We start from the raw sequence: 57,671 nt of genomic DNA, 5'->3' as shown, positions 1-57,671 counted from the left end.
GGCCGGCGTCCCCGGCGCACCGGGACCGGACGCGGGAGCCGCTCCACCCGGCCGCGCGCCGGGCGTTCCGGGCGCACCCGGAGGCGGCGGCGTACCGGCCGCACCCGCACCACGGGCACCGCGCGGCGGAGCCTGCGCCTTGCTGGTGGCGGCGTCGGCGATGTCACCGGCGTTGGGCGGCAACGGCCGCCCGCCCGCACCCGAACCGGGGGGCGGCTGCGGCGGATTGGGCCCCGCGGGCGACTGCGGAGCCCCCTGCGGGAAGCCGTACGAGGGAGCACCCGGAGGCTGTGCACCGGGCGCACCGGGAGGCGGTGTACCGGCGCCGGGACCTTGCGGATAGCCGTACGAGGACGGCGCCCCGGGCGGAGGCGTACCAGGCGCACCGGGACCACCGGGAGGTGGCGTGCCGGCACCCGGACCCTGCGGATAACCGTACGAAGACGGAGCCCCGGGCGGCGGCGTACCAGGCGCACCGGGACCGCCCGGAGGCGGCGTGCCGGCACCCGGACCCTGCGGATAGCCGTACGAGGAAGGCGCCCCGGGCGGCGGGGTGCCTTGCGGGAACGAGGGCGGGTTCGGGTTCGGGTTGCCCAGGGCGGGGGCGACGGCTGTGCTCGGGAGCTGGCTGCCGCCCGAGATCAGCCTGGTCTTGGCCTCGGGTGTCGCTTCGGGCTCCGACGGCCTGCCACCGGCTCCGGCGTCCCCGACATCCCTTATCTGCGGCGCGTACACGGTCGCGGGGAGCGGTACCGAACGGTCGTCGCCCGTCTCGGCGTTGGTGTCGGTCCCGGCCCACGGCGTCGCGTCGGCGGGCACCCCGGAACCGCCCGAGGCCTCCCCGCCGGCCGCGGGCCACGACGTACCGCCACCAGGGGCGGAGGAGGCCCGAGGGCCACCGACGGGCCCGGGCAGCGTCTCGGGAATCGCCCCTCCGGCCCCGGCCCCTCCATGGGCGGGACCGGCAGGACCGCCGGGCGGAACCGCGTCATTGACGGCGGCAGCGGCGGCGGCAGGCCGAGACCCGGCCCCGTCCGACGCCCTGCCCGACGTGCGGGGCGAACCGCCGCCCGACGACACGCCCGACGCCCCGCCGGACGTACGGTCCCGCCGGTCCGGAATGCCCATCCGGTCCGCCGCCTCCTGGAGCCACTCCGGAGGAGTCAGCAGGAAGGACGTCTGGTTGAGGTCGACGCGCGCGGGAGGCGCGGGCGCCGGATCGGGCGCCGCGTCCGGCAGCCCGTACTCCTCCTCGTACCGGCGGATCACCTCGCCCACCGGCAGCGAGGGCCACAGCGTGGCCTCTCCGCTGTCGCGGGCGATGACGAGCCGCTGGGCGCCGCCGTCGGACCGCGGTCCTTCGGCCCGGTCCTCGGCCCACACCACGAATCCGAGTTCGAACTCCCGCACCCGCACCTCACGGTGCTGGTAGCCGGGCACATCCCCGTTGATCCACTCTTCGGCGCGCTCCTGCGCCTGCGCGAAGGTCACCATCGGACGCTCACTCCCCCACCGAAGACACCGCGGACACCGACACGGACCGCGCGAATCCACCGTCCACCATCAGGTTCGCCACGGTCTCCAGCTCCGGCGGATTGCCGGCTAGCCGGGACAGGAACTGGTCGAAGTCGTCCCCGCAGGGCAGCAGCAGCCGCTGCACCCGCTCCGGGGGCGCCCACAGGTCCTGGTCACGGGCGTCGTCGTACGCGCAGAACCACACCGACCCGACCTTCTCGCCCTTGACCTTCACGGCGAGCAGGCCGCCCTGGACGAAGCCGACGCCCAGGTAGTCCTTGGTGAGGTGGTCCCGCAGGCATTTGTTGACGTACACGAGGTCGTTGACGGCGGCCTCGTCGCGCACGGTGAAGAACGGCTGGTCGACCAGCAGTCCCAGCTCGGCGTCGAGCGCGGCCCCCATCGGGGCGCACCCGCCGGCCGCCTTCAGGAACGACCGGTACGCGCCGGGCAGCCGGTAGCCGAGGTCCTCCTCGACACCCAGCACCTGCTGCTCGGTCACCGCGACGGCGGCCTTGGGCAGCCCGAAGTGCGCGGGCCGGGTCTCCTGGAGGGGCCGGGTGCCGCGCTTGTTCTGGTCGACGGCGGCGGTGGCCAGGCCTCCGTGGTGGCGCAGCAGCGCCTTCACCTCGACCGGCACGAGCTCCAGCCGCCGGGTGCCCGGCACGTGGTGCCAGGTCCAGCCGTGCGGAGTGGCGACGGGCGGGATGGTGTCCCACAGGTCGTGGCCGTCCGCGGCCAGGGCGGCGTTCGCGGACACGTAGTCCGTCAGCCGGAGTTCGTCGACCCCGAAGCCCTCGGGCGGCTCGGCGATCTCCGCAGCGGCACGCGCATAGAACGAGAAGTCGGGATAGCCGCGCTCGTCGACACGTACACCTCTCGGGTGACGCGCCGCCCGGACCGGGTCCGGGAAGTGCACGACCTGCCCGGCGTAGGCCGCGTTCGGCGGCGCGGCTTGCTGCCCGAGCCGACCTGTCGTCATGGCGGTTGCCCCCTGCGGCGTTCTGAAGGATCGCGGATATCGACAGCCTATGCGGTTGAACGACACCGGTCACCGGGCCTCCGGTTCCGTACCGGCCAGCGGGACTCCGGTTCCGTGACCTGCCGTCATCGCGCCGTGACGGTGCGGCGAAGCCCGCGCGTGTCGCGGCGCCCCAGCTTCCGCACCAGCCACGGAGTTTGGCACTCTGTCGGAGCACCGGGGGATGCGGTAAGGGGAGGAAACAGGACGATGAACTCAACGCAGACAGGCAGATCTGGTGATCCCAGGGTGGGCTGGAGCAACACCGAGGCGCCGGTCACTCCCACCCTCCTCCACCGCCGTGACGGCATACTTCCGACCATCGCCGCCGCCCTGTCCGTACGGGGTGCGACGCTCACCGGCACGGCGGGCCGGGGCGACCAGCCGCCGCCGCTGCACCCGCTGGTCCGGGACTTCCTCGACACGCTGGCGAGCGGGCAGCGCGACCGTTTCACCGGCCGCTGTGCCGAAGTGATCCTCATCTCGCGGCACATCACGGCGGTGGACGCGGACCGTTCCAAACGGGCCGCCCGGAAACCGATGACCAACGGAGAGGCCCGCAAGTCCCTCAAGCAGGCCAAACTCACCGCCCGCCGCATCCGCGAGGACGGCGACCCGCTGCACGGCAGTTTCGCGCCGCCCTGCCGCTCCTGCACCGCGCTCAGCGCCCACTTCGGCGTACGCGTCGTCGATCCGACGGCACCGGGGGGCTGAGAAACCCCTCTTCCCTCACACAGGGCGTCACCGGCGCCCCTTGCAGAAGCCGCCGAACCACGACCGCGGCAGCTCAGACGAACGCGAAGGTCCGATGCACACCGACCGCACCTCCCCCTCCCCCACACCGACCTCGACCCGGTTCTCCGCCGTGGTCGACGCCGCGCTGCGCTCCGCGGGATGGCAGCCGGGCCGGTGGGACATAAAGCAGGCCGAGATCTGGGCCGATGCCCTGCGCAGCCACGAGTCGCCGACCGGTCACCGGCATGCCGTGTTCCCGGCGGCGGTGGAGGCCTGGGCGGAGTTCGGCGGTCTCCACATCCCCGCCACGGCCCCGGGCCGCCAGATCGCCCCGACCCCGCTGCACCTGGACCCCCTGCACGGCCTCCACATGGCCCGTACGCTCGTGGACCTGGGCAGAGCCCTGGACAGCGAAGTGGCCCCGCTGGGCGAGGAGTCCGACACCAGGGCCCTCCTCGCCATCGACGCGGAGGGCCGCACCTACACCCTCGACCACACGGGCGACTGGTACCTGGGCGCCACCATCGACCAGGCCCTGACCACCCTCCTCACAGGCCTGGAACCAGAACGCCTGACGGCCGTCTGAACGGCCCCGAACTCGCCACGTCCGCCGGCCCCGACGGACCTCGTGACCGCGGAACTCACCCCGACCCGGCTCACGCCAATTGAGCCGACTCACTCGGCCTCGGCTCGCCCCTGCCGAAGCCACCCGCCCCGACTCGGCGCGGCCGGACTCACCCCGACTCGGCCCGGCTCACTCCGATCCAGCCGACCTACTCGGGCTCGGCTCGGTCCTGCCAGAGCCACCCGCCCCGGCTCGGCGCGGCCGGACTCACCCCGACTCGGCCCGGCTCACTCCGATCCAGCCGACCTACTCGGGCTCGGCTCGGCCCTGCCGAAGCCACCCGCCCCGGCTCGGCGCGGCCGGATTCGCCCCGATTCGGCCCGGCCCGGCTCACACCGATTCGGCAGACTCACTCCGGCTCGGCTCGACACTGTCGGATTCAACCGGCCCTGTCCCGCCCCGGCTCGGCGCTGCTGGACTCGCCCCGACTCGGCTCGGCCCGGCTCACTCCGGTTCAGCCGGCTCGCTCCGGCTCGGCTCGACACCGTCGGATTCACCCGGACCTGTCCCGACTCGGCCCTGCCGGACTCACCCCGTCCCAGCTCGCTCCGGTTCAGCCGGCTCGCTCCGGCTCGGTCCATCCCGGCCCACCGCCCCGGGCCGGTCGAACTCCACCCCGGGCCGGTTCACCGCGGGCAGATCCAGTCCGGCCCGGTTTCCTCGCTCCGCACCAGATCCGCTCCGGACCCGCCCCCGAACCGGCTCACCCCAGAACGGCCCGGCTCACCCGAGAACGGACTTGCTCACCCCAAAACGGCCCGGCCCGCGCCGGCAACCGTCGCTCACGCCTCCGCCGGAATCACCGCCGAGACTCGGAAGCCGCCGGCGTCGGTCGGGCCGGAGACGAAGACGCCTCCGAGGCCCAGGACGCGCTCCTTCATCCCCACCAGGCCGTTCCCCCCGCTGGGCAGCCGTGCGTCGGAGGCGGCGCCGGGCTCGGGCGGGGGGCCGTTCTCCACCTGCATGGCGATCTCGGCGCCGCGGTGCGCGACCCGGACCCGGGTCTTCGCCCCGGCCGCATGCTTGTGGACGTTGGTCAGCGCCTCCTGCACCACGCGATAGGCGGTCTGCTCCACCGCGGCCGCGTAGCCCCGGGCGTCCCCCTCCACGGAGAGGTCGACGACCATTCCCGCGGCGGCGGACTGCCCCACCAGCTCCTGGAGGTCGTCGAGGCAGGGTCCGTCCCCCGTCTCCTCGTCCACGGCCCGGGACGCCGCGGCGGCGGCCGCGACGCCCACCGCCGCGAGCGGCACGGTCTGCATCCGCACGGAGGAACCCCCGTAACCCCCCTCGCCCGTACGCAGAACCCCCAGCATCTCCCGCAGCTCGGTCAGCGCCTGCCGTCCCATGTCGCCCACGAGCGAGGCGTTCTTGACGGCCTTCTCGGGGTCCTTGCGCGCGACGGCCTGCAGGGCCGCCGCGTGCACGACCATCAGACTCACCCGGTGCGCGACGACGTCGTGCATCTCGCGGGCGATCCGGGTCCGCTCCTCGTTGCGCGCCCACTCCGCCCGCTCCTCGGCCCGCTCGGCCAGCAGCTGCAACTCCCGCTCAAGGGAGTCGGCCCGCTCCCGCAGACTCTCCATCAGCCGCCGCCTGGCGCCCACGTACAACCCGAGCAGAATCGGCGGCGCGGTCATCCCGAGCGAGGTCGTGATGGACACGAACGGCACGAACCAGTCGCCCACCATCTGCAGGTCGCCCCGCACCATCCCCTGGTGCGCGCGCACGTACGTGACGATGAGCATGCCCACCATCGACATACCGGCCAGCGCCCCGATGATCCGCCGGGGCATCTCGGACGCGGCGAGCGTGTAGAGCCCGACGAGCCCCATCAGGAACCCCATCTGGGCCGGTGTGATGGCGATCGACACCAGCACCACGGCGATGGGCCACCGCCTCCGGAACAACAGCACGGACCCGGCAACAGCCCCGAACACCATCCCCGCGGGCACCGGCACGCCCGCCGCGTCCGCGAAGGGATATCCCTCGATCGCACACTCCACGGCGGACACCAGCGCGAGGCTCCCGTCGAGTACCGCGCTGCGCCACCTCGCCCACCACCACGGCCCGGTCAGGGTCGCGGTGTGGTCTTCCCCCGTCGTGGTCATGCCTCCAGCCTACGGTCGCCCCCCGTCGCTTTTCCGGTGAGTTTCGCGTACTGGCCTACACCACTCGCCGTAATCGAACAGACACGAAACCCGCCGCAATCCGCCGAAAACCCAGAACCACCCCAAGCCACCCCGGAGTCGCCCCTGAGTCGCCCCTGAGTCGCCCCGCACCCAGCCCCACGCCCGCCCCGCACCACCCGAATCCACCCCGGCACCGTCGAAGTACCGTCGCACCGAAGGCACCCGGTACGGCATAGTGTTGGATGTCGACTCGGCAGCCCGACCGGATCTCCGGTCCCGTTGAGTTCCATCCCCCGTGGTGTAATTGGCAGCACTGTGGCTTTTGGTGCCATCTGTCCGGGTTCGAGTCCTGGCGGGGGAGCCCTACGCGAACCGGGCCCCGACCGCACTGTCAGGGCCCGCTCCCATTTCTCCCTCACAACGCCCCGGTATCCTGCGGATGTCCACTCCCCAAAGGCACCCCAGCCATCCGAAGCCGAAGGGCATCCCCGTGAGCGCCAACCGCCCGGCAGCCGTCGTCGTTCTTGCAGCGGGTGAGGGCACCCGTATGAAGTCGGCCACACCCAAGGTCCTGCACGACATCTGTGGCCGTTCTCTCGTCGGCCATGTACTCGCCGCCGCACGCGAGTTGGAGCCCGAGCATCTGGTGGTCGTCGTGGGCCACGCCCGCGAGAAGGTCACCGCGCACCTCACCGACACCGCTCCGGGTGTACGGACCGCCGTGCAGGCCGAGCAGAACGGCACGGGCCACGCCGTACGGATGGCCCTGGAGGAGCTGGGCGGCGGCATCGACGGAACCGTCGTGGTCGTCTGCGGGGACACGCCCCTCCTCACCGGCGGGACCCTGCGCGACCTCGCCGCCAACCACACCACCGACGGCAACGCGGTCACCGTGCTCACCGCCGAGGTCCCGGACGCCACCGGCTACGGCCGCATCGTGCGCGACGGCGTCTCCGGCGCGGTCACCGCGATCGTCGAGCACAAGGACGCCTCGGAGTCCCAGCGTGCGATCCGTGAGATCAACTCCGGTGTCTTCGCCTTCGACGGACAGCTCCTCGCCGACGCGCTCGGCAAGGTCCGCACCGACAACAGCCAGGGCGAGGAGTACCTCACGGACGTCCTCGGCATCCTCCGCGAGGCCGGGCACCGCGTCGGCGCCTCCGTGGCGGGCGACCACCGCGAGATCGCCGGCATCAACAACCGCGTCCAGCTCTCCGAGGCCCGCCGCATCCTCAACGACCGGCTGCTCCACCGCGCGATGCTCGCCGGCGTCACCGTCGTCGACCCGGCCTCCACCTGGATCGACGTCACCGTCACCTTCGAGCAGGACGCGATCGTGCACCCGGGCACCCAGCTCCAGGGCGCCACGCATCTCGCCGAGGGCGCCGAGGTCGGCCCCAACTCCCGCCTGAAGGACACCAGGGTGGGCGCGGGCGCCCGTATCGACAACACGGTCTCCGACGGCGCCGAGGTCGGCCCCCAGGCGAACGTGGGTCCGTACGCGTATCTCCGCCCCGGCACCCGCCTCGGGCTGAAGGCCAAGGTGGGTACGTACGTGGAGACGAAGAACGCCTCGATCGGCGAGGGCACGAAGGTCCCGCACCTCTCGTACGTGGGCGACGCGACGATCGGCGAGTACACGAACATCGGCGCCGCGAGCGTCTTCGTGAACTACGACGGCGAGGCCAAGCACCACACCACGGTCGGCTCGCACTGCAAGACGGGCTCGGACAACATGTTTGTGGCGCCTGTCACGGTCGGGGACGGCTCCTACACCGCCGCGGGCTCCGTCATCACCAAGGACGTGCCGCCCGGTTCACTGGCCGTCGCCCGGGGCCAGCAACGGAATATCGAAGGCTGGGTGGCCAGGAAGCGTCCGGGAAGCGCGTCCGCGAAGGCGGCGGAGGCGGCTGCCCGGGAGTCGGCCGACGAAAGCTGACCGGAAAGCGGCGGGTCGGACTCGGCGTACCGTGATAGATGCACACCCGCACACCCAGCTGGGACCGCATCTGAGAACACATCTCAACATCCAGCTGAGACACCTCTGAGGAGACAGTGCTGTGACCGGGATCAAGACGACCGGCGAGAAGAAGATGATGTTCTTCTCCGGCCGCGCCCACCCCGAGCTTGCCGAGGAGGTCGCCCACCAGCTGGGTGTCGGGGTCGTCCCGACGAAGGCCTTCGACTTCGCCAACGGCGAGATCTACGTCCGCTACGAGGAGTCGGCCCGCGGCGCCGACTGCTTCCTCATCCAGAGCCACACCGCTCCGATCAACAAATGGATCATGGAGCAGCTCATCATGGTCGACGCTCTGAAGCGGGCCTCCGCCCGGAGCATCACCGTGATCATGCCGTTCTACGGTTACGCCCGGCAGGACAAGAAGCACCGCGGGCGTGAACCGATCTCGGCCCGTCTGATCGCCGACATGATGAAGACGGCCGGTGCCGACCGCCTTCTGACGGTCGATCTGCACACCGACCAGATCCAGGGCTTCTTCGACGGCCCGGTGGATCATCTGTTCTCGCTGCCGCTGCTCGCGGACTACGTGGGCCACAAGGTGGACCGCTCCAAGCTCACGGTCGTCTCGCCGGACGCCGGCCGCGTGCGCGTGGCCGACCGCTGGTGCGACCGTCTGGGTGCGCCCCTGGCGATCGTGCACAAGCGCCGCGACAAGGACGTCGCGAACCAGGTCACGGTCCACGAGGTCGTCGGTGACGTGAAGGGCCGGGTCTGTGTCCTGGTCGACGACATGATCGACACCGGTGGCACGATCTGCGCCGCCGCGGACGCGCTGTTCGCGCACGGTGCGGAGGACGTCATCGTGACGGCCACGCACGGTGTGCTCTCCGGTCCGGCCGCCGACCGGCTGAAGAACTCCAAGGTCAGCGAGTTCATCTTCACGGACACGCTGCCCACCCCGGGCGAGCTGGAGCTCGACAAGATCACCGTGCTGTCGATCGCGCCGACGATCGCCAACGCGGTGCGTGAGGTCTTCGAGGACGGCTCGGTGACCAGCCTGTTCGACGAGTAGCCGAGAATCGGATCCGCCGGTCCCGCCGGGCCGCGTAGATCGATTTCTTGTACGGCCTCCCCGCCCCGTAAGCTGTCACAGTTGCTCGGCGAGGGAGGCCGCACTCTTTGGTGCGGCGGTCCGTTATCGACGCGCTCTTCGTAGCAGGCCGATGTTCGGCCGGGTGACCACCTTCCCCGATTGATCTACGAGGAGTGACCATGGCCGACGTCAAGCTCGCCGCCGAGACCCGCACCGAGTTCGGCAAGGGCGCCGCCCGCCGCATCCGCCGTGAGAACAAGGTTCCCGCGGTCGTCTACGGCCACGGCGCCGACCCCGTCCACATCACGCTCCCGGGCCACGAGCTGCAGCTCGCCCTGCGTACCCCGAACGTCCTGCTCACCCTGGACATCGAGGGCAAGAGCGAGCTGGCGATCCCGAAGGCCGTCCAGCGCGACGCCATCAAGGGCTACCTGGAGCACGTCGACCTGCTCACCGTGAAGCGCGGCGAGAAGGTCACCGTCGAGGTCTACGTCCACACCGAGGGCGAGCTGGCCCCGGGCGCCTACCTCCTTGAGCACGTGCTGAGCACGCTGACCGTCGAGGCCGAGGCCACGCACATCCCCGAGTCGGTCACCGTGTCCATCGCGGGCCTGGAGGCCGGTGCCTCCATCGCCGCCAAGGACATCCCGCTCCCCGAGGGCACCACGCTGGTCATCGACGAGGACGCCGTCGTGCTCCAGGTCCTGGCCGCCCAGGCGGAGGAGCCCACCGAGGACGCCGCGGGCGACGAGGCCGCCGAGGCCTGATCCCGCACCGGATCACCGTGTGCCGGCCGCCGCTCCCGAGGGGGCGGCGGCCGGCGCGTATCCCTGATCCGCAGAGCCCGCCGATCGAGGACCCATGGGAGACACGGACGTGACCACGGAACCAGGCGCCCCCTGGCTGATCGTGGGGCTCGGCAACCCCGGCCCCGAGTACGCCAGGAACCGCCACAACGTGGGCTTCATGGTGGCCGACCTGCTCGCCGACCGGATCGGCGGCAACTTCAAGCGGGCCGGCAAGGCGCAGGCCCAGGTGATCGAGGGCCGCATCGGCCCGCCGGGACCGGCGAACCGCCGGGTGATCCTGGCCAAGCCGATGTCGTACATGAACCTGTCGGGCGGCCCGGTCACGGCCCTGCGCGACTTCTACAAGGTGCCGACGGCGAACATCGTCGCCGTCCACGACGAACTCGACATCGACTACGGCGTGCTGCGGCTGAAGCTCGGCGGCGGCGACAACGGCCACAACGGCCTGAAGTCGATGACCAAGGCAATGGGCCCGGACTACCACCGCGTCCGCTTCGGCATCGGCCGCCCCCCGGGCCGAATGCAGGTCGCCGACTACGTCCTGAAGGACTTCGCGTCGCCGGAGCGCAAGGAACTGGACTACTTCGTGGACCGCGCGTCGGACGCGGTGGAGGCTCTGGTGATCGAGGGCCTGGAGCGGGCGCAGTCGACGTACAACTCGTGACTGCGGTGAAGTACGTGCCCATCTCTCCTTGAGCACGGCGGACCAACGGCCAGACCCCGGTCAGACGGCCACCACAGCAACCAAGTCACACCACACGAGCTTGCCCCTCCTACCGTTCCTGGCCAGGGCTTGCCCCCACTCACAGGTCGGCGCAGGCCTGGACAAGATCGAGGCCACGCCCCTCCTCCGCCTCCGGGCGCTGCGACGGCCGCTCCGAGGTGTACGGACGCCCGGGGCCGCTCTGCGGAGGTGCGGCGGTGCTGCGGCTGAAGCTCGGCGGCGGGAAGGTCATGTCGGTTGCCGGGGAACGCAGGACGGCGGCCCGGACCTGCTCGCGACCGGTCCTCATGAAGCTCGCGGAGAGAAGTTCTTGACATTCAAAACCTCTCTCACCGGCACGGCCATTCAGACTCTGTCACCTGAAGGGCCCGAATTCACAAGCGGACGCCGGCGTGCATAGCACCACCGACGCAGCGATCCCCCACTCTCGCCGCATGCCCACTCCTCACGTTCGAAACACCTCCGCCCCAACTCCCGCTCACGGAAAAAGCGGGAGAGCCCTCTGCGCCCCATCGTGAGGCAGGCTTCCGTTTGAATCGCCCGTTACCCAGGGGCCTCGGACCGCGTGCATGACCACGCGGGTAGACGGAACCGCGCTGCGCGGCAGGCGACTCCGGTCCGAGTTGTCACCCTCTCGAATCAGTCTCCGACACCCCAGTGTCACCGTCAGGTGCGAAGCATCGGCAAATACCTGAACCATCCGACCCGTCGGCGGCACAGCGGATGCTCAATACGACCGATGGGTCGAACGTCAGCTGCGCACCGTCCGAGACCCCCGCAATCGAGTTCGCGATCTTGCCCCAGTAACGCATAGCTGCTACGGATTCACCCAGGATCATGTTGTCGGCAGAGTACGCTCCACCAAATACAAAAGGAATCCTGGGAATTAGCCTATGCCCGGCGGGAATTTCTCCGTGTCGACTCTGCCATTCGTGCGCCACCGGATATCCGGTCATATAGGCATAGTCATCCAGGACGCGTTCTGCCCACTCTCCCAGAGTGGCCCCCACATGGCTCAGAGCCGCCGTTTCAGGATTGAGGGAGTAGATCCCGGTGCCGTCGGTCCCGAACTGCCCCCCGAATACATCCTCCGCGAAGAGGACCAGCCGAGGCTGCAGCAGTCCATAGGAATCGAGCCAGCCTTTCGCTGCATCCCAGGAGTCAATCGATTGACCTCGCTGCGTGCGATTATTTGAGGAGAACACGTGAAGGGCAGATTCAAAGGCATAGAAGCCGTTCCGCTTCCTCCGCATCTGGTGCAACTCGGTTCCGATGGATCCCAGGGATGAGCAATCGTCCAGGTTCGGCTCCTCACCTGAAAGCGCCGGGCCAGCTATTTTCAGCAAGCGATCCACTATCCACCTCCCAGAAGGTGATTGAGGCTTTCGACGCGGACCATCACCCTACGACCACCGTTACCAGGAACGGATTTCGCCAAGCCCATGCTTCGCAATCTGGCCCTCGACGACAGACACCAACCCGGGACCGTCAGCAGCCGATGCCCTGAGCCAGTCGAGCCAGTCGCGGGTATCCGCCCACTTCGAGGGAGACTCGTAGCCAGACCACCGGGCTGAGACCTGTTCCACGATCTTCAGGCTCTCCTCGACGTCTTCGGGGTTTTCTGAAGCCGCAGGAACGAGAACGCTGCCTTCAAGCTCCGGAACCGCCTCAGGAAGGCGTCCCTTCTGTGCTGCCACCGCGAACTTACGCAAGAGTCCGACGATCTTTGTCAGCTCAGGGACGGACCGAAGTGGAAGTTCGCTCTGCGATTCGAGCCGTGCGGCAGCCGAACGAAACCCCTCCGAGTGGCGACCGACATCAATCGACTCTTGCACGCCGGCCCCCTTCACGAGCCTCTGCGCCAGAGTTAGTGAGATCACGGGGAAGTCTTGCGCCAGCGAATGAATATGGACGGTCGGATAGTATTGGTCACCAGCTGTCGACTTGTCTAGGATGACGCCTTGGACGACCGGGCCAATTCGACGCAATAGATGCAGGGACCGCCAGACGGAGAAGTCCGGGAATACTTCAGCCCAATCCGAAGTGATCTTATCGGCCATTCTCTTGTTTATTCTTGTCACCTTGGCACCACCGGAACGGTCAGGTAGAGGCCTGGTACGTGATTAGCGTTCTTGTCCCATTGGGACTTGCCGATGCCAGGCGGGTTCTTCGTGAATTTGTAATCGTACGCAATTCCTGTGGACGGATCGTACACGTCTGGTCGTGCGCTTCCCTGGGTTCCGTGCGGTACCTGTCGCCCGTTGAGATAGCTTCGCTCCGCGACAAGCCCGGGGTCTTCGAAGATCGACTGGTAGCGGTTGAGAACCGTCTCGGCGTACTTGAGCTTCTGGAACAACCCCCGGCCCTACTACTTCCCGCGGGGATCCGGGCTTCAGCCCGATCTGCGCTCTCCTGGATCAGTTCCGGCGTGGACAGATCCGCAGTGCTACCGGCTCCACCACAATTGTGAACGAGAACCGGACTTTTACCCGCCAGCACATAGTACGTGTGCTAAGCGAAGTCTTCGACCTGCTTTTTCGCAGGTCAAGCGCGGTTTGCTGGTCCGGTGACGTGCGTGGTTGTGCGGGGTTGTTGCCGTCGCTACTGCCGTCAGACGGTTTAGCCCAGGTACGGCTTTTCGCGCTGTTCCAGGAAGTGTTGGACCCTGAGTCGTTGGGTGTGGTGCATCGGCAGCTGCTCGATCTCTTCCGGCGGTACGAACCGGAGTTCGGTGGACTCGTCGGAGATTGCCAGCCGGCCGCCGGTGATGCGGGCGGTGAAGCAGACGTTGAACTGACGGCGAACCTCACCGTCGGTGTAGGCGATGATGTGTTTCGGATCGGTATATGTACCGACCAGGCCAGTGATCTCGACGTCGAGGCCTGTCTCCTCTTTGACCTCTCGGACGGCTGTTCCGGGCAGAGAGTCGGTGAGGTCCATGCCTCCGCCGGGCAATGCCCACAGGTCGTTGTCGCGGCGGCGCTGGAGGAGGATGCGCCCGTGGTCGTCGGTGACGACGGCAGATGCGGCGACGACCATGCTGTTCGGCTTAGGCGCGTTGGGGTCGTCGTAGTACTCGGTGCGGGCCACGGTCAGTCTTCCTCTCGTACGGGGGTTGCGGTCGCCCACACGGCGTCGAAGCTGTCGGCGTAGGTGTCGAACATGCCGCTCTCCTGGTGCCTGCGAAGATGCCACACGGGCGCGGCGTAGACGTTGACGCCCCAGACATGTGCGTTGACGAGTTGCTGGTCGTCGGCGCGGTAGAGGGAGTTGTAGAGCGTGGTGGCGTGGGTGCGGACTTCGATGCCGGGGGTGCCGGCGAGCGGCCTGTAGTGCATGAGCGCGAGGCGGCAGCGGGATTCGATGCCATGGCCGAACCGCTCCTCCTGGCCGCGGGCTTGGACGTTGTCGCTGTCGGGGTCCCCGATCGCGATGCGGACGATGCAGCCTTCGGCGGCGCGTTCGGTGAGGAGTTCGTTCAGCCGCGGGTACGCCTCGTGGAGGAAGACGGCCGCGTAGACGAGGATGTCGATCCGCTCCCGGACTTGGGCCATCAGGTCGGTGAACGTCGAGACGGGGAGGTCGGCCCGCTGTTCGTAGAGCGCGACCAGTTCGGGGCTGATGGCGCGGGCGGGGCGGGCCTGGCGGAGCGCGGCCAGAGTGCGTGCACGTCTTCTCTCAGGGCTTTGGCCGCCTGCAGGGCTGTGGCACGGCGTGGGGTCCGCCCGAGGTTCACCCAGCGCTCGACCGACTTGGGGTCGACCTCGACCTGCTGAGCGAGTGCGGCGTACGTCCAGCCTCGCGCCGCCATGACGGCTCGCAGTCTCTCGTTCGGCACGAGTCTCCCCCTTCGTCTCAGGACGGCACCAGGGACGTTCTACACGGTGCAGAACGTCCCGAAGTGGGGTTTGGTGGCAGTTCCTTCGTCCCGGTGACCGGCGTGACGATCGGTGCCGACCCCGCGGCACCAACAGGCCCAGGGGCACGCATCAACGCCGCCGAGGAGCGCCACCGTGCGAATGAGCGCCACCCCACGTGTTCCCGCCCTGCGACTGGACGCCCGGTCGCGCGCCGCCTCACCGGTGTGGTCACGGTGACGGCCCCCCACCCCTGATGCCGACGGGCACATCGTCTCGCCCGATGCCGGCGCCCTGGTGGTCGACCGGCGGAGCGGCAAGGTGGGCGTGGTGATGGGGCATGTGGGGACGTACGTGCAGCTTCGGCCACCGCGCGGTGGCCGGGAGTGGGACGTGCCGCCCGAGGACGTACGTACGCCGACTCCGACGGAGGAGTTGAGCGCGAAGGTGGCCGTGGCCAACCGGAGGTGGGGACGGTGACCCCTCGCTCGGTCCTGCGCTATGAGACCTGGACGCTCCAGCCCGACCGCGAGCCGGACGCGGAGCCGGTCCTGTACGCGATGCAGTGCGCCGTGGACGGAGAGACCTCGCCGACAAGCGAGGACTTCGCCGAACCGCAGGACTGGGTACTCCGGCACTGCGGCCAGAACCCGTCCCACCACACCTACCAGGAGATCATCACCCGCCCCTGGCGGACCTGGCGCCAGACGTGACCCACCTCGCTCGCCCAGGCGCCGCACCGCGCTGACCCACCCGACTCCCGTCCCTGCCGGGCGCAGCCGATCGAGGCTCCCCCGCACTCGTCAGCCCCGGCGGGGACGGGCCTCACGTGCGTGCCGTGCGCATGGCTGTGGGGGTTCTGGCCTCTGCCACAGAAAGTCAGCCACGACGACGGGCGCGCCGACCGACCACCCGCCACGTGTGTCTCGCTCAACCCCGCACCGGCATCAGCCCAGTTATCTCCATCGTCACGGCCCCAGCCAGGCAGCAAGCACGGGCGTCCGGGACGGTGCGAGCCCGCCGGGCGGCCACTCAGGTGCCCGGCCAGTCTGCTGCTGAGCGGTCGGCCCGGGGCTTCCGATTGGTGGTCCGGCCTAAGCTCCCGGGCTCTGCGCGCCGAGTGGTCGGCGGCCGTCGCCAGCGGGGCGGCAGACAGGAGCAGGCGGCGGTCACCGACCGCCGGCGCGCGGCGGCCCGCGTCAGCGGGACGCCCTTGAACAGGAAGCCGCTGCCTGACCACGCCGCGCCCCGCCTCCTCCCCCCGCACCCGCTCCCGCGCCAACGGCGACGGAACCGTATACCAGCGCAAGGACAGCCGCTGGGAAGCCGCCGGATACGTCCTCGCCCCCGGCAACACCCGCAAGCGCGTCCGCGTCTACGGCACCACCCGCAAGGAAGCCCTGGCCAAGCTCACCGAGAAGATCGCCGCCAGCAACCGCGGCCTCCCCGTCCCCTCCGCGCAGGGCAGCATGGCCGCGTACCTGACGTACTGGCTGGAGAACGTCGCCGTCCACCACCTCCGCGAGAACACCAACACCCGTTACACCACCTGCGTCACCCGGTACCTCATCCCCGGCCTCAGCAAGAAGAGGCTGGCCAAGCTCACCCGCACCTTCACCAGGCTCCTCCGCCCGACCGGCCTCCGCCGCATCCGCTTCCACGACCTCCGACACTCGACCGCCACGCTGCTCCTGGAACAGGGCGTCGAACTCGTCGTGATCAAGAAACTCCTCGGCCACGCCCACATCGGCGTCACCGCCACCGTCTACGCCCACGTCCGACTCCGCCTCCAACGCCAAGCCCTCGACACCCTCGGCGTGGCTCTCGACCGCCCCTGACGCACCACACGGCAACGGCCGCGGACACACCCGTGTCGCGGCCGTTGCCGTCAATTACTGCCGTCAAACGCCACATCGGCCCCACCGAGCACAGCTCAATGAGGGCGAAATTTGCTATCGTATACGATATTTGGTGGCGCGTCGCTGCTAGCGGTCAGCGGTCAGACGATCAAGCACATCCGCAGCAAGCTCTGCTGAAGCGCGGTCGAGATCTGCCATCGTCGCCGCGTCCAGGCGTTCGGACACATAACTACCCATCACGGACGCCACACCCATAGAGGCCACTGGCGCAAGCCACCTGAGCCACTCGCAGACCATGCGCATTCGAAATTCTCTGAGAATTTTCACACGGTCCAGAGGGTCTGACTCTGCGGCCAACTTGATCACCTTGAACGAGGCGGCGAGGCGGTTGTGCGGCATATCATGCGCCGAAAGAATCAGCCCGAGTTCATCAGATCTGCCGAGAGTGAAATTCTCGGCAACTACAAACTGAGGCAACGGCAAACCATCCACGCTTGTCAGCGCTCGCCCGTCACATCCCGAATCGATGACTACATCGACGCGGGAAGCAACCCCGGGAGCATCGACCGCGACTCTGATGCGATGCGCGCCAGGCTCCCCGATGTTCTGCACGAAACGTGACACTCCGAGGATGTCACCGACTCCGATGGCTCCGTCGTCGAGCATCAGGTCTCCTTCGAACAGGACACTGCCTCCGGCCGGGCCGGCCCTGTTCCACAACCTGATACGGACAAGCCCCATCTGCGCACGTGCAGCTAGCTGGATGTGGCTTCTAGACGCCACCAGTGGCGCACCGGCCAGCGCCAGAACCTCCTCCGGCGGGGCCGTCGCCCCAATACGGACCACGCGATGGTTCAAGTAGAGCTCAGCGCTACCAATGAGCATTTATCCGCCAATTACCCAATTTGACCCTAATGGGGCGCCCGGTCAACGCCATCACTAACCGGGCGCCCCCTACCCCTTCTACCCCGTATGCCCGGGCAATAGCTCGGCTAGCTTCTGAGCTGCACTCGGAATCCCTGGGAGCCCTTCAAACGTTGGATCGTGATAGCCGTGATTACGCAGCATCCGCTGAGCTTTCGATACGGCAACCGCCTGCATATCACTGCATGTCTCACAGTGGGGGAACAGACTACGCGGAAGGCTAGTCGGCCCAATTCCAGTAGACGGCTGGTGATCGCCCGTCATCGTCGGACTGCTCCCACCGCAAGAGTGGCACGCTCTTCCCTGCATGGCCGCACTCTGCTCCGGGGTAACGACAGGACCGGTCGCAGGCACCGACTCATCGGCATGAGGACCGACACGCAGCGTATCCGCCTCGGCCTGACTCAGCGAAACATTACAATTGTGAACGAGTACCGGCGTAGCACCTGCCAGCACATAGTACGTATGGAGGTCGCTGACGGTGAGGTTGTGGACCTTGGCTGCGGTGGCCGTCCAGCGTTCGATCGCCGTGACCTGGACGTAGGTGCCGGCGCTGGTGCGCAGCCATTGCCCCTGCTTCAGATCCGATGCGTCGATCCACTCGCCGAGTTCCGGGACCCAGAAGGGGTGACCGTCGGTCGCGGTGACAGTGGCTGCCTTCCCGTTCTTGCCGCCGTCGCTCTCCGCGAGGGTCACCCTCACCAGGTGCTTGGCGCCCTCACCCTGGATCTCGGCCGTGACCGTCTCACCGGTCGTCTCGCCGGTCTTGGGGTCGGTGGCCAGGACCTGGTCGCTGTTCTTGACGTCCTCGATCGGTTTGGTGGTGCCGTCGGCCATCAGGACCTTGGTGCCCGGGGTGAAGCTGTTGTTGATCGGGCAGCTCGCGCCGGAGTCGGTGCTGTTGGCCTTGCCGCCACCGCCACCGGACTTCGCCCTGGCCTGCTTCGTCTGCGGTCTTGGTGCCTCGGCCTGCTTCGCTGCGGCCTTCTGTGTCTTCTGGGCCGTGTTGCCGGTTTTCTGTGCTGCCCGTTTGGCCTGTCGGGTGGCTGCTTCCTGGGCTTTCTTCAGCTGAGCGGCCTGCGCGGCAGCCTTCTTCCTCGCTTCCCTGACCTTGCGTGCCAGTTCCCTGGCTTTCTTGGCGTTCTCGATGACCTGGCGGGCCTTCTCCTTGGCCTTTTTCAGGGCGTTGACCGCGCTCGCGATCTTCGCCGCCGCCTTCAGCACTCCCGGGACCTTGTGCAGTTTGTTCCAGGGGATAGCGCTGGCGACCATGGCGCCGCAGGCCCACAGGTCGCCCCGGGAGAAGCAGCCCACCAGGTCGTTCCAGCCGACGAAGTCCTTCAGCGCCGCCCAGCCGACCGACATGATCACATCGGCGACGGACGTGTTCAGCGTGTTCTTCGCCCACGCCTCCGCCGAGGCGGACGGGCCGCTGTAGCCGTCGTTGCCGCCCTCCGAGGTCAAGCCGCTCGGGTCGGCGAAGGTGACCGGGTTGTTCTCGCAGTACACGTACCCGTTCATCTGGACCGGATCGGCCAGGTCCAACACCGGGTCCGCCGACAGGAACCGGCCCGTCGTCGGGTCGTACTCCCTCGCTCCCAGGTGCACCAGCCCGGACGACGCGTCATCGTCACCGCCCACATACGAGCGGTGTGAACGCCAGTTCGTGTTCTCCGAGCGTTCCACGCCGAACGGGTCGGTCCTGGAGAACATCACCTTGTTGCCCGACGCCAGCGCCACGTTCACATACGCCGTGCCGTTCTGGTCGGCCACCTGCACCGACAGCTCGGAGGTACCACCGCCGCTCGCATGCCGCATCACCGTCGGCGCACCCGGCTGCGCGTAGTACCGCTCCGTGTACGCGGGCGTCTTGTCGGCGTTCAGCGAAATCGTCGCCTCGCCCAGATACAGCGTCCGCCCGGTCGCCGAGACCGCCATCAGACGGGAACCGTCACCGCCGTAGACGTACTTGGTTTCCTTGTCCGGCGTCCACGACTGCGCCGCCGAGCTGTTGCAGGTGTACAGCTGAAGGTCCGTACCGTCCGCCGAGTTGGACGTCGGCACGTCCAGACAGCTGCCCGACGACACATGCTTCAGGGCGCCCGCGGAGGTCGCCGTCCACTTCTGGGCGTCCGTACCCGTGCAGTCCGCGATCACCACCGCCGTGCCGTTCGCCGTACCGCCGCCCGACGGCACCACGCACTTGCCCATGATCTTCAGCGCGCCCGTCGACGGATCCGACGCCCCCGCCGCCGCGTCGATCCTCAGCTTCTGTGCCTTCGAGCCGTTGCAGGAGTACAGCTGCAGCGCCGTCCCCGCCGTCGTCAGCCCGCTCGCCAGGTCCAGGCACTTGTTCGCCAGACCCAGCCACGCCCCGGAGCCGTTCTCACCGAAGCCGGTGATCTTCTCGACCTGGCCGTCCCACGTCCAGTCCAGCGCCTGCGTGTCGCCGTCGTAGCTACGGGACTTGGTGTTGCCCGCTTCGTCGTACTCCAGCGCCGTCGCCTTGGTGACCCGCGCCCCCGAATCCGCCTTGAACGTCGACGACATGCCCGTCAGCGTGTGCGGCTGGGAGCCGTCCTCCTTGCCGTACGTGTACGTCGTCGTCGCGTCCTTCGACGTGTCCAGACCCGCATCGTGCTCGACCAGCTTCTTGCGGTTGCCCAGCGCGTCGTACTCGTAGGTCTGCCAGTAACCGTCGTTCGCCGCCGTCACGTTCGTCGCGCCGTCGTCGTACTTCGGGGCCGCCGTCGACTTGCCGGAGGCCGTGCAGCTCGACGGTGCCGTCCAGGCCTGGGTCAGCTGGCCCAGCGCGTCGTACGTGAAGCACTGACGGTCCGTCACCGAGTTGGAGGTGTCCGCGATCGACGTGACGTTGCCGGCCGGGTCGTAGGCGTACGCACGGGCGTTGACCCGGTGGCCCGTCACCGCCGTCGTGTCGCTCGTCGACTCGCGGTCGACGATGCTCTGCTGCAGCTCGCCCGTCGCCTCGTCGAACAGGTTCGTCGTCCACACCCGGTCGGGGTGCTCGCCGCTGGCCGTGCGCAGCACCTGACCGTACGGGGAGTACGAGGTCTGCGCCGTGTACCACTCCTGACCCGACGTCGAGACCGGCAGACCGTCCTCGTTGTAGCGGATGACCAGCTTCTCGGCGGGCAGGGTGCCCACCGACGGCAGATTCACCGACTCCAGCACACCCGACTCGGAGTACTCGAAGTTGTAGGCGTACTCCTTCTGCAGGCCGTACGACGTCGCGATCGACTCGGGCAGCGTGACCCGCTTGCCCAGCGGCTGGTAGTCGGCCGTGTAGCCGGACACCGAGGTGGTGTAGGGCTGCCCGTCCGTGTAGCGGGTCTGCGAGGTCGGCAGGCCCACACCGCCGGTCAGCGTGTCGTACTGCGTGGACGCCAGCAGCGTGCCGGTCGAGGAGTTCGCGCGCTGCTCGACCGGGCGGGACAGTGCGTCGTACTTCGTCCACACCGTCGCGTTCTCGTCGGTGACCGTCTCCGGCCGGTTCAGAACGTCGTACTTCGTGGTCGATGTGCCCGTGTCCGGGTCGACCGCCTCGACCTCACGGCCGCGCGCGTCGTACTGCCAGGTCCACGTGTTGCCCTCGGAGTCCTCGGCCTTCACGCGGTCACCACGCCAGTCGTACGTGTAGCGCGTCGAGCGGTACTCCGTACGGGCCGCGTTCGTGAAGGTGTCCACCCGGGCCGTACGGCCGAGCGAGTCCGAGAAGCTGCGCTGCACCGCACCACCCGACGGCGGGATCACCGTCGAGTAGTCGTCCCCGTAGACGTAACGCGTCTGCTTGGCCGTGCTCTCGGTGCCGTGCAGGTACGGCGTCTCCGTCAGGGTGCGGCCCAGACCGTCGTACGAGTACAGCGTGGCGTTGGGGACCTGGTAGTCCGAGTCCAGCTCGAACAGCGTTGTCGAGGCGTCGCCCGTGGCGTAGTACGCGTTGTTCGTCCGGGCGATCGTGCCGTTCGCGCTGTAGAGGATGTCCGTGATCAGGCGGCCCTTGCCGACCGCCGGTTCCTGCTTCTGGCGTTCGCGGCCCAGGCCGTCGTAGACAACGGTGGAGGTGTCGTAGCCGCCCTCGTCCGTCAGGGCCTCCGTCGTCACCGAGACCGGCTGGCCGATCGTGGTGTCGTATGTGAACTTCGCCGACGCGGACTTGGACGTGGACCGGGTCGGGGACCAGGCCTGCGTGGTGCGGCCGAGCGCGTCGTAGGTGAAGGTGGTCGTCCTGCCGTTGGCGTCCGTCTCCTTCAGGGACACACCGCGGGCCGGCTCCAGGACCGTCGTCTCGCTCTGCTCCAGGGCGTTGGTCGTTCTGACCTCGAACACCTGGCCCGTGGAGGGGGTGTAGGTGGTCTTGTCGACGTTGCCCGCCGCGTCAGTCGTGGACGTGGTGCGGCCGTAGTCGTCGTACGCGACCTTCCCGTCCTGCGTCCAGCCGCCGCCGTTGCCGCTGACCGCCCATGTCGTCGTCGCCGAGCCCGAGGCCGGGGTGTCGCCGTACGCGCCGCTGTCGTAGGCGACGCGCGAACCGTCCATCCAGTCCTCGGCCGTGGGCGTCTCCCCACAGCTGCCGGCGGTGGTCAACGTCTGCTTGGCCAGGCCGATGAGGTGTTTGTCCGTGTTGTGGACGTAACTCATCTCGGTGCACGTCTCGTCGTCGCCCTTGTCGGTGTCGCCGAGCGACTCGACCTTGACGGGCAGGCCGTACGTGTCCTCGTACGTGGTGGACGTCTTGAGGACGCGCCAGGTGCGCTTGTCGTCGCCGGTGCCCGAGGAGTTGGTCACCGAGATGCTGTGGTCGTCCAGGACGCGGTAGGCCTTGAGAGCGGGGATACCGCCGGAGCGGGTACGGGTGGCGAGGACCGTGGCGACCGGATAGTCGACATCACGGGTCAGCAGGCTGCCGTCCTTCTTGGTGTACGTCAGCGTCTCCGAGACCCGGCCCGCGAAGGGCTCCTCGTCGAAGGCGATCCTCGTGCCGTTGGAGTCGGTGACCGTGACCTCGCGGGTGCCCTCGTCGCCCGGCAGTTTGTCGCCGTGCATGCCACGGAAGTAGCGGGTCTCGGTCATGCCCCGCTCGGTGGACATGGAGGCGGTCGAGGAGTCCGTGCCCGTGTAGGTCCTGACCCGGGAGAAGCCGCGCCACTGGTCGTACGTGCGCGTCTTCTTCTTGCTGAACTCCGCCTGGTTAAGCGCCCAGGCCGCCCCGCCCAGGTAGTCGTACTCGGTCGTGACCGCGTCGACCCCGGTGAGGGCCGGCAGTTCCTGGACCTTCTCGACGACGTACTTGTGGAACCAGTCGACGGTCTCCTTGTCCGGGTCCGCGTTCCAGTGGACCGGGTAGCAGAGTCCGGTGTTGTCCTCCACGTCGGGGAAGCCGCCGCCCGACTTGCAGGCGCCGACCGGGTTCTTGTACGTGACGGCCGTCTCGCCGCCGTACTCGCTGACGACCCGGGTGATGCGAAGGCGGTCGAAGGCCGGGTTGGGGTCGTTCGAGCTCTCCTTCACGCGGTTCGGCATCGGCTGGCTGTTGGCGAGGAAGCGGACCGGGTTGAGGGCGATCGCCTCGCCCTCGGTGTCGTAGCCGGTGCGGGTGATCGACTCCAGCCACAGCGCCACGCCCTCGTCGGTGAGGTCGGCGGGCAGGGACTGCTGGAGCTTGAAGCTGTCCACCTTGGAGAGAGCCGCTGAGCCCTGGGTGCGCTGTGCCCATGTCGTCACCTGGGAGAGGCGCTTGCGCGACCAGAAGGTGGGGACGGGGACGTAACACTCCTTGCCCTTGGCGCAGTACAGGTCGGCCGGGGTGTCGTACCAGATGCGGTTCCTGCCGAAGTCGCCCGAGGTGAAGTTTTCCTCGGTGCAGGCGAGTTCGCCCTCCTTGAAGCAGCGCTCGTCGACGTCGAAGGCGACCCTGGCGATGGGCGTGGCGAACAGGGCGCCGGTGCGCAGGCCGTACTCGATCTTCTTCAGGTAGCCGCCGCGGTCGTAGGCGACCGACGCCTTGAACTTCTCGTTCTTGGCGTAGTAGTTGGTCTCCTTCTCCCACCACAGCGTCATCGCGTTGCCGTCGGTGTCGACGACGTAGTCGAGGTTCCAGCGCCAGGCCTGGTCGCAGAAGGAGCCCGCGAAGTCGCCCGCCTTGTAGCAGGGTTCGCCGCTCTGGTTGCCGGCGACGGGGGCGGAGAAAACGGAGTTCGTCGTCGGGTCGCCGCTCGCCCAGCCGGGCAGCTTGTGGCGGCCGAAGTAGTACTGCGTGCCGTCGCGTGTCGTGACGCGCCAGTACTCGCCGTCGGCGTCACCGTTGCCGAGGTCGGTGTTCTTGACGAGCTCGACGCGGGAGCCGTCGCCGTTGGCGGTGACCCACTTGTCGCTGGTGGGAGCGGCGCCGTCGGGCAGGACCAGCTCGGTCGTCTGGCCTCCGAGGGTCATGACCGCGTTGTACGAACCCCAGCACTGGTCGCTGGTCTTCTTGGTGTTGTTGCCGTCCGTCCGGTCATCGCGGCACGACTTGTACGTGCGGGTGATGGAGCCCGCGTTGTACTCCCAGCCGTCGCCGATCCAGGAGGGCTGGTTGTTGGAGGCGGACGTACGGCCGTCCACGCCCTGCGAGTTGTAGCCGAACGAAACGGCGGGCGAAGGTCCGCCGGGGACGGTCGGGGTCTGCAGTGTGTACGAGTACGTGAAGGCGCCGGAGTTGCCGCCCGCGGACCACGAACCCGCGCTGACCAGCGGGGTCGCGGAGAAGTCCCCCTTGGAGCCGCTGCCGGAGTCGGTGGCGAGCAGGACGGAGGAGCCCGAGCCGTCGGCGGTGGCGGCGGCCAGGGTGGCCAGGCGTGCCTCGGGTTCCTCGCGGTACACGGCGTCGCTGACCGTGCCCTCGTCGGAGGCGGCGGCGGTGGACGTCGTGTCGGTTGACTCGGTGTCGGCGGACTGCGTGGAGGTGCCGCCGGCCGCCAGGGACTCGACGTCCATGGTGGCGAGGATGCGGCGCTCGTACACCGGCCGCCCGTCGCTGTCGGTCCCGGTCTGCTCGACCACGTTGTCGGTGCTGACCTCGGTGGGCTCGGAGCAGCCCTCGGTGTCCGGCGTGGTCAGGAAGCAGGAGGGGAACTGGGCGAAGGACAGCCGGTCGGCCCAGTTGGCGCCGTACAGCTCCGAGAAGTCGGTGTAGTCGAGGGCGATCACGGCGTCGCCGGTGGCCTCGGCGGGCGGAGTGACAGTGAGGGCCATGCCCTCGATCGCGGTGTCGGCGAGTTCGTCCTGACCGGCGAGCGAGACCTGCCACTCGCCCTCCAGCGCGGCGGCTTCGGTGGTGGTGGCGTCCTCGGGGGCGCCGACCTCGACGGGGAGGTCCACACCGTCCTGGCTGACCGGCACCAGCTGACCAGGGGTGAGACCGGAGAGGTTCTCCGTCACCGTGCCGCCGGCGGGAGCGGTGACCTTGGCCGGGTCGTACTCCGCCGGGTCCTCGGCCTCGGACGTGGTCAGTTCGGCGAGCTTTCCGCCGTTCTCGCCCTTGGCTTTCCCGGAGGCGGGCAGCTTGACCAGGTCGACACCGCTGCGGTTGTTGTCGGGCGGCAGTGCGGAGGCGGCGGGCAAGGCGCCGACCAGGAGCGCCACGGTGAGCGCGCCGATCACTCCGGCTCGCGTCCGAGCCCGTCTTCGGCGCTCGGCTCGATTTCTCGAGAGTCGGCCCCGGCCGCACCACGACAGCGTTCCCCACATAGCGCGGCCCCCCGCTCTCTTCATTTGACGAGCACGAACTCTCCGGCACGTCTTCACGGAAAGTCAACAAGTCGTCGGAGCCTGGTGATTTAGCTCACGCCGCGTATTGTCCAATTTCTTGAACAAGGGTGATCGAGGGTTTATTGAGAGGGAATTCGGGAGGGAATTCCCTTACGGGTGGAGAGGTGATCATTCCTGCATGATCAAGGTCAAAGGAGAGTCAATCGCTCGCCAACTCCGCCCAGATGAAGGTGATTTGACACTCCGTCACCTCTTGGATCCGCCCGGTTCCCTCTCGCACGCCACCTCGTGTGCACAGAAGTACGTGCGGACCATACGGATCCGTTCACCGGACCGCCCGCGGGCCAAGAGCACGGAACGCTATGGCGCAATCCCCGTGCATGGGTCATGCTCTGTCCGCGCCTTCCCGGGCCACGCCATGCCATTCCCGGGCAGCGCAGGGGATTCAGAGGGGATTCGCGGAATTCTCGGTTTTTCGGGGATTCAGGGGGAGGGGACCCAACACCATGGAACGTCGCCGCTTCGGCATGCCCGCGTCCAGACGCGCCCGGGCGGGGACGGCCGCCCTCATCGCCGGTGCGCTCGGCCTCGGGCTGCTCACCGTTCCTCTCCTCGACGATCCGGGCCCCTCCGAATCCCCCGCCGAGACGAAGAAGCCCGCCCCCGGGCCGGTGAGCCAGGACACGGCGCTCGAACAGGCGGTCTCCTCCGGCAAGCGCGTCGAGGTGTCCGCGCTGCGTGACGAGACCTCCATGACGTACGCCCGTCCGGACGGCACCTTCGAGCTGGTCGCGTACGGCGCTCCCGTACGGGCGAAGGTGAACGGCGCCTGGAAGCCCATCGACACGGAGCTGGTCAAGGCCGACGGCGGGTGGGCGCCGAAGGCGGCCGCGGATCCCGTGGTCTTCTCGGCCGGTGGGGCCGGCGCGATCGGCGGAGGTCCCTCGGCGCGCAAGTCGTCCACCGGCACCACCGGCACGGGTGGCGTCCGCGGCGCCGTGTACACCGTCGCCGACGACGGCCGCACGGTGCGGGCCGCCGCGGACGCCGAGGACCACACGGAGCTGGCCGTCCTCAGCAGCGACGGCCACGAGGTGACGCTGAGCTGGCCGGGAGACCTGCCCGAGCCGGTGATCAGCGGGTCGAGCGCCCTGTACCGGAACGTGTTCGACGGCGTCGACCTGATGCTGACGGCGCAAGCCAGCGGCTTCAGCCACGTACTGATCGTGCACAGCGCCGAGGCTGCCGCCGACCCGGCGCTCGCGAGACTCTCGTACGGACTGTCCGCACCGGATCTGACCTTCCACCTCGACCCGGTCACCAAGGTCGTCACCGGCCGGGACCGCGACGGCGAGGAGATCGCGGTCTCCCCCACCCCCTATCTCTGGGACTCGGCCGGGAAGTACGCGGTCACCGAAGGCGACGACCCCGAGCCCGCCGAGGAGAACACCGAACCCACGCCGTCGTACTCCGAGGAACCCGGTGCGGACATCGGCGAGGAGAGCTCGGCGCCCGAGGACGGGCACGACACCGACGCGCCCACGGCGCCCTCGGAACCCGGTGACGAGGACGCGGGCGAGGAGGACGTGGAGAGCAACACTCCGTCCGACGGGACGACCACCGATCCGGCGGCCTACCGGCGTGGCGCGAAGGCCGGCTCCACGGTCGCCCGGGCGGGACACGTGGCGACCGGTGTGCGGGGGGCCGCGCTCGGCGACGACGAGGTGTTCGCCCTGAAGGGGCTGGCGGGCCCCGACCCCGGCACCCACATGGCCGTCGCCGACGCGGAGCTGAGTGCGCCCGGCACCACGTCCACCACCCTCGCCGTCGTCCCCGACACCGACCTGCTGAGGGACAAGGACACGGTCTACCCGGTCTTCATCGACCCCACCATCCACGGCAAGACCAAGAACTGGACCACGGCGTACAAGAAGTACCCGAACTCCAGCTTCTACGACGGCGCCAATTACAACACCGGCACCACCGAGGCACGGGTCGGCTACGAGTCCACCACCTGGGGCCTGTCCCGCTCCTACTTCCGGCTCGGCTGGTCCAGCAGCATCAAGGGCGCCCACGTGTCGTCCGCGTCCGTCCGGTTGCGCGAGACGTACTCCTGGTCATGCCAGGCCCGTGAGATGAAGCTGTTCCACACCGGCGGCATCTCCTCCAGGACCACCTGGAACAACCAGCCCGACAAGAAGGCGGAGATCGGCGCCAAGTCCTTCGCGCACGGTTACAACTCGTCCTGCCCCGACGCCTACGTGACCTACGACGCGAAGTCGGTCGCCCAGGACGCGGCCGACGGCGGCTGGAAGGAGTTCACGATCGGGCTGCAGGCCGGCACCGAGGACTCGGCGTACTCGTGGAAGAAGTTCAGGGCGGAGAGCGAGAGCGCGCCGAAGCTGACCCTGGTCTACAACCGCAAGCCGAAGACGCCGAGTTCGCTCGCCCAGGCGCCGGGCGGCGGCTGCGACCGCACCAGCCCGTACACCCACATCGGCAAGCGCGACCTGGTGCTGTCGGCGGCCTCCTCCGACGCGGACGACACCTCCACGAGGCAGGACCTGGAGTACCTGGACTTCGAGCTGTGGCGGACGGGCACCGACGTCTACATCCTGAACAAGAACGTGGCTGTCACCAGCGCGGGCAAGGCCTCCGCCACGGTCTCCAAGTCCGCGCTGACCAACGGCCACACGTACTCCTGGCGGGTCCGCGCCATCGACTCCAGCGGCGCGGCCTCCGGTTACGCGCCGACCGCGGAACCGAAGGTGTGCCGCTTCGTCTTCGATAGCTCGGTACCGAACGAACCCCTGGTCACCTCGACGGACTTCCCGGCCGCGAACGACGACGGCTCGGTGTGGTCCAAGGTGAAGTTCGGCACCGCCGGCTACTTCACCTTGGCGCCGGACGAGGACTCCGACATCACCAAGTTCGAGTACTCGTTCAACACCACCACGTACGCGGACAACAAGCCGGTCCCCCCGAAGGAGTCCGCCACGCTGCCCCTGAAGCCGCCCAACGCGGGCCCGAACGTGCTGTACGTACGGGCGGTGGACAGCGCGGGCAACCCCTCGCTCGGCACGAAGTACCTCTTCTACGTCACGCCCCGCGACACCGGTGACGAGCCGGGCGACGTCACGGGTGACGCCCTGCCCGACCTGTTCGCGATCACGTCCGAGGGCAACCTGAACATGTACCCGGCTGCCACGAGCGGCGACCTGCACGTCGGCATGGAGGCCGCGCACGACGACCGCACCGGTCTGCTCGCCGACCCCGACAAGGACGGCGAGGACCACCGGCCGGGCTACTGGATGGGGGCGGACGGCAAACCGGCGCTGATCGCGCACGGCGGCGACGCGACGGGCGCCGACGGGATCAGTGACCTGTTCGCCCGTATGCCGGACGGTGAGCTGTACGTGTACCCCGGCGACGGCTACGGCAGCGTGGACATCGCCGGACGTATGAAGGTCAGGATGCCCTCGGGCTCCCCAGCCCCGTCGACCCTCACCCAGATCATTGTCAGCGACTACGACCTCGACGGCCGCGCGGACCTGTTCGCCACGGACACGGCGGGCACCTTCTGGGCCTTCGACGGCTACACGGGCGTCAGCTTCCTGTCCGCGACGAAGATGACGACGACGGCGTGGGCGACGCGCGACCTGGTTTCGGTCGGTGACCACGACAAGGACGGCGCACCGGACCTGCTGTGGCGGTGGGATTCCACCAGCGAGCTGAAGCTGCGGTACGGAGTCAAGGACAGCTCCGGTGGCGCGACCCTGTCGTCGCTGGCAACGGCGGGCAACTCCAAGACGGGCGCCGACGAGCTCTACGCGTCGGGCTGGTCCACGGCCGCCACGCCCATGACGCACCTGTACGGGACGCCGGACGTCACCGGGGACGACATCCCCGACATCTGGGCCCTGGCGAACGACGGCACCGTCAAGTTCTACAAGGGTGGGGCAGCGACGCCGGGTACGGGGACGACTGTGATCAGTTCGGGCAGCGAGTGGGCGACGACGAAGCTGACGTTCGGTTGAGGTCGTATGGCTCGCGACTTGCCGCAGTGGGCCGGTGCGGGGATGAAGGGAGGGGAGGCGGACGGTGATGCCTGGTGATGCGATTCAGTCGCTCTGGCTGAAGGTCGAGGAGCTGGGGCGGCCCGTTGCCTGGCTCCGGTCTCCTGGGCTGGAGCGCCGGCAGCTCGTGGCATCCCTCGGTGAGAGCCTCCCCCAGGATGTCTACGCGTGGTTCGAGGCGTGCAACGGCGTACCTTTCGACGCTGGACAGGTGCAGGACGACGCCAACCTGATCCCCGGATACGAACCGCTGAGCCTCCGGCAGGCCTTGGAGATCAGACAGAACCGCCTTGAGCAGGACGAGATTCTGGGAGAGCACTGGGTGCCGCTTCTGGCGAGCGGCGGCGGTGATTTCTATGCGGCTGTCTACGATCACCCGAACGGTTCCTATGTCGCAGACGTGATCGCCGAAGCAGACTCCATGCCGGCCTACTTGAGCGTGGAGCACATGGCACTCGCCTTCCGGGCGTCCTATGAGCGGGGTGCCTTCTTTGTGGATGACGACGGGATGCTCGACATGGCTGTCGACCTTTGCGATCAGATCGACGGCGAGTATCGAATTCAATGACCTCTGTTCCGGGTCATTCGATCCTGCAGTTGTTGGGGGTAGGCGTGGGAGTGGTGGGGGTGGGGCGTCGACGCTCGTCGGTCGTGGTGGCCGCGCTGTGCGCGCTGGTTTCTGCTTGTGATGTGGCGAGCGGTGGCGGTGGTACCGGTGACGCTTCGGAGGTGAAGGCAACCCCGCAGGCGAGTGCCAGTGTGGTAGCCGGGGCCGCGGGACTGGACAGGATGGCCCTTGAGGGACGTGATGCGGGCGGGTTCAGCGTCATGGTGCCCGCCGCCGGTGATGTAGTCGGTCAGCGGGACGTGCGGGTTGCCGAAGAGGGCTGCGATTCGGTGGCGTACGTCCTGTCCGGAACCGTGGTCGGTGAGCCGGCGTCGACGCGGGTGCGGGAGGCAGCTGGTGAGGGTGCGGCAGTGACTGTCGTGCTCGCGGAGTACGAGGGGCAGCAAGCACAACGCGCGATGGATGACCTCAGCACCGCCGTCGCCGAGTGCGCAGGCGGCTTCACCGTCACCGTGAACGGTGACGAGCGGAAGGTGGGGAAGGCAGCTCCGGAGCTCGCGCCGGAGGGCGCGGATCAAGCGATGGCCCTGGGCGCGGTCGTGGAGCGGAACGGGGCAAAGAGTCCGGTGAAGGTGGTCGTGTTCCGTAAGGGCGCCAGGGTCGGGTACGTCAGCGCCGTACCGACGGACAAGGCAGACGAGGACTTCGCCGTACCCGCAGCGGTTGTCGACGCACAGCTTGCCAAGCTTCTCTGAACGATCAGACTTGGCTGACTCCGGTCAGCCGTGGCTCCGGAATCCCGGAGCCGACTCCACATGACGAATGACCTGCGTCGCAGGACGCGAAACGAGGATCTTCCTTTGCACAGACGTATGGTGGCCACCTCCCTCTCGGGTCTCCTGGCCCTGACGGCCGTTGGACTGTCGTCTCCCGCCGCGCACGCCGCGGAGAGCGACATCTCCTTCTCGGACATCGTCGTGAACGACGGCGAGCCGATCGTCGTCGGCACCTCGGCGATGGTGAGCGTGCCTGTCACGTACAGCATCAAGCACTCGGTGAAGCTCGACACGCACTGGGTGTTCCTCTACCGCGGCACGCTCAACGGCAGTGAGAAGTCGCTGGGCTCCGGCGGCCAGGGGCCCTACTGCACCTCGAACAGCGCCGGCACCCGCGAGTACTGCGAGATGACCGTCGACATCGTGGCGAAGGACGACCTGGTCAACGCCGACGCCGCCACCTGGAAGACGGGCGGGACCGCGATCAAGCCGAACGGCGGCTACGACACCGACACGAACTCGGTCACGGCCCGCCTGAAGCGCTACGCGAAGCTGACGGTGAACGCCTCCCCGGAGCCGGTCACCGTGGGCAAGAAGATCACCATCACCGGGAAGGTCACCCGAGCCAACTGGGACACCCGCAAGTACACCGGCTACAGCGGCCGCACAGTCACTCTCCAGTTCCGGGAGAAGGGCGCGAGCTCCTTCACGAACGTCAAGAAGGTCACCTCCAGCGGCACCGGTGGTCTCAACACCACGGTCACCGCCTCCAAGGACGGTGACTGGCGCTGGGTGTACTACGGCAACTCGACCACCGGCAGCGCCAAGAGCGACGGCGACTTCGTCGACGTGCGATAGCGGCACACGGGACGGAAGCGCCACAGAGTCCGCGCAAAAGGTCCGTACAACACAGGACTTGTCCCCCGCCGGAGGCCCATCGGAGCCCCATCGGAGCCCCGCCCGAGTTGACCAAGCGCAGGGCCATGGCCAAGGATCGCCGCCATGCCTGCCCTCGCCTCCCGTCAGAATGCGGTCGCGGCGCTGCGGTTCGGGCAGCTCGCGGCGATGGGTACGGTCGCGGCGCTGATCCTGATCGCAGGCGTCTGGGCCTCCTGGGGCACCGCCCAGCACGTGATGCTCACCAAGGGCCGTGAGCGCGGCACGATGACGGTCGCTCGATGCGCCGACGACCGCTGCACAGGTCCGTACCGGCCGCTGTCGGAAGGGTCCACCGCCCGCGACCGGGTCGTCCTCGACAGCGAGGTCGCGGTCGACAAGGGCCGCACCTACACGGTCGCCGTGAAGCCCGGCAGCGACGAGGTCGTACGCACGGGCACCGGCGGCCTCCTCTACGCCTGGGCCCCACTCGGCGGCGCACTTCTGCTCGCCTCGATGGTGGTGGCGGGTGGCCTGCGCCTGACCCGCCTGGCCTGGGCCCTCGGCGGCGCGGGCTTCACCCTGCTCACGGCAGCCTTCATAACCCTCTGAAGCACGCCCAGTTCCCCGCACCCCTGAAGGGGCGCGGGGAACCGCGCGACCAGCCACAACCAACCCGCGGACAACACACAGCCCTCAGTGGGGCTCTTGCCGACGGAGTCAGCCCGTGTTGCGCAGCCCGGCCGCCACCCCGTTGACCGTGAGGAGCAGGGCCCGCGAAAGCAGCGGGTCGGCCTCCTCACCTGCCGCCGCCGCATCCCTCTGCCGCTTCAGCAGCGCGACCTGAAGGTACGAGATCGGGTCCAGATACGCGTCACGGATGGTGAAGGTCTGCTTCAGCACCGGGTGGGCGTCCAGCAGCTCCGGCTCGCCGGTGATGCGCAGCACCTCGCGCACGGTCAGCTCGTGCTCGGCCCGGATGGTCTCGAAGACGTGCTTCAGCTCGTCCGGGACGAGTGTGTCGACGTAGTGCCCGGCGATCCGCAGGTCCGTCTTGGCCAGCGTCATCTCGACGTTGGAGAGGAAGTTGCGGAAGAAGTGCCACTGCTCGTGCATCTCCTCCAGCACGCTGTCGAGACCGGCCTCGCGCAGCGCCTTCAGACCCGAGCCGACACCGAACCAGCCCGGCACGATCTGCCGCGACTGCGTCCAGCCGAACACCCACGGGATGGCGCGGAGCCCGTCGAGCGAGACGCCCGAGCCGGGGCGGCGGGAGGGCCGCGAGCCCAGGTGCAGGTCGGCGAGCTGGTCCACCGGCGTGGAGGCGAGGAAGTACGTCGGAAGGTCCGGGTCCTCGACCAGCCTGCGGTAGGCCGCGTGGGCGGCGTCGCTGACCACGTCCATGGCCGCGTCCCAGCGGGCCAGCGCCTCGTCGGACTGGCGGGGCGAGGTGTGCAGGGCGGACGCCTGCAGCGTGGCCGCGACGGTCAGCTCCAGGTTCTCCCGGGCCAGCGACGGCACGAGGTACTTGTCGGAGATGACCTCGCCCTGCTCGGTCACCTTGATCTCGCCCTCCAGCGTGCCCCACGGCTGGGCGAGGATCGCGTCGTGCGAGGGACCGCCGCCACGCCCGACCGTGCCGCCACGGCCGTGGAAGAGCCGCAGCCGTACGCCGTACCGATGGGCGACGTCACGCAGCCGCCGCTGCGCCCGGTGGATCTCCCACTGCGAGGTCGTGATGCCGCCGAACTTCGACGAGTCGGAGTACCCGAGCATGACCTCCTGGACATCGCCCCGCAGCGCCACGAGGCGCCGGTAGGACGGGTCGGACAGCATGTCCTCCAGAATCGTGTCCGCGGCCTTGAGCTCGTCCGTCGTCTCCAGCAGCGGCACGATGCCGATCTTCGCCCAGCCGGCGTGCAGATCGATCAGCCCGGCCTCGCGGGCCAGCACCGCCGCGGCGAACACGTCGTCCGCGCCCTGGCACATCGAGATGATGTACGACTCGATCACCTCGGGCCCGAACACCCCGAGGGCCCGCTTCACGGTCTCGAAGACACCGAGGGTCTTCGCGCCCGCCGCGTCCAGCGGTGCCGGGGTGGGCCCGAGCGGCCGCCGGGACCGCAGCTCCTTGGCGAGCAGCTTGTGCCGGTACTCGCGCGGCATGTCCTCGTACCGCCACGACTCCTCGCCGAGCCGGTCGAAGAGCTGCCCGAGCGCCTGGTGGTGGGCGTCCGCGTGCTCCCGTACGTCCATGGTGGCCAGCTGGAGGCCGAAGGCGGCGAGCGTGCGGATCGTACGGTTCATGCGGCCGTCGGCGAACAGCGCGCCGCGGTGCTCGCGCAGCGAGGTCTGGACGAGGGTCAGGTCCTGGAGCAGCTCGGCGGTGCCGAGGTAGTCCCGGCCGTCCTCGTGCGGGGTGCCCTTGGCGAGGCGCTGCTTGGTGTTCTCCAGCTTCTGCCGGATGCAGGTGGCCTTGAGCCGGTAGGGCTCCTCGGAGTTGAGCCGCTTGTAGCGGGGACTGATCTCCGGAAGCAGCTCCAGATCGGTCCGCAGGGAGTCCAGGAGCTCCTCGGTGGCACCGGTGTAGCGGATGGAGTTGGACAGGAAGCCGCGCAGCTCGTCGATCAGCTCCAGCGCGTCGTTGATGCCGTGCTCGTGCTGGAGGATCAGGACGTCCCAGGTGACCTGCGGCGTCACGTTCGGGTTGCCGTCGCGGTCGCCGCCGATCCAGGTGCCGAAGGTGAGCGGCCGGGTGTCGTCGGGCAGCGTCACCCCGACGCGCTCCAGCTCCGCCGTCAGGTCCTCAAGGACATCCCCCACGGCGCCGGCGTGCAGCTCGTCCAGGTAGTAGATGGCGTTGCGGGCCTCGTCGGCGGGCTCGGGGCGCACCACGCGCAGCTCGTCCGTCTGCCAGACGAGGTCGATGTTCTCGGCCAGACGGGTGTCGTAGCGACGCCGGTCCGCCTCGATGACGGGCGTCTCCAGCAGGGCGGCGATCCGGCGCAGCTTGTTGAGCACCGAGCGCCTGGCCGCCTCGGTGGGGTGCGCCGTGAAGACCGGGCGAACGTTCAGGTGCTGCACGGTCGCGCGCAGGTGCTCGGGGTCGGCGTCCTTGAGCCGGTCCGCCGTGCGGGCGAGCAGTCCGCCCTCGGCGGCCCGCCTGGCGCGCAGCTCGCGGCCGCGGTGCACCTGCTCGGTGACGTTGGCCAGGTGGAAGTAGGTGGAGAAGGCGCGGACCAGCTTGGCCGCGGTCTCCAGTTCCGTGCCGCGCAGCAGCTCGGCGGCGGCTTCGCCGTCCTCGCGGGTGAGGCGGCGGACCTTCTCGACCAGTTCCAGAAGCTCGGGACCCTCCTGGCGTACGAGGGTCTCGCCCAGCAGATCACCCAGGCGGCGGATGTCGGCGCGCAGCTCACTGCCGGTTGTCGTGGTCTGGTCGTCGGCACTGCTCACAGGTGCGGCTCCTTGCAGTGTTGAAGCTCGTCTGGAGGGGAACCCGTCACGTTGGCGGCGGGCGCGCATCGGCGACGGGGCATCCGGGAATGAAACAGAGCGGACCGCGCTGTCCGACCGACCTTAAGGATAGGTGTCCATACGGACGCGCAGTCTCTCGGGCTCTTGCCGCCGGGCGAGGCACTGCCATACTTACGACGCCGTAGGTTACGGAACCGTAGGCGTGGTTTCCGGCAACCCGGCAGGCGCGATTACCGGCCACTCTCACAACCCTCGACCCCACAGGGGACGCTCCCATGACCACGAGTTCCGATGTGATCGATGACGCCCCCGAGGCGAACAACGACGACACCGCACTCCCCTCCGCCACGCTGGGCGGGGAGAAGAAGCGCTCGATCGAGCAGATCACCCTTCTCCTCTTCATCACCGTCCCGTTCCTCGCGGTCCTGGCGGCAGTGCCGCTGGCCTGGGGCTGGGGCGTGAGCTGGCTGGACCTCGGCCTGCTGGTCTTCTTCTACTACCTCGGCTGCCACGGCATCACGATCGGCTTCCACCGCTACTTCACGCACGGCGCCTTCAAGGCGAAACGCCCCCTGCGCATCGCCCTCGCGATCGCGGGCTCGATGGCCGTCGAGGGCCCGCTGGTCCGCTGGGTGGCCGACCACCGCAAGCACCACAAGTTCTCCGACGCCGAGGGCGACCCCCACTCGCCGTGGCGCTTCGGAGAGACGGTCCCGGCACTGATGAAGGGCCTGTGGTGGGCCCACATCGCCTGGATGTTCGACGAGGAGCAGACACCGCAGGACAAGTACGCGCCGGACCTGATCAAGGACAAGGCACTCCGCACGATCTCGCGCCAGTTCCTCCTCTGGGCCGGTCTCTCCCTCATGCTCCCGGCACTGATCGGCGGCCTGGTGACGATGTCCTGGTGGGGCGCGTTCACGGGCTTCTTCTGGGGCTCGCTCGTCCGGGTAGCGCTGCTGCACCACGTCACATGGTCGATCAACTCGATCTGCCACGCGGTGGGCAAGCGCCCCTTCAAGTCGCGTGACCGCTCGGGCAATGTGTGGTGGCTGGCGGTCCTCTCCTGCGGCGAGTCGTGGCACAACCTCCACCACGCCGATCCCACTTCCGCCAGGCACGGTGTGGAGCGCGGCCAGGTGGATTCCTCGGCCCGCCTCATCCGCTGGTTCGAGCTGCTCGGCTGGGCGTACGACGTGCGCTGGCCGTCACGCTCGCGTATCGATTCCCGTCGCAACCCGGACGGGAAGGGCTCCCGACGCAAGCCGGAGACCGCCGACGCGGCATGATTGACGGCGTGGCCGACTCCAGCACACCCAGCAATGAAAAGCCGCGGCGCGCCCGCCGCACCCGGATGACCGGTGCGGAGCGGCGGGCCCAGTTGCTGGAGATCGGCCGCACCCTCTTCGCCGCCAAGGGCTTCGAGGCGACATCGGTGGAGGAGATCGCGGCAAAGGCCGGCGTCTCCAAACCGGTGGTCTACGAACACTTCGGAGGCAAAGAAGGTCTCTACGCCGTAGTAGTGGACCGAGAAATGCGCCGCCTACTGGACGGCGTGACAAGCTCGCTCACCGCAGGCCACCCACGCGAGCTCTGCGAACAGGCGGCTTTCGCCCTCCTCGACTACATCGAGGAGTACACGGACGGCTTCCGCATCCTGGTCCGCGACTCCCCCATCCCCCAGTCCACAGGCTCCTTCGCGTCCCTGATCTCGGACATCGCGACCCAGGTGGAGGACATCCTGGGCCGCGAGTTCAAACGCCGCGGCTTCGACCCGAAACTCGCCCCCCTGTACGCCCAGGCCCTGGTAGGCATGGTCGCCCTCACCGGCCAGTGGTGGCTCGACGTCCGCCGCCCCAAAAAAGCCGAGGTAGCAGCCCACCTCGTAAACCTGGCCTGGCACGGCCTGGACGGCCTGGAAGCCAAGCCCCGCCTGATAGGGCGCCGAAAGTCCTAGCCAGGATTCATCTTCGAGTGCGGCCAAGCAGGGGCTGATCGCGCAGTTCCCCGCGCCCCTGAAGGAGCCGATGGCAAGCCATCTTCGGATGGTCCACGGCGCCGCAGCCGCCGTACAACCGGGCGGGGCCGTGCCGGTATGTCACAGTCCGCCGCATACGGCTCCCGCTGCAAACGCCCACCCCACTACCCCGGGCAGTACGCCCCGCCGCGGCGGGCTGGACATACCGGCACGGCCCCGCCCCACCCACGACCCGCAGGCGCCTAGCCCTTCCGAGCGACCACGAACAACCGCCGAAACGGAAGCACCGTCCCGTACGGAGCCGTCGGATACGCCTTGCGGAGCAGGCCGCGATACTCACCCACGAAGGCGTCCCGAGCCTCAGGATCATCCGCGAGGGCGGTGAGAGCAGGCCGCAACCCCGTGCCCTTGGCCCAGTCAAGGACCGGGTCTTCGCCCTGCAGAAGCTGCATATAGGTCGTCTCCCAGACATCCACAGCGCACCCCAGACGGGCCAGCCGGTCCAGATACAACAGCGGCGGATGAACGGAGTCCGCGTGCCGCAGGACGCCGTCGAGACGGCCCTTCCACCGAGCGGACCCAGCAAGTTCACGCATCAACGCGTGCAGAGGCGCGTCGATGTTGTTCGGGACCTGAAAGGCAAAGGTCCCACCGGAAGCCACCGCGTCGACCCAGCCGGGCAAGGCCTCCAGATGCCCCGGCACCCACTGCAGCGCCGCATTGGAGACGATCAGGTCGTACGTCTCCGCGGGCACCCAGGACGTGAGGTCCGCATGGGCGAAGTCCAGCCGGCCACCCCCCACCGTGGACCCCGCATGCTCAGCCGTCCGGGCCAGCATCTCCGCGGAGTTGTCGTACCCCGTGATCCACGCCCCCGGCCACCGCTCGGCGAGCTGGACGGTGACATTCCCCGGCCCGCACCCCAGATCGGCGACACGGGCCGGATCACCGGGCAAAGCAGGCACCCGGGCGAGCAGCTCCGCGAAGGGCCGAGCACGATGCTCCGCATGCCGCAGATACTGACCCGGATCCCAGGTAGGGCTAGTAGCAGCGGACATGGAGAGCCTCCTCAAAGCCACAACCGACGTCCCGACAGAACCCCACCCTCACACCCCAACTCTCTCGACGTCAAGAGACTTCACATCAAGAGACTTCATGTCGACACAACCACTACACTGATCGCCATGGAGGACGAGGTCGATCGGCTGGTCGCTGCGTGGCGCCGTGAGCGCCCTGACCTCGACGTGGAACCGCTCGAGGTGCTCAGCCGCGTGAGCAGGCTCGCCAGACACCTGGACCGTGCCCGCCGGATCGCGTTCGCCGAGCACGCCCTGGAGCCCTGGGAGTTCGACGTCCTGACGGCACTGAGGCGCGCAGGGACCCCGTACCAACTCTCCCCCGGCCAGCTGCTCACCCAGACACTCGTCACCTCGGGCACGATGACGAACCGCATCGACCGCCTCGCGAAGAAGGGCCTGGTGGAGCGCCTCCCCGACCCCAGCGACCGCCGCGGCGTACTCGTCCGCCTCACCGAGGACGGCCGCGACCGCGCGGACCAGGCACTGGCCGGACTCCTCGACCAGGAGCGCGCGATCCTGGCGGAACTCAGCAGGGCCCAGCGCGGCGAACTCGCCGGGCTGCTACGCCAGCTGACCGCCCCGTTCGACAACATCCCCGGCTAGGTCGACGGGCCCGACCCCGGCCCGCCGGGCGAGCGCCACGGCGGCGAGGGTCGAGTGCACACCGAGCTTCCCGAGCACGTTCTGCATGTGCGTACGGACGGTGTGCGGCGAGAGGAACAGCCGCTCGGCGACGGCCTTGCGCCCCAGCCCCGCGACCATGCACCGCAGCACTTCCCGCTCCCGCGGAGTCAGCGACTCCACCAGCCGCTCGCTCTCCGTACGATGCTTCCGGGCCGCGGTCAGCTCGCGCAGGACGCCGGTGAGCAGGGCAGGCGGCAGATGCGTCTCGTCCCGCAGCACGCCCCGGATGACGGTGAGCAGCCGGGACAGCGAGCAGTCCTTGGCGACCCAGCCCGAGGCACCGGCCTGCAGCGCGAGCGCCGCACGACGCGGGTCGTCCTTCTCGGCGAGCACGACCGTACGGACGGTGGGCTGGCCCGAACGGACGCCCGCGACCAGCGAGATGCCGTCGACCAGGCCTTCCTCGTTGTTGTCGTGGACGGGTACGGCAGGGCGGGCGCCCGGCACATTCCCGCCCAGGTCGGCGTCGACGAGGAGCACGTCGAATCTGCGGCCCTCGGCGGCCGCGCGCTCCAGGCAGCGCAGCGCGGCGGGGCCGCTGCCGGCCGCGGAGACATCGACGTCGGGCTCGGCGGCCAGGGCGGCGGCGAGCGACTCGGCGAAGATACGGTGGTCGTCGACGACCAGGACACGGATGCGAACCACTGAAACCCCCACTGCTCGGGGGACGGCCGGCGCAGGTACGGCGCCCGGAGATCCCGAACTCCTACGTTCGGAAAACGGGGTGCCGCAGCCGCACGGCCGCCGCCGTGCTGGAACTGCTACCCCCACTCCGGGCGTCGTACCCGACTGTCTCGCCCCCTGATCAGCACCGGCCCCCACCGGTGCTGCTCATCAGAGTACGGCCGGGCAGCAGGAGCGGAAGGTGATTTGCAGAACTGATTGGCCAGCGCGTTTATGGTGAGCCGTATGTTTCGTATTGAGACAGAAGTCGACAAAGAGCGTAGTCAATTCCTGCGTTCACGGCTACGGGAAGCGAACACGGCTGCGTCTCCCGTGCTGCGTTCCCTGCGCGGAACCCCTGGTGAACGGGAAGTTCCGCTCCAGGTGTGGGCGTTGGATCCGGCCGGTGGGGTCGTGGGGGGTCTGGTCGGGCACACGTGGGCGGGGTGGCTGCACGTGACGTATCTCTGGGTCAACGAGCGCCAGCGGGGTTCCGGTCTCGGCTCGCATCTCCTGTCGCGGGCGGAGCATCTGGCCCACTCGTCTCGTGGTTGTGCGAACGTGCGGCTGGAGACGTGGGACTTTCAGGCGCCGGCCTTCTACCGCAAGCAGGGGTACGAGGTGGTGTGCGTGATCCCGGACTATCCGCCGGGGATCACGGAGTACACGCTGACCAAGCGCCTCCCCTGACCCCAATTCCTCGCCCCCGCCGCCCCTACCCGTCCCATCCCTGGGGGCTGCGCCCCCAGACCCCCCATCGGCCTGAACGGCCTCGTCCTCAAACGCCGGACGGGCTGAAAATCAGCCCCTCCGGCGTTTGAGGAGCGGGGGTTCGGGGGCGGAGCCCCTGAGTCAGGGATCCCCAGGTCAGCCCACCCGGCGGGCGCCCTCTGACGGGACCGCCGGGAACACCCGTGGCGCCGTGTAGCCCGCAGACGCGAACGCCTCCTCGACCGCCTTGGTGACCGTCTCGGCGTCCGCGGCCTCCACCAGGACGACGGCCGAACCGCCGAACCCACCCCCCGTCATGCGGGCGCCAAGCGCCCCCGCCTCGTTCGCCGCCGCAACCACCAGATCCAGCTCCGGGCAGGAGATCCGCAGATCGTCCCGCAACGAGGCGTGCCCGGAGTTGAGGATCGGGCCGATGCCACGCACATCCCCCGCGTCCAGCAACGCGATGACCTCATCCACCCGATGGTCGTCCGACACCACGTGCCGTACATAGCGACGCACCCGCTCGTCCGGCAGACGAGCGAGGGACGCCTCCAGGTCCTCGAACCGGACGTCCCGCAGGAACGGGACGCCGAGCTGCCGGGCCCCCTCCTCGCAGCCCTCGCGCCGCTCCGCGTACTCCCCGTCGCCCAGCGCGTGCTTCACGCGGGTGTCGACCACGAGGAGCCGCAGCCCGTGGGCCGGCAGGTCGAAGGGGATCTGGCGGATGGACAGGTCACGGCAGTCGAGGTGGAGGGCGTGGCCCTCGGTGGAGCAGGCGGACGCCGTCTGGTCCATGATTCCGCAGGGCACGCCCACGAAGTCGTTCTCCGCGCGCTGGGAGACCCGGGCCAGCTCCGGACGCGTAAGGCCGAGGTCGAACAGGTCGTTCAGCGCCAGGGCCGTGACGACCTCCAGCGCCGCAGAGGACGACAGGCCCGCGCCCGTCGGGACCGTCGAGGCGAGGTGGATGTCCGCGCCGGTGACGGCGTGGCCGGCCTCGCGCAGGACCCAGACGACCCCCGCCGGGTATGCGGCCCAGCTCGTGTTCGTCAGCGGCGCCAGCTCGTCGACGTGCAGTTCGACGACCGGGCCCTCGATGTCGGCCGAGTGCAGGCGCAGTACGCCGTCGTCGCGGCGCGAGACCGCCGCCACCGCCGTGTGCGGCAGCGCGAGCGGCATCACGAAGCCCTCGTTGAAGTCGGTGTACTCACCGATCAGGTTGACCCGGCCGGGTGCCGCCCAGACACCGTCGGGGGCCGCCCCGAAGAGCGCCTCGAAGCCTTCTCGTACCTGCTGTGCCCCCACTAGCTCTCCTTCGACTTCGACTTCGCCTGCGCCGACGACTGCGACTGCGACTGCGCGATGTTCTGCGCGAACTCCCACGCGTCCGCGACGATCCCCGCGAGATCCGCGCGGGACGGGTTCCAGCCGAGCCGTTCGCGGGCCGTGGCCGCGGAGGCGACGAGGACGGCCGGGTCACCGGCGCGGCGCGGGGCCGCGACCTCGGGGATCGGGTGTCCGGTCACCCGGCGGACGGTCTCGATGACCTCGCGGACAGAGAAGCCGTTGCCGTTGCCGAGGTTGCAGATCAAGTGCTCGCCCGGCTGCGCGGCGGCGACGGCCAGCAGGTGGGCCTCCGCCAGGTCCGCGACGTGGATGTAGTCGCGGATGCAGGTGCCGTCCGGGGTCGGGTAGTCGTCGCCGAAGACGGAGATGGCCTCGCGGCGGCCCTGGGCGACCTGGAGGACCAGCGGGATGAGGTGCGACTCGGGGTCATGCCGCTCGCCGCTCGCGCCGTACGCGCCCGCCACGTTGAAGTAGCGCAGCGACACCGCCGCCAGTCCGTGCGCGGCCGCCTCGCCGGTGATCATGTGGTCGACGGCGAGCTTGGAGGCGCCGTACGGGTTGGTCGGGGACGTCGGGGCGGACTCGACGATCGGGCTGGTCTCCGGCTCGCCGTACGTCGCCGCCGTGGAGGAGAAGACCAGCTTGCGGACGCCCGCCGAGCGCATGGCCGCCAGCAGGGCCATCGTGCCGCCGACGTTGTTGTCCCAGTACTTCTCGGGCTTCACGACCGACTCGCCGACCTGCGAGAACGCGGCGAAGTGCAGCACGGCGTCGAAGGACGGGTCCAGCCACTTGGCGGCGTCGCGGATGTCGCCCTCGATGAATTCGGCGCCCGCCGGGACGCCCTCGCGGAAGCCGGTGGAGAGGTTGTCGAGGACGGTCACCTCGTGGCTCGCCTCCAGCAGATGCCGGGCGACCACGCTGCCCACATAGCCCGCACCGCCGGTGACCAGGTACTTCCCACTCATGAACTCGCTACCTCTCGCAGTCGCTGGGCCGCGGCCTCCGGCGGCACGTCGTTGATGAACACACTCATGCCGGACTCGGAACCCGCGAGGAACTTCAGCTTGCCGGAAGTGCGGCGGATGGTGAAAAGCTCGAGGTGGAGCGCGAAGTCGTCCCGCACCACACCGTCGAACTCCTCCAGCGTGCCGAACGGCGCCTGGTGCCAGGCCGAGATGTACGGCGTGCGCGGCTCACCCTCGCCGAAGATCCGGTCGAAGCGCCTCAAGAGTTCCAGATAGACCTTGGGGAACTCTGTGCGTGCCGCCTCGTCGAGACCCAGCAGGTCCGGCACGCGGCGGCGCGGGTAGAGGTGCACCTCGTACGGCCAGTGCGCGGCGTACGGCACGAAGGCCACCCAGTGGTCGGTCTCCAGCACGATCCGCTCGCCGGCCAGTTCCTTCTCCAGCACGGCGTCGAAGAGGTTCTCCCCGCCCGTCCCCTCCTTGTGTGCCGCAAGTGACCGCAGCATCAGGGCCGTTCGAGGCGTCGTGAACGGGTACGCGTAGATCTGCCCGTGCGGATGTCCGAGCGTCACGCCGATCTCGGCGCCGCGGTTCTCGAAACAGAACACCTGCTCCACGGAGGAGAGATGGGACAGCTCTGCCGTGCGGTCGGTCCACGCCTCCAGGACCAGACCCGCCTGCTCCTCGGTCAGATCGGCGAAGGACGCGTCGTGGTCCGAGGTGAAGCAGACCACCTCGCAGCGACCGGAGTCCCCGGCCAGCGACGGAAAGCGGTTCTCGAAGACCGCGACGTCGTACGAGGAGTCCGGGATCTCGCTCAGCCGGTCGCCCTCGGAGGGGCACAGCGGGCATTCGTCGGCCGGCGGGTGGTAGGTGCGGCCCTGCCGGTGCGAGGCGATGGCCACCGCGTCACCGAGCAGCGGATCGCGGCGTACCTCCGATGTGGTGACCGTCCGGTCGAGCGGGCGGCGGTCCACCGCGTCGCGCACCGCGTCGTCGCGCGAGTCGTAGTAGATGAGCTCACGACCGTCGGCCAGCCGGGTCGAGGTCTTCTTCACGCCGGATTCTCCATCCGTACCCGATCAAAGCATTCAACAGAACCAAACACATCAAACCACAAATCCCCACGCCAGTCATCACCACAACCAAACAAAGAACACCAAATTGAAGTGAAGTGAGTGCTGAATGCAGACCCCCACATATCCAGCTCCCACATCTCCGGCCCCCACGTCGCCCGTGCACCTGGCGGCCGAGCTGCGGCTCCCCACCAACTGGCTCGACTACACGATCCTGGCGATCTACTTCGTCGTCGTGCTCGGCATCGGCTTCGCGGCCCGCCGCTCGGTGAGGACCAGCCTCGACTTCTTCCTGTCCGGGCGTTCGCTGCCCGCCTGGGTGACCGGTCTGGCGTTCATCGCCGCCAACCTGGGCGCGACCGAGATCCTGGGCATGGCCGCCAACAGTGCCCAGTACGGCGTCTACACCGTGCACTGGTACTGGATCGGCGCCATCCCCGCCATGGTCTTCCTGGGCCTGGTGATGATGCCCTTCTACTACGGCTCGAAGGTCAGGTCCGTCCCCGAGTTCCTGCTGCTGCGCTTCGACAGGGGGGCGCATCTGCTCAGCTCGATCCTGTTCGCGTTCGCCGCGATCCTCATCGCCGGGGTGAACCTCTACGCGCTCGCGATCGTCGTCGAGGCGCTGCTCGGCTGGCCGCAGTGGGTGTCGATCGTCGTCGCGGGCTTCTTCGTGCTCGGCTACATCACCCTCGGCGGTCTGTCGTCCGCGATCTACAACGAGGTGCTGCAGTTCTTCGTGATCCTCGCCGCGCTGATCCCGCTCTCGGTGCTCGGGCTGAAGAAGGTCGGCGGCTGGGACGGTCTGACCGACTCCCTGACCGCGTCCCACGGCGCCGACTTCACCACCGCGTGGGGCGGCACCGGCATCGGCAGCGACAACCCGCTCGGCGCCAACTGGCTCACCATCGTGCTCGGCCTCGGCTTCGTGCTGTCCTTCGGCTACTGGACGACGAACTTCGCCGAGGTGCAGCGCGCCCTGTCCGCGAAGAACCTCTCCGCGGCCCAGCGCACCCCGCTCATCGCCGCGTTCCCGAAGATCTTCATCGTCTTCCTGGTGATGATCCCGGGTCTCGTCGCGGCCGTGCTCGTACCGAAGATCGGGACGTCCGGGTCCGACCTCCAGTACAACGACGCGATCCCGTACCTGATGGAGGACCTGCTGCCCAACGGCGTCCTCGGCATCGCGGTGACCGGTCTGCTGGCGGCCTTCATGGCGGGCATGGCGGCCAACATCTCGTCCTTCAACACCGTCTTCACCACGGACATCTGGCAGAAGTACGTGAAGCGCGACGAGGAGGACACCTACTACGTGCGCTTCGGGCGTCTCATCACGGCGGTCGGCGTCCTGGCGTCGATCGGCACGGCGTTCCTCGCCTCCTCCTTCTCGAACATCATGAGTTACCTCCAGACGCTGTTCTCCTTCTTCAACGTGCCGATGTTCGTCGTCTTCATCATCGGCATGTTCTGGAAGCGCGCGTCCATGAAGTCCGGCTTCTGGGGCCTGCTCGCGGGCACCACGGCCGCGATGATCAACTACTTCGTCCTCTACAAGCAGGACATCATCGGCATCCCCTCCGACCAGGGCGCCAACTTCGTCTCCGCGATCGCCGGGTTCGTGGCCGGCGCGGTGGTCATGTTCGCCGTCTCGCTCTTCACCGCGCCGAAGCCCGCGGAGGAACTCCAGGGGCTGGTGTACGGGACGACCTCGCCCGGCATGGAGGAGCCGCCGGCCAAGGGCGACGACGCCTGGTACCGCAAGCCGGCCCTGCTCGGCTGGGGCGCGATCATCCTGGCCGCCGCCTGCTACATCCCCTTCTCCTTCTGACGACCGGAGGCCTCACCCATGCCCGAGCACTCTGGCTACTCCGACCGCGACCTCCAGCGCGAAGTCACCGAACTGCAGAGCAGGTCCGCCACCGCGGCCCGCCTGTTCGACATCCGCCGCATCATCGGCGGCCTGTTCGTCGTCTACGGGATCATCGTCACGATCGCCGGCATCACCGAGTCCGACGCCGACATCGCCAAGGCCCAGGACATCAACATCAACCTCTGGACGGGCCTGGGCATGCTGGCGCTAGGCCTGTTCTTCCTGGCCTGGCTGTGGCTGCGCCCGGTGGCACCGCCCACACCGGACCAGGACACCGAGCGACTCGCCGAATAGCCGCCGGGCCCGGCCCTCAGGAAATCCCCTTCCCGAGGGCCGGGCCGGCCGAACGACGCGCCCCACAGGGGCGCGGGGAACTGCGCGACCAGCCCCCACCAACCCGCAGACAACACCGAACCGGCGGAGCTCATCCCTCCGACGCAGGCTCAGCGGAGCGCACCGGCCCGGCCCGGTCGAGCAGCCCCGTCCGCGCGGCCAGCGCCGCCGCCTCCAGCCGGGAGCCGACGCCCAGCTTCATCAGTACGCGCTGCACGTGGGTCCGCGCGGTGCTCGGCGCTATGCCCATGCCGGCCGCGATGAGCCGCGTGTCCTCGCCGTCGGCCACCCTCACCAGCACCTCGACCTCTCGCGGCGTCAGCATCTGGAGGAGCCGCTGGCCCTCGTCGTCGGGCTGCGCGGCCGGGTTGAGCAGTTCGCTGAAGGCGCCCTGCAGAAGCTGCGGCGCCACGGCCGCCTCCCCCGCCCGGGCCTTCATGATGGCCCGCTCGACACCCTCTATGCGCTCGTCGTGCCGTACGTAGCCGGACGCTCCGGCGGCGAACGCCGCGGCGATCCCGCGCGGGTTGGGCACCGGTCCGAGGACCAGCACCGCGACCTGCGGTCGCTCCCGTTTGATCCTCACCACCGGGTCGAATATGCCCGGTTCGGCGGGCGTCGCCGTGCCGATCAGGCACACCTCCGGCGCCCTTGTGATCACCAGCTCCGCCGCTCCCGCGGCAGGCGCGGCCGCGGCCAGCACGCGGTGCCCGCGCAGCTTCAAGGCCGAGGCCAACGCCTCGGCGAGCAGTCGGTGGTCGTCGACCACCATGAGCCGCACTCCCATCGAGCCCAACCCCCCAGTCCCCCCAGGATCCCCACTGGTACCCCATGGATAGGAGCCCCCCGGCTCTCCATCCCCCGGAAGCTACACGCTTGTTCGACGTTGCGCTTCCCCTACTGGAGAGAAGTGCCCCGGATTTCCGAAATTCCTCGCATTCGCGAGCGATGGGCCGTACGAGAACGACCCCGCCCCTGAGCAGGGACGGAGTCGTGATCGACAGGCGAACGCTTGATCGGCGCACGGCGCCCGAGGCCTCTGGAGGACCCCGGGCGGCCGTGGGGCGCCTACTTGGCGCCGAAGCCGATCGCCGCGTACTCCTTGTCGTCCGCGGAGTACGGCGCGCTGATCAGCTCCTGGGCCATGAAGAGCCGGCCGCTCGTGTACCGCATCTCCGAGCTGCTCGGGACGATGCTGCTGATGGCGCTGCGGACCTGGGCCTCGGCCGGGGTCTCCAGGAGCTTGGTCTCCTTGAAGGTCTTGCCGTCCAGGGAGACGACCTGGGAACCCTTGTCGTACGGGCCGTTCTTGAACGCCAGGACGTTGCCGCCGTCCATCCGGATCGGCAGGATCTCGTAGCCGTCGCCGGCGTCGGCCCGGTCGCTCGTGGGCTTGCCCGTGGCCAGCGAGAAGGACACGATCTCGTTGACCCGGGAGTACTGCTCGGCGCCCTCGTGCTGCTTGGTCGGCACGTACAGCCTGTCGTTGCCGACCGCGATGGACCGGCAGTTGTGGATCTTGTTCACACCGCAGTCGTGCTCGTACTTGCCGTCCTCCAGCGTGATCTTGGTGCGCAGCTTGCCGCTGTCGTCCAGCGAGAAGACGTCCGTCGCGCCGGACGCGGTGATCTCGCCGGAGTCCACGCCGAAGACGACCGGCTTGGTGGAGATGACCTTGGCGTTGTCGATGCCCGCGGGGAGCTTGTAGCTCCACTTGACGGTGCCCGCCTTCGGGTCGAGGAGCTGGACCTCGTACTTCTCGTTGCCGTAGTCGCCGCACTTGCGGACCGCGACGAGCTGCTCGCCGCCCGCGTAGCCGACGTCCTCGCAGGTGCCGACCTTCGGCTGCCAGAGGATCTTGCCGTTGCTGATGTCGAAGGCGGCGCCGCCGTTGAGGCCGGAGCCGGCCGCGACCGTGGTGCCGGTGATGCTGACTTCCTTGAACGCGGCCTTCTCACCGCCGTTGGGAGCCACGGACTTCGTCCAGAGCGCCTCGCCGGTGTTCATGCTGAAGGCGGTGACCTCGGTGCACTCCGGGTACGGGTTCGCCTTGGTGCGCTTGGCGTCCTCGGCGACCACCACGGCGACGCCGTCCTTGGTGACCTCGGGGGAACCGGCACAGGTCAGACCCGTCAGCGGCAGCGTCCAGGACTCCTTGCCGGTGTCCGGGTCGTAGCCGATGACCTCGCTGACGCCCGACTTGGCGTACACCTTGTCCGTCAGCCAGGAGCCGGCGACGCTCCAGACGTCCTTCTTGGGCACCTCCGCCGCGGGCAGCTGGAAGAGGACCTTGGCGCTGGTGCTGGAGGGCACCTTCTCCGTGCCGCCGCCTCCGCCGACGTCTTCGCCGCCGTTGTTGTCGTCCTTGCCCTCGGTGCCGCCGGGGCCCGCGGAGGTGTCCTTCTCGTCGCTCTTGCCGGACGAGTTGGCGTACCAGACACCGCCGCCGACGATGAGCGCGATCGCCACGACGGCCGAGACGATGATCGCCACCTGCGGGTTGACCTTGCGCCCGCCCGACGGAGCCTGCGGCTGCATCGGCATGGTGCCCGGCTGCTGGTAGCCGTACTGCGGCTGCTGGCCCGGGTAGCCGTAGCCGGGCGGCTGACCGGGGTAGCCGTAGCCCGGCTGGGCCGGCGGTGTCTGCGGGGCTCCCTGGGGCGCGCCGGGCGCCTGCGGATAGCCGTACGGCTGCTGCGGCGGGGCCGACGGGGGCCCGGCCGGGGGTGGGGTCTGGGGTGCCTGGCCCGGCGCCTGCGGGTAGCCGTAGCCAGGCTGCGGCTGCTGCGGAGGCCCGGCGGGCGGAGTGGCCGGCGGCGGGGTGGGCGCACCGAAGCCACCCGGAGGCGGGTCCTGCGGGGCGCCGAAACCGCCTCCCTGGGGCGGCTGGTTGGGCGGCGGGGGCGGCGGCTGACTCATGACGTGTGTACCTCGGATACGAAGGGGACGAAGGTCGGGTGGCCGTGGACGGGCCGGACGGGAGAAGCGGGCAGGGCGTGCGGGAGAGCCGGCCGGATCACTTGCCGAACGCCAGCATCAGCTTCTCCTTGGACTCGTCGTTGCCCGTCAGGCGAGTGGTGGAGAGGTAGAAGCGCCCGTCCACGTACTCGACGGCCTTCGAGAAGAAGCCGTCCTCGATGTCCGCGGTGCCCTGCGGGTTCTGCAGAAGCTTCTGAGGCGTGTGCGAGCCGCCGCCGGTCGGGATGGAGACGACCCGCCCGCCGGCGTCGTACGAGGGCTGCACGTACGCGATCAGGTTCGTGCCGTCCAGCTTCATCGGCATCATCGCCTCGTCCGCCGGGGACTTGACCCGCCACTTCTCCTTGCCGGTCTCCAGGCTGACGGCGACGACCTCGTTGGCGCCGCTCTTCGCCTCGGTCGGCAGGTAGAGGGTGTTCGCGTCGGCCGCCACACCCCCGCAGCCCTGGAGGTCGCGCGAGAGGATCGCCCAGCCGCACTCGGGCGCGAACGACTCGTCGACGTCGAGCTCCGAGCGGACCGTGCCGTCGTTCTTCAGCGTGGTGACGTTCCACTGCTTCTTGTCGGCGTTGGTGAGGTAGATGACGACGGGGTCGACGGAGTACGTCCGCTCCACGCGCCAGCCCTTGGGGAACTTCCTGGTCCACTGGGCCTTGCCGGTGGCCGGGTCGAGTCCCTGCACCTCGTCGTGCTCGTCGTCGCCGCCGGCCCCGCAGGACGAGACGGCGAGCAGCTTGGCGCCGCCGGTGAACGCCGACGGGAAGCAGGAGGCGCCGTACTTCTTCTTGTCGTAGAGCTTGTCGCCGCTGGTCACGTCGTAGGCGACGCCGGACATGGAGCGGCCGACCATCAGTGTGTCGCCGACGATGTTCAGGCTGAGGCTGAGGGCGCTGTCGAAGAGGTCGCCCTCCGGGATCTCCTTCGTCCAGCCCTTCTTGCCGGTGGCGAGGTCGAGTTCGACGACCTGGTTGCACTCGGCGGTGTCCTTGGTGCCTTCCTTGTACGCCACGAAGACCTTGCCCGCGGACGTCTTCTGCGGGGACACCGCGCAGATCTTCTCCGGGAAGGAGACCGCGGGCCAGGCGACCTTGCCGTCGTCGACGTTGTAGGCGAACACCTGCTTGTACGCGGCCTTCACGGCGACCTTGTCGGTGACCCACATGCCGGGGGCCTCGGCGCCCGAACCGGGCGCGTCGGGCGCCTCCTTGTACCAGAGCACCTTCGACTCGCCCGCCTGGCGGCCCTCGTTGAGGTCCTCGGTGCCCTCGTTGCCGTCGCCGTTGCCGTCACCGGGGTTGACCGGGGCGTCCGAGTTGGAGGCCTTGCCGTCCTGGGACTTGTCGGCGACGGGCTTCTTCTTGGAGTCGTCACCGCTGCCGGAGACGGCCAACACGGTGCCGCCGATGACGAGCGCCGCGGCCAGCGCCGCCCCGATGATCACCGCGGGCTTCCCCTTGAAGGGGTTGCGGGAGCCACCACCCGGCGGCGTCCCGGGCGCACCGGGGAACTGCGGCTGCTGCGGGTATCCGTAACCGGGCTGGCCGTAGGGCCCCGGCTGCTGCGGCTGCCCGTACGGGCCGGGCTGGGTGTACGGCCCCGGCTGCTGGCCGTACGGACCCGGCTGGGCGTAGGGGCCGGGCTGCTGCGGGTAGCCGTAACCGGGCTGCGGCGGGGTCCCCGGAGCGCCCTGCGGAGGCGGCGGCGGAGTTCCCGGCGGCTGGGCGGGCGGCGGAGGCGTGGCTCCGTGCGGATCCTGCGGCGGGCCGAAGCCTCCCTGCGGCGGCTGGCCCTGCGGCGGCTGGTCCTGTGGCGCTCCGAACCCGCCCTGCGGCGGCTGGTTGGGCGGCTGAGTCATCAGCGCGTTCCCCCTCTTCACTGATTTTTAGCCATGCCCTGCAGTACGCACCGCAGTAGGCGATGCACTCACAGTGGTTGTCAGACTGCCCAAGAGTGTTCTCGGACGGCTCTTTCTATCACCATGACGCGCTCGAACAAGGGGCCGGTTCCTCCCCTGTTCCCAAGGGAGGACCGGCCCGTGATGCCCTCGTTATGCTCCTTCACGGAGCCTTCACGCGTCGTCTGCGAGCTCCAGCCAACGCATTTCCAACTCCTCGCGCTCGGTGGCCAGTTCGCGCAGGTCGGAGTCCAGTTTCGCCACTTTCCCGAAGTCCGTGGCATTGTCCGCGATTTGGGTGTGCAGCTTGCTCTCCTTCTCGGAGATCTTGTCCAGCTGCCGCTCGATCTTCTGGAGTTCCTTCTTCGCGGCGCGGGCGTCCGCGGCGGACACACCGGACTTCTCGGCCGACTGGACGGGCGCGGGGGCGGAGGCCGCCGCGGCCTCCTCCATCTTGTGGCGCCGCTCCAGATACTCGTCGATCCCGCGCGGCAGCATCCGCAGGGTCGCGTCGCCGAGGAGCGCGAACACCCGGTCCGTCGTGCGCTCGATGAAGAACCGGTCGTGGGAGATCACGATCATCGAGCCGGGCCAGCCGTCGAGGACGTCCTCCAGCTGCGTGAGGGTCTCGATGTCGAGGTCGTTCGTCGGCTCGTCGAGGAAGAGGACGTTCGGCTCGTCCATCAGCAGCCGCAGCAGCTGCAGACGCCGACGCTCACCACCGCTCAGATCACCGACCGGCGTCCACTGCTTCTCCTTGTTGAAGCCGAAGGTCTCGCAGAGCTGGCCCGCGGTCATCTCACGGCCCTTGCCGAGGTCGACCCGGTCGCGCACCGCCTGGACGGCCTGCAGCACCCGCAGCGTCGGGTCGAGTTCGGCGACCTCCTGGGAGAGGTAGGCGAGCTTGACCGTCTTGCCGACCGCGACCCGCCCGGCGGCGGGCTGCGTCTCGCCCTCGGAGAGAGCGGCGTCCCTCATGGCCCGCAGCAGGGAGGTCTTGCCCGCGCCGTTCACACCGACGAGACCGATCCGGTCCCCCGGTCCGAGCTGCCAGGTCAGATGCTTGAGAAGCACCTTGGGCCCGGCCTGGACGGTGACGTCCTTCAGGTCGAAGACGGTCTTGCCGAGCCGGGTCGAGGCGAACTTCATCAGCTCGCTGCTGTCCCGCGGCGGCGGCACATCGGCGATCAGCTCGTTGGCGGCCTCGACACGGAAGCGCGGCTTGGACGTACGGGCGGGCGCCCCGCGCCGCAGCCAGGCCAGCTCCTTCCTCACGAGGTTCTGCCGCTTGACCTCCTCGGTGGCGGCGATGCGCTCCCGCTCGGCCCGGGCGAAGACGTAGTCGGTGTAGCCGCCCTCGTACTCGTAGACATCGCCCTTCTGCACGTCCCACATGCTGGTGCAGACCTGGTCGAGGAACCACCGGTCGTGGGTGACGCAGACGAGCGCGGACCGGCGCCGGCTCAGATGCTGGGCGAGCCAGGCGATGCCTTCCACGTCCAGGTGGTTGGTGGGCTCGTCGAGGATGATCAGGTCCTGCTCCTCGATGAGCAGCTTGGCCAGCGCGATCCGCCGCCGCTCACCGCCGGAGAGCGGTCCGATCACGGTGTCGAGCCCCTGCGGGAACCCCGGCAGGTCGAGCCCGCCGAACAGCCCGGTGAGTACGTCCCTGATCTTGGAGTTGCCCGCCCACTCGTGGTCGGCCATGTCCCGGATGACCTCGTGGCGGACGGTGGCCTCGGGGTCGAGGGAGTCGTGCTGGGTGAGCACACCGAGGTGCAGGCCGCCCGAGTGCGTGACCCGGCCGGTGTCGGCCTCCTCCAGCTTGGCAAGCAGCCGGATCAGCGTGGTCTTGCCGTCACCGTTGCGGCCGACCACCCCGATCCGGTCGCCCTCGGACACGCCGAGGGAGACTCCGTCGAGCAGCGCACGGGTTCCGTACACCTTGCTGACTGCCTCGACATTGACCAGATTGACGGCCATCGCACTCCTGACAAGGGGGATCGATCGACCTTCCAGGGTAGTCGCCCGAAAGGTTGATCCTTCCGCCCCGTCCACTGGTCGGCTCCCCCAGCCCCCAGCCCCCTAGGGGCGCGGGGAACTGCGCGACAAGCCACATCGCACCCGCGGACGACACACAACCCGCTTACTGCCCCCGCTGGGGCGGTATCAGCGCCGAAGCCGGGGCCAAAGACCGACCACCCACCCCCGACTCGGCCAGCGCCCGATCATGCACAGGCAGGTCATCCCGAACCAGGTTCTCCGGAATGAGCACGGCCGCCGTGACACCCCCGCTCCCGGAGGACCGCAGCTCGACACTCACCCCCTGCCGCTCGGCCAGCCGGTTCACCACGATCAGCCCGATCTGCTTGGCGTCCAGCAGATCGACCTTCTCGGACCGGATCTTCCGGTTGGCCTCGGCCATCGCGTCCTCCTTCATACCGAAGCCGCTGTCCTCGACCTCGATGAGCAGCCCGCCCCGCACCCGCGCGGCCCGCAGCTGCACCTGCGTGCTGGGCGGCGAGAAGGCGGAGGCGTTCTCGACGAGCTCGGCGAGCAGATGGATGACGTCGGCGACCGACCCGCCCGCGACGGAGACACGGGGCGTGGCCCAGATCCGTACGCGGGAGGCGTTCTCGATCTCCGCGACGGCCGCGCGCAGCACCTCCGACAGCGGAATCGGGTCGCGCCAGCCGCGCCCGGGCGCGATGCCGGACAGGATGAGCAGGCTCTCGGAGTGCCGCCGCATCCGGGTGGCGAGGTAGTCGATCCGGTACAGGTCCTGGAGTTCGGCCTGATCGCGCTGGCGCTGTTCCATCCCGTCCAGCAGATCGAGCTGCCGGTGCAGCAGGACCTGGCTGCGGCGCGCGATGCTGACGTACACGCCGGAGATCCCGCTGAGGAGTTCGGCGCGTTCGGAGGCGGCCTTGAGGGCGGCCCGCTGGACGGCGGTGAGGGCGGTGCCGACCTGGGCGAGCTCGCCGCCGGCGAGGCGCCGCATGGGTGCCTCGGCGTCGATGTCGACGCCCTGCCCGGCGTGCAGCCGCCGCATGGCCTGCGGCAGTCGGCGGCCGGCCACTTCGAGGGCGGAGTTGCGCAGGTCGAGGAGTTCGACGATGAGCCCGCGCCCGACGAGCACGGAGACGAGCAGCGAGAGCAGTACGCCGACGAGGCCCAGGACGACGGCGACGCCGGAGGCGCCGAGTGTGTCCCAGCCGAAGGCGTCGACCCGCGAGACGGCGGCCGTTCCGGCGCCCTTCTCGGCCTGGGCCAGCCCGTCAAGGACGCTCTTCGCGGAGCCGTCCCACTGCGTGAGGAAGCCCGCGGACACGGCCGAGTCGCCGGGCCCGGCGCTGCGCACCCGGTTCTCGATGGCCTGGAGGTTCTCGTAACTCCCGCTCTGCAGAACGGTGTTGTACGCGACCCGGTGTCCGGGCCGGAGATCGGCGACGGCGGGCGCGAGCAGCTGGCGCTGGGTGGCGACGGCGCCGACGAACAGCGCGTACTGGTCCTTGGTGAGCGTTCCGGCGGCCCGGCCAGCGGCGAGGATCGCCTGTTCCTGGGCCAACGCCTCGCGGGCACGGGCGAGTTCGAGGACGACCCGGGCCTCGGAGGCGGCGCTCGTGCGCTCCTCGCCGGTGAGCGCGCCGGCGACGGCGAAGGCGTGCTCGATCGTGGTGGAGTACGCCGTGTGGATGTCCGTGGTCTTCGCACTGTCGCCGTCGCCGGAGGCCTCGGCACGCAGCGCGGCGAGGCCTTCCGCGTCGGTCTCCAGGCGGTCGATGCGACCGGGCAGCGCGGAGTCGAGCAGTCCGGCGTCGGCGCTGCTGGCGTTGGCGCCGTCGAGGAGCTTCTCGGCGGCGGCGTCGGAGGTCCGCCCGGCGGCGCGCAGTTCGGCGGGGTCGCCCTTGCCGGGGGTGGCGGCGTACCGCAGGGCCGCGGTTCGCTCGGCCTGTACGGCGGTGACGAACCCGTCTACGGGGACGAGGAGTTCGGCGTTGACCTCCTTGGCCCGTTCGGTGGCGCCGATGCTGGAGGCGGTGGTCACCGCGGCGAAGCCCCACAGAGCCATCAGCGACACGATGGGCAGCATGAGCAGGGAGACGATCTTGGCTCTGACCGACCGGGGTCGCAGCCGGTCGGGCGTGCGTCGGACACGCATGGGGGCACCTCGTTCAGGGAGGGGGAACGTACGGCGGCCGGCTCAGGCGGTGGAGAGCTCGACCTGGCGCAGAAGTTCGGCGGCCACGGCGGACTCGGCGCGCTTGCCGGTCGGGGAGAGCGCCACATACGCGGCGGCCAGGAAGAGGAAGGAGCCGAGGACGACTGCGAGCGGGAAGATGAACTCCGTGGCGGTGGCACCCGCCAGTGCCGCGCTGCTCGGCGCGAGGGAGATGCTCACGGCGTACATCGCGGTGTAGTGCATGCTGCTGACCGCGAGGCCCATCACCAGGGCGGACGCGGTGGCGACGACGGGCCCGCGTACGACGAGGCTGAGCGTGAGCGCGGCGGTCGCGGCGACGACGGCGATCGCGACCGAGGCGATGACCAGGGCCGGGTCGTAGCGGACCGAACCGTGCAGGTTGAGTGCCGCCATGCCGATGTAGTGCATGGCCGCGACGCCGAGCCCGGTGCCGAGCCCGCCGAGCAGCACGGCACGTACCTGGGAACGGCCGTACCCGGCGGTGAACACGCCCGCGCCGACGACCAGTACGGCGACGACCAGGCTGAGCACGGTCAGCGGGACGTCGAAGCGGATCGGCGTGCCGTCGACGCCGAAGCCGAGCATCGCGACGAAGTGCATGGTCCAGATCCCGGAACCGATGGCGACCGAGGCCAGCAGCAGCCAGTTCCGCTTGGAGGCACCGTCCGCCTCAAGTGCCCTGACCGTGCACCGCAGTCCGAGTGCCGCGCCGACGCAGGCCATCGCGAAGGAGAGGACGGGAGTGACCCATCCGGCGCTGAAGTGGTCCATGTGACCCATGGGGAAACCCCTCTCGCCCGCCGCACGGCCTGACCGTACGCACGGAAGTACCGCCGGTAACAAGACACCGGAGGCGGCCGATAATGCCAGCCCGAGATGAGCGGCGGACCAGGACGAAAGGGGTCCAGCCGGGAGATAGATGTGAATTGAACTACGGTGACCTGCATAACACTTGACCTGCATTTATATGCAAGCGACCGGGCCAGGCGGAACCTGCCGACTACCTCCACACGGCCCACACAGCCGGGCCTGGAACCGGTAACTCCTTTTGTGTAAGCGGTTTCCGAGGACACCTTTCAAGCCAGGTTGACCTTCAGCCCCTCAGCCCCTCAGCCCCTCAGGGGCGCGGGGAACTGCGCGACAAGCCCCCACCGGGCGGGCAGCCGACACACAACCTCAGAGCACAACAGCCCCCGGCACGGGCCCCGCAGCCACGCGCGCAGCGCGACAGGTCCCGGAAACAACAAGCGCATCCGCAACCTTCACCGCAGACTCGGCATCACGCACGAGAAACGCGGTGGTCGGCCCGGACCCGGACACCAGCCCCGCCAACGCCCCAGCGGAGCGCCCCGCGGCCAGCGTCAGATCCAGCGACGGCCGAAGGGACAACGCGGCGGCCTGAAGGTCATTGGAGAGAACGGCGGCCAGCGCCGTGGGGTCCCCCTTGGCCAACGCCTCCAGCAGCCCGCCGGAGGCAACCGGCTCGGGTACGTCCACCCCTTCGTTGAGCCGGTCGAACTCCCCGTACACGGCCGGCGTCGACAACCCGCCGTCGGCGACGGCGAACACCCAGTGGAAGGTCCCCCCGACCTCAAGGACCCGCAGCTTCTCGCCCCGCCCGGTCCCGAGCGCCGCACCGCCGACCAGGCTGAACGGCACGTCGCTGCCCAACTCGGCGCAGATGTCGAGGAGTTCGGCGCGCGAGGCCCCCGTACCCCAGAGGGCGTCGCACGCGAGCAGCGCGCCCGCGCCGTCGGCGGACCCGCCGGCCATGCCCCCGGCGACGGGAATGTCCTTGGCGATGTGGATGTGCACGTGCGCCTCGCGCCCGGTCCTCGCGGCGAGCTTCTCCACCGCGCGGGCCGCCAGGTTCGTACGGTCCAGGGGCACTTGGGAGGCGTCGGGCCCTTCGCAGGTCACCCGGAGGGTGTCCGCCGGGGTGACGGTGACCTCGTCGTAGAGGCCGACCGCGAGGAAGACGTTGGCCAGGTCGTGGAACCCGTCGGGGCGGGCGCCGCCCACCGCGAGCTGCACATTGACCTTGGCGGGGACTCGTACCGTCACGCTCGTCGCGCTCACTGCTTGCTCTCCGCAATCCGTGCGAACTCTTCCACCGTCAGGGACTCACCGCGTGCCTGGGGCGAGACGCCGGCCGCGACGAGGGCGGCCTCGGCGGCGGGGGCGGAACCGGCCCAGCCGGCGAGCGCGGCCCGCAGGGTCTTGCGGCGCTGGGCGAAGGCCGCGTCCACGACGGCGAAGACCTCGCGCTTGGAGGCGGTCGTATTCACCGGCTCCTCTCGCCGCACCAGCGAGACGAGCCCGCTGTCGACGTTCGGGGCGGGCCAGAAGACGTTGCGGCCGATGGAACCGGCGCGCCTGACGTCGGCGTACCAGTTCGCCTTCACGGACGGCACGCCGTAGACCTTCGAGCCGGGCGGGGCGGCGAGGCGGTCGGCGACCTCCGCCTGCACCATCACGAGCGTGCGCTCGATGGTGGGGAAGGTGTCGAGCATGTGCAGGAGCACCGGGACGGCGACGTTGTAGGGGAGGTTCGCGACGAGGGCCGTGGGGGCTGGGCCGGGGAGTTCGGTCACCTGCATGGCGTCGGAGTGGACGAGCGCGAAGCGGTCCGCGCGGGACGGCATGCGGGCGGTGATCGTCGCGGGGAGTGCGCCCGCGAGGACGTCGTCGATCTCGACGGCGATCACGCGGTCGGCGGCCTCCAGCAGGGCGAGGGTCAGGGAGCCGAGTCCCGGGCCTACCTCAACGACCACGTCCTCGGGGCGGACGTCTGCGGTCCTCACGATGCGGCGCACGGTGTTGGCGTCGATGACGAAGTTCTGGCCGCGCTGCTTGGTGGGTCGTACGCCGAGGGCTTCCGCGAGTTCGCGGATGTCGGCGGGACCCAGGAGGGCGTCGGAGGTGGGGCTGCTCACGCCCCAAGGGTACGGGTGGGATGGAGCGGCCCAGTTTTTCGCCCCCGCCGCCCCTACCCATTCCCGTCCCTTACTCAGGGGCTCCGCCCCCGAACCCCCAAAAGACTGCGCAGTTCCCCGCGCCCCTAGGTACCTAGGGGCGCGGGGAACAG

The 57,671-nt window shown here is 69.1% G+C and carries 44 protein-coding genes, 1 tRNA gene and 1 pseudogene (1 of these 46 running past the window's edge); 21 read left to right on the top strand and 25 right to left on the bottom strand.

Annotated elements, in window-relative coordinates; translation table 11 throughout:
* On the bottom strand, nucleotides 1–1,494 hold the beginning of the coding sequence (locus tag ACFWXQ_RS43695) for an SUKH-4 family immunity protein (protein ID WP_383942704.1). It extends 1,623 nt beyond the left edge of the window; the window shows 1,494 of its 3,117 coding nt (coding positions 1–1,494); its start codon is at nucleotides 1,492–1,494; its stop codon lies beyond the left edge, outside the window.
* Between the two features lie 7 nt (nucleotides 1,495–1,501).
* Nucleotides 1,502–2,497, bottom strand: a complete 996-nt coding sequence (locus tag ACFWXQ_RS43690) for an SMI1/KNR4 family protein (RefSeq protein ID WP_383942701.1) — start codon at nucleotides 2,495–2,497, stop codon at nucleotides 1,502–1,504.
* A 249-nt stretch (nucleotides 2,498–2,746) separates the two neighbouring features.
* On the opposite strand from ACFWXQ_RS43690, the gene ACFWXQ_RS43685 reads away from it, so the two are divergent.
* Both ACFWXQ_RS43685 and ACFWXQ_RS43680 read left to right on the top strand, forming a co-directional pair.
* Nucleotides 2,747–3,250 (top strand): YwqJ-related putative deaminase, encoded by a 504-nt coding sequence (locus ACFWXQ_RS43685; RefSeq protein ID WP_383942699.1) that lies wholly within the window; start codon nucleotides 2,747–2,749, stop codon nucleotides 3,248–3,250.
* A gap of 94 nt (nucleotides 3,251–3,344) precedes the next feature.
* Nucleotides 3,345–3,857: an SUKH-3 domain-containing protein gene (locus ACFWXQ_RS43680; protein WP_383942697.1), complete on the top strand. Its 513-nt coding sequence runs from the start codon at nucleotides 3,345–3,347 to the stop codon at nucleotides 3,855–3,857.
* Between the two features lie 821 nt (nucleotides 3,858–4,678).
* Here the strand turns inward: ACFWXQ_RS43680 and ACFWXQ_RS43675 are convergent.
* The gene (locus tag ACFWXQ_RS43675; protein WP_383942694.1) at nucleotides 4,679–6,007 is read right to left on the bottom strand and encodes a sensor histidine kinase; all 1,329 of its coding nucleotides are present in this window, start codon (nucleotides 6,005–6,007) and stop codon (nucleotides 4,679–4,681) included.
* Between the two features lie 310 nt (nucleotides 6,008–6,317).
* Here ACFWXQ_RS43675 and ACFWXQ_RS43670 point away from each other — a divergent pair.
* The 5 genes from ACFWXQ_RS43670 to pth all read left to right on the top strand — a co-directional run bounded on the left by ACFWXQ_RS43670 (nucleotide 6,318) and on the right by pth (nucleotide 10,554).
* A tRNA-Gln gene (locus ACFWXQ_RS43670) sits at nucleotides 6,318–6,389 on the top strand.
* A 129-nt stretch (nucleotides 6,390–6,518) separates the two neighbouring features.
* Nucleotides 6,519–7,967 carry a bifunctional UDP-N-acetylglucosamine diphosphorylase/glucosamine-1-phosphate N-acetyltransferase GlmU gene (gene glmU, locus ACFWXQ_RS43665; protein ID WP_383942691.1) on the top strand — a complete coding sequence of 483 codons (1,449 nt, stop codon included), beginning with the start codon at nucleotides 6,519–6,521 and terminating at the stop codon, nucleotides 7,965–7,967.
* Between the two features lie 121 nt (nucleotides 7,968–8,088).
* Entirely contained in the window at nucleotides 8,089–9,060 is a 972-nt protein-coding gene (locus ACFWXQ_RS43660; RefSeq protein ID WP_383942688.1) for a ribose-phosphate diphosphokinase, read from the top strand.
* 200 nt (nucleotides 9,061–9,260) lie between these two features.
* Nucleotides 9,261–9,848, top strand: a complete 588-nt coding sequence (locus tag ACFWXQ_RS43655; RefSeq protein ID WP_383942686.1) for a 50S ribosomal protein L25/general stress protein Ctc — start codon at nucleotides 9,261–9,263, stop codon at nucleotides 9,846–9,848.
* 94 nt (nucleotides 9,849–9,942) lie between these two features.
* The gene (gene pth / locus ACFWXQ_RS43650; RefSeq protein WP_383942684.1) at nucleotides 9,943–10,554 is read left to right on the top strand and encodes an aminoacyl-tRNA hydrolase; all 612 of its coding nucleotides are present in this window, start codon (nucleotides 9,943–9,945) and stop codon (nucleotides 10,552–10,554) included.
* Nucleotides 10,555–10,693: 139 nt separating this feature from the next.
* Here the strand turns inward: pth and ACFWXQ_RS43645 are convergent, their stop codons facing one another.
* From ACFWXQ_RS43645 to ACFWXQ_RS43620, 6 genes and pseudogenes are all read right to left on the bottom strand, one after another.
* Complete coding sequence (locus tag ACFWXQ_RS43645) at nucleotides 10,694–10,903, bottom strand: hypothetical protein (RefSeq protein ID WP_383942681.1); 210 nt, start codon at nucleotides 10,901–10,903, stop codon at nucleotides 10,694–10,696.
* 337 nt (nucleotides 10,904–11,240) lie between these two features.
* Nucleotides 11,241–11,969, bottom strand: coding sequence for a hypothetical protein (locus tag ACFWXQ_RS43640; RefSeq protein ID WP_383942678.1), 729 nt, complete (start codon nucleotides 11,967–11,969; stop codon nucleotides 11,241–11,243).
* A 60-nt stretch (nucleotides 11,970–12,029) separates the two neighbouring features.
* Nucleotides 12,030–12,674 (bottom strand): hypothetical protein, encoded by a 645-nt coding sequence (locus ACFWXQ_RS43635; RefSeq protein ID WP_383942675.1) that lies wholly within the window; start codon nucleotides 12,672–12,674, stop codon nucleotides 12,030–12,032.
* Nucleotides 12,675–12,691: 17 nt separating this feature from the next.
* On the bottom strand, nucleotides 12,692–12,970 hold the full coding sequence (locus ACFWXQ_RS43630; protein ID WP_383942672.1) for a hypothetical protein: 279 nt from the start codon (nucleotides 12,968–12,970) through the stop codon (nucleotides 12,692–12,694).
* A gap of 263 nt (nucleotides 12,971–13,233) precedes the next feature.
* Nucleotides 13,234–13,704, bottom strand: coding sequence for an NUDIX domain-containing protein (locus ACFWXQ_RS43625; RefSeq protein WP_383942670.1), 471 nt, complete (start codon nucleotides 13,702–13,704; stop codon nucleotides 13,234–13,236).
* 2 nt (nucleotides 13,705–13,706) lie between these two features.
* Nucleotides 13,707–14,425 (bottom strand): annotated as a pseudogene (locus ACFWXQ_RS43620) (XRE family transcriptional regulator).
* A gap of 316 nt (nucleotides 14,426–14,741) precedes the next feature.
* Here ACFWXQ_RS43620 and ACFWXQ_RS43615 point away from each other — a divergent pair.
* The 3 genes from ACFWXQ_RS43615 (at nucleotide 14,742) to ACFWXQ_RS43605 (ending at nucleotide 16,309) form a co-directional block, all read left to right on the top strand.
* Nucleotides 14,742–14,951 carry a hypothetical protein gene (locus ACFWXQ_RS43615; protein WP_383942712.1) on the top strand — a complete coding sequence of 70 codons (210 nt, stop codon included), beginning with the start codon at nucleotides 14,742–14,744 and terminating at the stop codon, nucleotides 14,949–14,951.
* A complete protein-coding gene (locus ACFWXQ_RS43610; RefSeq protein ID WP_383942667.1) occupies nucleotides 14,939–15,184 on the top strand; it encodes a hypothetical protein in 246 nt (81 codons plus the stop codon). Before ACFWXQ_RS43615 ends, ACFWXQ_RS43610 begins: the two co-directional genes overlap by 13 nt.
* A gap of 519 nt (nucleotides 15,185–15,703) precedes the next feature.
* A complete protein-coding gene (locus tag ACFWXQ_RS43605) occupies nucleotides 15,704–16,309 on the top strand; it encodes a tyrosine-type recombinase/integrase (protein ID WP_383942710.1) in 606 nt (201 codons plus the stop codon).
* Nucleotides 16,310–16,456: 147 nt separating this feature from the next.
* On the opposite strand, the gene ACFWXQ_RS43600 is transcribed toward ACFWXQ_RS43605, so the two are convergent.
* Both ACFWXQ_RS43600 and ACFWXQ_RS43595 read right to left on the bottom strand, forming a co-directional pair.
* On the bottom strand, nucleotides 16,457–16,996 hold the full coding sequence (locus ACFWXQ_RS43600) for a hypothetical protein (RefSeq protein ID WP_383942664.1): 540 nt from the start codon (nucleotides 16,994–16,996) through the stop codon (nucleotides 16,457–16,459).
* A 297-nt stretch (nucleotides 16,997–17,293) separates the two neighbouring features.
* Nucleotides 17,294–24,916, bottom strand: a complete 7,623-nt coding sequence (locus ACFWXQ_RS43595; RefSeq protein ID WP_383942661.1) for a ricin-type beta-trefoil lectin domain protein — start codon at nucleotides 24,914–24,916, stop codon at nucleotides 17,294–17,296.
* Nucleotides 24,917–25,530: 614 nt separating this feature from the next.
* On the opposite strand from ACFWXQ_RS43595, the gene ACFWXQ_RS43590 reads away from it, so the two are divergent.
* From ACFWXQ_RS43590 to ACFWXQ_RS43570, 5 genes are all read left to right on the top strand, one after another.
* The gene (locus ACFWXQ_RS43590; RefSeq protein ID WP_383942658.1) at nucleotides 25,531–29,061 is read left to right on the top strand and encodes a DNRLRE domain-containing protein; all 3,531 of its coding nucleotides are present in this window, start codon (nucleotides 25,531–25,533) and stop codon (nucleotides 29,059–29,061) included.
* Between the two features lie 67 nt (nucleotides 29,062–29,128).
* Nucleotides 29,129–29,668, top strand: coding sequence for an SMI1/KNR4 family protein (locus ACFWXQ_RS43585; RefSeq protein WP_383942655.1), 540 nt, complete (start codon nucleotides 29,129–29,131; stop codon nucleotides 29,666–29,668).
* A 161-nt stretch (nucleotides 29,669–29,829) separates the two neighbouring features.
* Nucleotides 29,830–30,423: a hypothetical protein gene (locus ACFWXQ_RS43580; RefSeq protein WP_386270323.1), complete on the top strand. Its 594-nt coding sequence runs from the start codon at nucleotides 29,830–29,832 to the stop codon at nucleotides 30,421–30,423.
* 105 nt (nucleotides 30,424–30,528) lie between these two features.
* Nucleotides 30,529–31,302 (top strand): hypothetical protein, encoded by a 774-nt coding sequence (locus ACFWXQ_RS43575; RefSeq protein ID WP_383942649.1) that lies wholly within the window; start codon nucleotides 30,529–30,531, stop codon nucleotides 31,300–31,302.
* Nucleotides 31,303–31,446: 144 nt separating this feature from the next.
* The gene (locus ACFWXQ_RS43570; protein ID WP_383942646.1) at nucleotides 31,447–31,932 is read left to right on the top strand and encodes a hypothetical protein; all 486 of its coding nucleotides are present in this window, start codon (nucleotides 31,447–31,449) and stop codon (nucleotides 31,930–31,932) included.
* 108 nt (nucleotides 31,933–32,040) lie between these two features.
* On the opposite strand, the gene ppc is transcribed toward ACFWXQ_RS43570, so the two are convergent.
* Nucleotides 32,041–34,773, bottom strand: coding sequence for a phosphoenolpyruvate carboxylase (ppc, locus tag ACFWXQ_RS43565; RefSeq protein WP_383942643.1), 2,733 nt, complete (start codon nucleotides 34,771–34,773; stop codon nucleotides 32,041–32,043).
* 296 nt (nucleotides 34,774–35,069) lie between these two features.
* Here ppc and ACFWXQ_RS43560 point away from each other — a divergent pair, with 296 nt between their 5' ends.
* Both ACFWXQ_RS43560 and ACFWXQ_RS43555 read left to right on the top strand, forming a co-directional pair.
* Nucleotides 35,070–36,083, top strand: coding sequence for an acyl-CoA desaturase (locus ACFWXQ_RS43560; protein ID WP_383942640.1), 1,014 nt, complete (start codon nucleotides 35,070–35,072; stop codon nucleotides 36,081–36,083).
* Nucleotides 36,080–36,751, top strand: a complete 672-nt coding sequence (locus ACFWXQ_RS43555; RefSeq protein WP_200396427.1) for a TetR/AcrR family transcriptional regulator — start codon at nucleotides 36,080–36,082, stop codon at nucleotides 36,749–36,751. The genes ACFWXQ_RS43560 and ACFWXQ_RS43555 overlap by 4 nt, the downstream gene beginning before the upstream one ends.
* A gap of 263 nt (nucleotides 36,752–37,014) precedes the next feature.
* Here the strand turns inward: ACFWXQ_RS43555 and ACFWXQ_RS43550 are convergent, their stop codons facing one another.
* Nucleotides 37,015–37,830: a trans-aconitate 2-methyltransferase gene (locus tag ACFWXQ_RS43550; protein WP_383942637.1), complete on the bottom strand. Its 816-nt coding sequence runs from the start codon at nucleotides 37,828–37,830 to the stop codon at nucleotides 37,015–37,017.
* A 126-nt stretch (nucleotides 37,831–37,956) separates the two neighbouring features.
* Here ACFWXQ_RS43550 and ACFWXQ_RS43545 point away from each other — a divergent pair, with 126 nt between their 5' ends.
* Complete coding sequence (locus tag ACFWXQ_RS43545; protein ID WP_055617964.1) at nucleotides 37,957–38,454, top strand: MarR family winged helix-turn-helix transcriptional regulator; 498 nt, start codon at nucleotides 37,957–37,959, stop codon at nucleotides 38,452–38,454.
* On the opposite strand, the gene ACFWXQ_RS43540 is transcribed toward ACFWXQ_RS43545, so the two are convergent.
* Nucleotides 38,413–39,180 (bottom strand): response regulator transcription factor, encoded by a 768-nt coding sequence (locus ACFWXQ_RS43540; RefSeq protein WP_055617965.1) that lies wholly within the window; start codon nucleotides 39,178–39,180, stop codon nucleotides 38,413–38,415. The two genes, ACFWXQ_RS43545 and ACFWXQ_RS43540, sit on opposite strands and share 42 nt — an antisense overlap.
* A gap of 252 nt (nucleotides 39,181–39,432) precedes the next feature.
* Here ACFWXQ_RS43540 and ACFWXQ_RS43535 point away from each other — a divergent pair, with 252 nt between their 5' ends.
* Nucleotides 39,433–39,888 (top strand): GNAT family N-acetyltransferase, encoded by a 456-nt coding sequence (locus ACFWXQ_RS43535; protein ID WP_383942707.1) that lies wholly within the window; start codon nucleotides 39,433–39,435, stop codon nucleotides 39,886–39,888.
* 177 nt (nucleotides 39,889–40,065) lie between these two features.
* On the opposite strand, the gene galK is transcribed toward ACFWXQ_RS43535, so the two are convergent.
* The 3 genes from galK to galT are packed head-to-tail and all read right to left on the bottom strand — an operon-like array spanning nucleotide 40,066 to nucleotide 43,285.
* Entirely contained in the window at nucleotides 40,066–41,217 is a 1,152-nt protein-coding gene (galK, locus tag ACFWXQ_RS43530) for a galactokinase (RefSeq protein WP_383951959.1), read from the bottom strand.
* The gene (gene galE, locus ACFWXQ_RS43525) at nucleotides 41,217–42,227 is read right to left on the bottom strand and encodes a UDP-glucose 4-epimerase GalE (protein ID WP_383951961.1); all 1,011 of its coding nucleotides are present in this window, start codon (nucleotides 42,225–42,227) and stop codon (nucleotides 41,217–41,219) included. Before galE ends, galK begins: the two co-directional genes overlap by 1 nt.
* Nucleotides 42,224–43,285 carry a galactose-1-phosphate uridylyltransferase gene (galT, locus tag ACFWXQ_RS43520; RefSeq protein WP_383951963.1) on the bottom strand — a complete coding sequence of 354 codons (1,062 nt, stop codon included), beginning with the start codon at nucleotides 43,283–43,285 and terminating at the stop codon, nucleotides 42,224–42,226. Before galT ends, galE begins: the two co-directional genes overlap by 4 nt.
* A gap of 127 nt (nucleotides 43,286–43,412) precedes the next feature.
* Between galT and ACFWXQ_RS43515 the strand changes: the two genes are divergently transcribed.
* Complete coding sequence (locus tag ACFWXQ_RS43515; RefSeq protein ID WP_383951965.1) at nucleotides 43,413–45,131, top strand: sodium:solute symporter family protein; 1,719 nt, start codon at nucleotides 43,413–43,415, stop codon at nucleotides 45,129–45,131.
* Nucleotides 45,132–45,149: 18 nt separating this feature from the next.
* Complete coding sequence (locus tag ACFWXQ_RS43510) at nucleotides 45,150–45,467, top strand: hypothetical protein (RefSeq protein WP_383951967.1); 318 nt, start codon at nucleotides 45,150–45,152, stop codon at nucleotides 45,465–45,467.
* Between the two features lie 130 nt (nucleotides 45,468–45,597).
* Here the strand turns inward: ACFWXQ_RS43510 and ACFWXQ_RS43505 are convergent, their stop codons facing one another.
* The 8 genes from ACFWXQ_RS43505 to rsmA form a co-directional block, all read right to left on the bottom strand.
* A complete protein-coding gene (locus ACFWXQ_RS43505; RefSeq protein ID WP_383951969.1) occupies nucleotides 45,598–46,293 on the bottom strand; it encodes a LuxR C-terminal-related transcriptional regulator in 696 nt (231 codons plus the stop codon).
* A 281-nt stretch (nucleotides 46,294–46,574) separates the two neighbouring features.
* A complete protein-coding gene (locus ACFWXQ_RS43500; RefSeq protein WP_383951971.1) occupies nucleotides 46,575–48,425 on the bottom strand; it encodes a PQQ-binding-like beta-propeller repeat protein in 1,851 nt (616 codons plus the stop codon).
* A gap of 97 nt (nucleotides 48,426–48,522) precedes the next feature.
* A complete protein-coding gene (locus ACFWXQ_RS43495) occupies nucleotides 48,523–50,340 on the bottom strand; it encodes a PQQ-binding-like beta-propeller repeat protein (protein ID WP_383951973.1) in 1,818 nt (605 codons plus the stop codon).
* Between the two features lie 213 nt (nucleotides 50,341–50,553).
* Nucleotides 50,554–52,362, bottom strand: a complete 1,809-nt coding sequence (locus ACFWXQ_RS43490) for an ABC-F family ATP-binding cassette domain-containing protein (RefSeq protein WP_383951975.1) — start codon at nucleotides 52,360–52,362, stop codon at nucleotides 50,554–50,556.
* Nucleotides 52,363–52,525: 163 nt separating this feature from the next.
* Nucleotides 52,526–54,541, bottom strand: coding sequence for a nitrate- and nitrite sensing domain-containing protein (locus ACFWXQ_RS43485; RefSeq protein ID WP_383951977.1), 2,016 nt, complete (start codon nucleotides 54,539–54,541; stop codon nucleotides 52,526–52,528).
* Nucleotides 54,542–54,583: 42 nt separating this feature from the next.
* A complete protein-coding gene (locus ACFWXQ_RS43480; protein ID WP_383951979.1) occupies nucleotides 54,584–55,363 on the bottom strand; it encodes an MHYT domain-containing protein in 780 nt (259 codons plus the stop codon).
* A gap of 396 nt (nucleotides 55,364–55,759) precedes the next feature.
* The gene (locus tag ACFWXQ_RS43475) at nucleotides 55,760–56,662 is read right to left on the bottom strand and encodes a 4-(cytidine 5'-diphospho)-2-C-methyl-D-erythritol kinase (RefSeq protein WP_383951981.1); all 903 of its coding nucleotides are present in this window, start codon (nucleotides 56,660–56,662) and stop codon (nucleotides 55,760–55,762) included.
* Nucleotides 56,659–57,519 carry a 16S rRNA (adenine(1518)-N(6)/adenine(1519)-N(6))-dimethyltransferase RsmA gene (gene rsmA, locus ACFWXQ_RS43470; protein WP_383951983.1) on the bottom strand — a complete coding sequence of 287 codons (861 nt, stop codon included), beginning with the start codon at nucleotides 57,517–57,519 and terminating at the stop codon, nucleotides 56,659–56,661. Before rsmA ends, ACFWXQ_RS43475 begins: the two co-directional genes overlap by 4 nt.
* Between the last annotated feature and the right edge of the window lie 152 nt (nucleotides 57,520–57,671).

Source organism: Streptomyces sp. NPDC058697 (genome assembly GCF_042715345.1).
In the GTDB taxonomy this organism is placed as follows: domain Bacteria; phylum Actinomycetota; class Actinomycetes; order Streptomycetales; family Streptomycetaceae; genus Streptomyces; species Streptomyces liliifuscus.
The sequence above is the reverse complement of the archived record's forward strand: the minus strand, read 5'-3'. Positions and strand labels throughout refer to the sequence as shown.

Coding starts and splice junctions, on each gene's coding strand:
- ACFWXQ_RS43495 (WP_383951973.1), bottom strand. CDS start 50,340: ATGACTCAGCCGCCCAACCAGCCGCCGCAGGGCGGGTTCGGAGCGCCA.
- ACFWXQ_RS43500 (WP_383951971.1), bottom strand. CDS start 48,425: ATGAGTCAGCCGCCGCCCCCGCCGCCCAACCAGCCGCCCCAGGGAGGC.
- ACFWXQ_RS43510 (WP_383951967.1), top strand. CDS start 45,150: ATGCCCGAGCACTCTGGCTACTCCGACCGCGACCTCCAGCGCGAAGTC.
- pth (WP_383942684.1), top strand. CDS start 9,943: ATGGGAGACACGGACGTGACCACGGAACCAGGCGCCCCCTGGCTGATC.
- ACFWXQ_RS43600 (WP_383942664.1), bottom strand. CDS start 16,996: ATGCTCGACGACGGAGCCATCGGAGTCGGTGACATCCTCGGAGTGTCA.
- ACFWXQ_RS43555 (WP_200396427.1), top strand. CDS start 36,080: ATGATTGACGGCGTGGCCGACTCCAGCACACCCAGCAATGAAAAGCCG.
- ACFWXQ_RS43675 (WP_383942694.1), bottom strand. CDS start 6,007: ATGACCACGACGGGGGAAGACCACACCGCGACCCTGACCGGGCCGTGG.
- ACFWXQ_RS43560 (WP_383942640.1), top strand. CDS start 35,070: ATGACCACGAGTTCCGATGTGATCGATGACGCCCCCGAGGCGAACAAC.
- ACFWXQ_RS43690 (WP_383942701.1), bottom strand. CDS start 2,497: ATGACGACAGGTCGGCTCGGGCAGCAAGCCGCGCCGCCGAACGCGGCC.
- ACFWXQ_RS43570 (WP_383942646.1), top strand. CDS start 31,447: ATGCCTGCCCTCGCCTCCCGTCAGAATGCGGTCGCGGCGCTGCGGTTC.
- ACFWXQ_RS43515 (WP_383951965.1), top strand. CDS start 43,413: ATGCAGACCCCCACATATCCAGCTCCCACATCTCCGGCCCCCACGTCG.
- ACFWXQ_RS43545 (WP_055617964.1), top strand. CDS start 37,957: ATGGAGGACGAGGTCGATCGGCTGGTCGCTGCGTGGCGCCGTGAGCGC.
- ACFWXQ_RS43590 (WP_383942658.1), top strand. CDS start 25,531: ATGGAACGTCGCCGCTTCGGCATGCCCGCGTCCAGACGCGCCCGGGCG.
- ACFWXQ_RS43655 (WP_383942686.1), top strand. CDS start 9,261: ATGGCCGACGTCAAGCTCGCCGCCGAGACCCGCACCGAGTTCGGCAAG.
- ACFWXQ_RS43485 (WP_383951977.1), bottom strand. CDS start 54,541: ATGCGTGTCCGACGCACGCCCGACCGGCTGCGACCCCGGTCGGTCAGA.
- ACFWXQ_RS43490 (WP_383951975.1), bottom strand. CDS start 52,362: ATGGCCGTCAATCTGGTCAATGTCGAGGCAGTCAGCAAGGTGTACGGA.
- ACFWXQ_RS43505 (WP_383951969.1), bottom strand. CDS start 46,293: ATGGGAGTGCGGCTCATGGTGGTCGACGACCACCGACTGCTCGCCGAG.
- ACFWXQ_RS43535 (WP_383942707.1), top strand. CDS start 39,433: ATGGTGAGCCGTATGTTTCGTATTGAGACAGAAGTCGACAAAGAGCGT.
- ACFWXQ_RS43635 (WP_383942675.1), bottom strand. CDS start 12,674: ATGGCCGATAAGATCACTTCGGATTGGGCTGAAGTATTCCCGGACTTC.
- ACFWXQ_RS43550 (WP_383942637.1), bottom strand. CDS start 37,830: ATGTCCGCTGCTACTAGCCCTACCTGGGATCCGGGTCAGTATCTGCGG.
- ACFWXQ_RS43645 (WP_383942681.1), bottom strand. CDS start 10,903: ATGAGGACCGGTCGCGAGCAGGTCCGGGCCGCCGTCCTGCGTTCCCCG.
- ACFWXQ_RS43680 (WP_383942697.1), top strand. CDS start 3,345: ATGCACACCGACCGCACCTCCCCCTCCCCCACACCGACCTCGACCCGG.
- galE (WP_383951961.1), bottom strand. CDS start 42,227: ATGAGTGGGAAGTACCTGGTCACCGGCGGTGCGGGCTATGTGGGCAGC.
- ACFWXQ_RS43480 (WP_383951979.1), bottom strand. CDS start 55,363: ATGGGTCACATGGACCACTTCAGCGCCGGATGGGTCACTCCCGTCCTC.
- ACFWXQ_RS43585 (WP_383942655.1), top strand. CDS start 29,129: ATGCCTGGTGATGCGATTCAGTCGCTCTGGCTGAAGGTCGAGGAGCTG.
- ACFWXQ_RS43685 (WP_383942699.1), top strand. CDS start 2,747: ATGAACTCAACGCAGACAGGCAGATCTGGTGATCCCAGGGTGGGCTGG.